This window comes from Leisingera sp. NJS204 (genome assembly GCF_004123675.1).
GTDB lineage: Bacteria > Pseudomonadota > Alphaproteobacteria > Rhodobacterales > Rhodobacteraceae > Leisingera.
The window spans coordinates 57,672-115,342 of sequence record NZ_CP035420.1 but is presented as its reverse complement, the minus strand read 5'-3'; the positions used below and the strand labels follow the sequence as shown (position 1 = coordinate 115,342).

At 64.8% G+C, this 57,671-nt stretch carries 41 protein-coding genes (1 of these 41 only partly in view); 25 read left to right on the top strand and 16 right to left on the bottom strand.

The window, feature by feature from the left end:
- Positions 1 to 25: 25 nt before the first annotated feature.
- A complete protein-coding gene (locus ETW24_RS22405; protein WP_129373310.1) occupies positions 26 to 1,009 on the bottom strand; it encodes a lysylphosphatidylglycerol synthase transmembrane domain-containing protein in 984 nt (327 codons plus the stop codon).
- 32 nt (positions 1,010 to 1,041) lie between these two features.
- Entirely contained in the window at positions 1,042 to 2,694 is a 1,653-nt protein-coding gene (locus tag ETW24_RS22400; RefSeq protein WP_129373309.1) for an ArnT family glycosyltransferase, read from the bottom strand.
- Between the two features lie 258 nt (positions 2,695 to 2,952).
- On the opposite strand from ETW24_RS22400, the gene ETW24_RS22395 reads away from it, so the two are divergent.
- Positions 2,953 to 4,545, top strand: coding sequence for a hypothetical protein (locus tag ETW24_RS22395; RefSeq protein ID WP_164982820.1), 1,593 nt, complete (start codon positions 2,953 to 2,955; stop codon positions 4,543 to 4,545).
- Positions 4,546 to 4,677: 132 nt separating this feature from the next.
- On the opposite strand, the gene ETW24_RS22390 is transcribed toward ETW24_RS22395, so the two are convergent.
- A complete protein-coding gene (locus ETW24_RS22390; protein WP_129373307.1) occupies positions 4,678 to 9,558 on the bottom strand; it encodes an Ig-like domain-containing protein in 4,881 nt (1,626 codons plus the stop codon).
- A gap of 372 nt (positions 9,559 to 9,930) precedes the next feature.
- Here ETW24_RS22390 and ETW24_RS22385 point away from each other — a divergent pair, with 372 nt between their 5' ends.
- Positions 9,931 to 10,644, top strand: coding sequence for a sugar transferase (locus ETW24_RS22385; RefSeq protein WP_129373306.1), 714 nt, complete (start codon positions 9,931 to 9,933; stop codon positions 10,642 to 10,644).
- Between the two features lie 738 nt (positions 10,645 to 11,382).
- Here ETW24_RS22385 and ETW24_RS22380 read toward each other — a convergent pair.
- Together ETW24_RS22380 and ETW24_RS22375 are read right to left on the bottom strand one after the other, a co-directional pair.
- Entirely contained in the window at positions 11,383 to 12,288 is a 906-nt protein-coding gene (locus tag ETW24_RS22380; protein ID WP_164982818.1) for a glycosyltransferase family 2 protein, read from the bottom strand.
- Entirely contained in the window at positions 12,285 to 13,214 is a 930-nt protein-coding gene (locus tag ETW24_RS22375) for a glycosyltransferase family A protein (protein ID WP_129373304.1), read from the bottom strand. Before ETW24_RS22375 ends, ETW24_RS22380 begins: the two co-directional genes overlap by 4 nt.
- Positions 13,215 to 13,759: 545 nt before the next feature.
- Here ETW24_RS22375 and ETW24_RS22370 point away from each other — a divergent pair.
- From ETW24_RS22370 to ETW24_RS22360, 3 genes are read left to right on the top strand one after another with little or no spacing between them, the layout of a single operon-like run.
- On the top strand, positions 13,760 to 15,223 hold the full coding sequence (locus tag ETW24_RS22370; protein WP_129373303.1) for a UbiA family prenyltransferase: 1,464 nt from the start codon (positions 13,760 to 13,762) through the stop codon (positions 15,221 to 15,223).
- Positions 15,220 to 15,645, top strand: a complete 426-nt coding sequence (locus ETW24_RS22365; RefSeq protein ID WP_129373302.1) for a GtrA family protein — start codon at positions 15,220 to 15,222, stop codon at positions 15,643 to 15,645. The genes ETW24_RS22370 and ETW24_RS22365 overlap by 4 nt, the downstream gene beginning before the upstream one ends.
- Entirely contained in the window at positions 15,642 to 16,631 is a 990-nt protein-coding gene (locus ETW24_RS22360; RefSeq protein ID WP_129373301.1) for a glycosyltransferase family 2 protein, read from the top strand. Before ETW24_RS22365 ends, ETW24_RS22360 begins: the two co-directional genes overlap by 4 nt.
- Positions 16,632 to 16,647: 16 nt before the next feature.
- On the opposite strand, the gene ETW24_RS22355 is transcribed toward ETW24_RS22360, so the two are convergent.
- Positions 16,648 to 17,847, bottom strand: coding sequence for a glycosyltransferase family 2 protein (locus ETW24_RS22355; RefSeq protein WP_164982817.1), 1,200 nt, complete (start codon positions 17,845 to 17,847; stop codon positions 16,648 to 16,650).
- Positions 17,848 to 18,130: 283 nt separating this feature from the next.
- Between ETW24_RS22355 and ETW24_RS22350 the strand changes: the two genes are divergently transcribed.
- The 3 genes from ETW24_RS22350 to ETW24_RS22340 all read left to right on the top strand — a co-directional run bounded on the left by ETW24_RS22350 (position 18,131) and on the right by ETW24_RS22340 (position 22,704).
- On the top strand, positions 18,131 to 19,132 hold the full coding sequence (locus ETW24_RS22350; RefSeq protein WP_129373299.1) for a sulfotransferase family protein: 1,002 nt from the start codon (positions 18,131 to 18,133) through the stop codon (positions 19,130 to 19,132).
- Between the two features lie 63 nt (positions 19,133 to 19,195).
- A complete protein-coding gene (locus tag ETW24_RS22345; protein WP_129373298.1) occupies positions 19,196 to 21,481 on the top strand; it encodes a GumC family protein in 2,286 nt (761 codons plus the stop codon).
- Positions 21,478 to 22,704 carry a polysaccharide biosynthesis/export family protein gene (locus ETW24_RS22340; RefSeq protein WP_164982816.1) on the top strand — a complete coding sequence of 409 codons (1,227 nt, stop codon included), beginning with the start codon at positions 21,478 to 21,480 and terminating at the stop codon, positions 22,702 to 22,704. The genes ETW24_RS22345 and ETW24_RS22340 overlap by 4 nt, the downstream gene beginning before the upstream one ends.
- Positions 22,705 to 22,817: 113 nt before the next feature.
- On the opposite strand, the gene ETW24_RS22335 is transcribed toward ETW24_RS22340, so the two are convergent.
- Positions 22,818 to 23,711 (bottom strand): family 16 glycosylhydrolase, encoded by an 894-nt coding sequence (locus tag ETW24_RS22335; RefSeq protein ID WP_164982815.1) that lies wholly within the window; start codon positions 23,709 to 23,711, stop codon positions 22,818 to 22,820.
- A 1-nt stretch (position 23,712) separates the two neighbouring features.
- The gene (locus ETW24_RS22330) at positions 23,713 to 24,402 is read right to left on the bottom strand and encodes a hypothetical protein (RefSeq protein WP_129373295.1); all 690 of its coding nucleotides are present in this window, start codon (positions 24,400 to 24,402) and stop codon (positions 23,713 to 23,715) included.
- A gap of 279 nt (positions 24,403 to 24,681) precedes the next feature.
- On the opposite strand from ETW24_RS22330, the gene ETW24_RS22325 reads away from it, so the two are divergent.
- From ETW24_RS22325 to ETW24_RS22305, 5 genes are all read left to right on the top strand, one after another.
- Positions 24,682 to 25,593 carry a glycosyltransferase family 2 protein gene (locus ETW24_RS22325; RefSeq protein ID WP_129373294.1) on the top strand — a complete coding sequence of 304 codons (912 nt, stop codon included), beginning with the start codon at positions 24,682 to 24,684 and terminating at the stop codon, positions 25,591 to 25,593.
- On the top strand, positions 25,590 to 26,399 hold the full coding sequence (locus tag ETW24_RS22320) for a sulfotransferase family 2 domain-containing protein (RefSeq protein WP_129373293.1): 810 nt from the start codon (positions 25,590 to 25,592) through the stop codon (positions 26,397 to 26,399). The genes ETW24_RS22325 and ETW24_RS22320 overlap by 4 nt, the downstream gene beginning before the upstream one ends.
- The gene (locus tag ETW24_RS22315; protein ID WP_164982813.1) at positions 26,380 to 27,342 is read left to right on the top strand and encodes a glycosyltransferase family 2 protein; all 963 of its coding nucleotides are present in this window, start codon (positions 26,380 to 26,382) and stop codon (positions 27,340 to 27,342) included. Before ETW24_RS22320 ends, ETW24_RS22315 begins: the two co-directional genes overlap by 20 nt.
- Complete coding sequence (locus ETW24_RS22310; protein ID WP_129373291.1) at positions 27,339 to 28,625, top strand: glycosyltransferase family 4 protein; 1,287 nt, start codon at positions 27,339 to 27,341, stop codon at positions 28,623 to 28,625. Before ETW24_RS22315 ends, ETW24_RS22310 begins: the two co-directional genes overlap by 4 nt.
- Positions 28,626 to 29,245: 620 nt before the next feature.
- A complete protein-coding gene (locus ETW24_RS22305; RefSeq protein ID WP_129373290.1) occupies positions 29,246 to 32,320 on the top strand; it encodes a G8 domain-containing protein in 3,075 nt (1,024 codons plus the stop codon).
- Here the strand turns inward: ETW24_RS22305 and ETW24_RS22300 are convergent.
- The 3 genes from ETW24_RS22300 to ETW24_RS22290 all read right to left on the bottom strand — a co-directional run bounded on the left by ETW24_RS22300 (position 32,305) and on the right by ETW24_RS22290 (position 37,060).
- A complete protein-coding gene (locus ETW24_RS22300; protein ID WP_164982812.1) occupies positions 32,305 to 33,606 on the bottom strand; it encodes an O-antigen ligase family protein in 1,302 nt (433 codons plus the stop codon). The genes ETW24_RS22305 and ETW24_RS22300 overlap by 16 nt on opposite strands.
- An 11-nt stretch (positions 33,607 to 33,617) precedes the next feature.
- Positions 33,618 to 35,273: a GMC oxidoreductase gene (locus ETW24_RS22295; protein ID WP_129373288.1), complete on the bottom strand. Its 1,656-nt coding sequence runs from the start codon at positions 35,271 to 35,273 to the stop codon at positions 33,618 to 33,620.
- Between the two features lie 74 nt (positions 35,274 to 35,347).
- Positions 35,348 to 37,060 (bottom strand): hypothetical protein, encoded by a 1,713-nt coding sequence (locus ETW24_RS22290; protein WP_129373287.1) that lies wholly within the window; start codon positions 37,058 to 37,060, stop codon positions 35,348 to 35,350.
- 388 nt (positions 37,061 to 37,448) lie between these two features.
- Here ETW24_RS22290 and ETW24_RS22285 point away from each other — a divergent pair, with 388 nt between their 5' ends.
- The 5 genes from ETW24_RS22285 to ETW24_RS22265 are packed head-to-tail and all read left to right on the top strand — an operon-like array spanning position 37,449 to position 42,898.
- On the top strand, positions 37,449 to 38,630 hold the full coding sequence (locus ETW24_RS22285; protein WP_129373286.1) for a glycosyltransferase family 1 protein: 1,182 nt from the start codon (positions 37,449 to 37,451) through the stop codon (positions 38,628 to 38,630).
- The gene (locus tag ETW24_RS22280) at positions 38,630 to 39,511 is read left to right on the top strand and encodes a PIG-L deacetylase family protein (protein WP_129373285.1); all 882 of its coding nucleotides are present in this window, start codon (positions 38,630 to 38,632) and stop codon (positions 39,509 to 39,511) included. The genes ETW24_RS22285 and ETW24_RS22280 overlap by 1 nt, the downstream gene beginning before the upstream one ends.
- Entirely contained in the window at positions 39,508 to 40,365 is an 858-nt protein-coding gene (locus ETW24_RS22275) for a formyltransferase family protein (protein WP_129373284.1), read from the top strand. Before ETW24_RS22280 ends, ETW24_RS22275 begins: the two co-directional genes overlap by 4 nt.
- Entirely contained in the window at positions 40,362 to 41,351 is a 990-nt protein-coding gene (locus ETW24_RS22270; protein WP_129373283.1) for a hypothetical protein, read from the top strand. Before ETW24_RS22275 ends, ETW24_RS22270 begins: the two co-directional genes overlap by 4 nt.
- A complete protein-coding gene (locus ETW24_RS22265; protein WP_129373282.1) occupies positions 41,345 to 42,898 on the top strand; it encodes an oligosaccharide flippase family protein in 1,554 nt (517 codons plus the stop codon). The genes ETW24_RS22270 and ETW24_RS22265 overlap by 7 nt, the downstream gene beginning before the upstream one ends.
- Here the strand turns inward: ETW24_RS22265 and ETW24_RS22260 are convergent.
- Together ETW24_RS22260 and ETW24_RS25135 are read right to left on the bottom strand one after the other, a co-directional pair.
- On the bottom strand, positions 42,840 to 43,961 hold the full coding sequence (locus tag ETW24_RS22260) for a glycosyltransferase family 2 protein (RefSeq protein ID WP_254695778.1): 1,122 nt from the start codon (positions 43,959 to 43,961) through the stop codon (positions 42,840 to 42,842). The genes ETW24_RS22265 and ETW24_RS22260 overlap by 59 nt on opposite strands.
- A 446-nt stretch (positions 43,962 to 44,407) precedes the next feature.
- Positions 44,408 to 46,807 carry a calcium-binding protein gene (locus tag ETW24_RS25135; RefSeq protein ID WP_129373281.1) on the bottom strand — a complete coding sequence of 800 codons (2,400 nt, stop codon included), beginning with the start codon at positions 46,805 to 46,807 and terminating at the stop codon, positions 44,408 to 44,410.
- Between the two features lie 306 nt (positions 46,808 to 47,113).
- Between ETW24_RS25135 and ETW24_RS22250 the strand changes: the two genes are divergently transcribed.
- Positions 47,114 to 48,295 carry a DUF2793 domain-containing protein gene (locus ETW24_RS22250; RefSeq protein ID WP_129373280.1) on the top strand — a complete coding sequence of 394 codons (1,182 nt, stop codon included), beginning with the start codon at positions 47,114 to 47,116 and terminating at the stop codon, positions 48,293 to 48,295.
- A gap of 226 nt (positions 48,296 to 48,521) precedes the next feature.
- Here the strand turns inward: ETW24_RS22250 and ETW24_RS22245 are convergent, their stop codons facing one another.
- Positions 48,522 to 49,958 (bottom strand): mannose-1-phosphate guanylyltransferase/mannose-6-phosphate isomerase, encoded by a 1,437-nt coding sequence (locus tag ETW24_RS22245; RefSeq protein WP_129373279.1) that lies wholly within the window; start codon positions 49,956 to 49,958, stop codon positions 48,522 to 48,524.
- Between the two features lie 168 nt (positions 49,959 to 50,126).
- Between ETW24_RS22245 and ETW24_RS22240 the strand changes: the two genes are divergently transcribed.
- Positions 50,127 to 50,648: a hypothetical protein gene (locus ETW24_RS22240; RefSeq protein ID WP_129373278.1), complete on the top strand. Its 522-nt coding sequence runs from the start codon at positions 50,127 to 50,129 to the stop codon at positions 50,646 to 50,648.
- On the opposite strand, the gene ETW24_RS25035 is transcribed toward ETW24_RS22240, so the two are convergent.
- The gene (locus tag ETW24_RS25035) at positions 50,645 to 51,733 is read right to left on the bottom strand and encodes a glycosyltransferase family 10 domain-containing protein (protein WP_254695785.1); all 1,089 of its coding nucleotides are present in this window, start codon (positions 51,731 to 51,733) and stop codon (positions 50,645 to 50,647) included. The two genes, ETW24_RS22240 and ETW24_RS25035, sit on opposite strands and share 4 nt — an antisense overlap.
- Positions 51,734 to 51,877: 144 nt before the next feature.
- Here ETW24_RS25035 and ETW24_RS22230 point away from each other — a divergent pair, with 144 nt between their 5' ends.
- The 5 genes from ETW24_RS22230 (at position 51,878) to fcl (ending at position 57,247) form a co-directional block, all read left to right on the top strand.
- Positions 51,878 to 52,777 carry a hypothetical protein gene (locus tag ETW24_RS22230; RefSeq protein ID WP_129373277.1) on the top strand — a complete coding sequence of 300 codons (900 nt, stop codon included), beginning with the start codon at positions 51,878 to 51,880 and terminating at the stop codon, positions 52,775 to 52,777.
- A gap of 1 nt (position 52,778) precedes the next feature.
- On the top strand, positions 52,779 to 54,134 hold the full coding sequence (locus tag ETW24_RS22225; protein ID WP_129373276.1) for a hypothetical protein: 1,356 nt from the start codon (positions 52,779 to 52,781) through the stop codon (positions 54,132 to 54,134).
- The gene (locus tag ETW24_RS22220) at positions 54,131 to 55,063 is read left to right on the top strand and encodes a sulfotransferase family protein (protein WP_129373275.1); all 933 of its coding nucleotides are present in this window, start codon (positions 54,131 to 54,133) and stop codon (positions 55,061 to 55,063) included. The genes ETW24_RS22225 and ETW24_RS22220 overlap by 4 nt, the downstream gene beginning before the upstream one ends.
- Before the next feature lie 83 nt (positions 55,064 to 55,146).
- A complete protein-coding gene (gene gmd, locus ETW24_RS22215) occupies positions 55,147 to 56,265 on the top strand; it encodes a GDP-mannose 4,6-dehydratase (RefSeq protein WP_129373274.1) in 1,119 nt (372 codons plus the stop codon).
- 4 nt (positions 56,266 to 56,269) lie between these two features.
- Positions 56,270 to 57,247 carry a GDP-L-fucose synthase gene (fcl, locus tag ETW24_RS22210; RefSeq protein WP_129373273.1) on the top strand — a complete coding sequence of 326 codons (978 nt, stop codon included), beginning with the start codon at positions 56,270 to 56,272 and terminating at the stop codon, positions 57,245 to 57,247.
- 78 nt (positions 57,248 to 57,325) lie between these two features.
- Here the strand turns inward: fcl and ETW24_RS22205 are convergent, their stop codons facing one another.
- Positions 57,326 to 57,671, bottom strand: partial view of a hypothetical protein gene (locus ETW24_RS22205; protein WP_129373272.1) — the final stretch only. Its footprint extends 851 nt past the window's final position; 346 of the gene's 1,197 nt are visible here — the last part of the coding sequence; its start codon lies beyond the right edge, outside the window; it ends in the stop codon at positions 57,326 to 57,328.

Sequence of the window (57,671 nt, the reverse complement as noted above, 5' to 3'; positions counted from 1 at the left end):
TTTGCTGCACGCAGCCGCGGCACGGTTACTCGCTGGAAGAGTGCGGCTGAACGGCCGGATCTTCCGCCGGAGGCCGAAGCAGGCTCAAAGCCCCGACCGAGACCAGCCCGAGCAAAACCGCAAACCAGAGTGTCAGCACGCGGCAGACCAACGTCGCAACGGCTGCCCCCGGCGCGTCGAGACCGGCGAGGGTCAGCATCAGGATCATGGTGGCGTCCGCACTCCCGACACCGCCCGGGATCAGCGACAGGGCACCGATCAGCATTGCGAAGGCGTAAATCCCGATCATCTGCCACATGCCTGCCTCGTAGCCGAGCAGCCCGGTTACGGCAAAGAGGATCAGGCCATGCAGACCCCATGCGGCGAGCGCCACGGTCAGGGCAAACAAAGTGATCCTCTGAGATAGGAGATCGGCGGCGGCGCGCAGCATGTTGGACAGGCCTCTGAGCGGGGCCGCAAGGCGCGGCATCCGCGTGGCCTCGGCCCAGGCATCCGCCTTGCGCGGCAGGCCTGGCAAGCGCAGCACCAGCAGCAGTGCGATGAGGGCGGCGGTGCCGGCCAGGAACGGCCAGGCCGGCCCGGAATAGAGTGTGACCGCCAGGCAGGACAAAATGGCAATTGCCAGAAGGTCCGTATAGCGTTCGGCAAAAAAACCGGCCAGCACATGCGCAAACGGGACCCCGCGCGGCCCTAGGTAAACCGCGCGCCAGGCCTCGCCGATCTTCCCCGGCGATGTAGTCAGGGCAAAGCCGCTAAGGTAGATCAGCGCGCTTGGCCCCAGGGAAATACGGTGGCCGAGCCGGACCAGGTAGACTTGCCAGCGCGCAAAGCGCAGCAAGAAGTGCAGCAGGCTGAGCGCGGACAAGGCGATCCAGCTGAGAACGCTGAACTGCGAGAATCCCGCTGTCACATCCCCGAACCCTGTTGCCAGCACGAAGACCGCATAGCAGGCAGCCGCGGCACTGATGCTGATCACCGCCAGCCGGGGGGCGTTTTCTGATTTCATCATCCTGTTAAAACCTTGTCTCGGATCCAAAGCATTCAGTCATCGCTTGCAACACGCTTCAGATACGTAAAATAGCCGGCCTCACCGTTGGCGGAATCCACCAGATAGTCGGAGGCCAGTTCATATTCGGCGGCAACGATCTCCGCCGCCTTGGCGGGCATTTTCTTCGGCGATCTTGCAAAGGCTTCGTCTGACAGGCGCCGGTTGAACATGAAATACGCCGGGCGCTTCGAGAAGATATAGTCGAGATCGCCCCTCTCGTGCCCTGGCAGGCCGGAGCCGAGTTCCCCTTCACCGAATTCTTTGTGGGCAATATGCACGTCCACCAGCCCGTGGAGGCCAATCACTTTCATATCAGCGGCAAAAGCGATCGCGCCAATCCCGTCGGTTGCAATGCTGTCATCGTAGCTTGTCCGCAGCGACTGGAAATGTTCACCGATCCGGGTCAGCCGGTTGACGTGCCAGCGCTCGGTTTCAATGCCCCTCCATGTCCCATGGTTGTTCCACATTTTCGGGAACAGCTTTGCTTCGGCCGGGGTCGACTGAATAAGAATGGCGCCAATGCCGATGGCAAAAGCGGCTCTTGGGATCCAACTGCGTGTCATTGCGAAGCCTGCACCGATCAAACCGCCGGTAAAGAGGCAAATCATCGGCGTGATTGGCGCAAAGAAACGGAACATGGCCATGTAATCGCCGCCGACGGCGGCGATATAGGCCGAATAAACAAGCCCCAGATAAGCCGGCAGCCAAAACGCGGCCCGCTCGCGGACAAAACGCATGCCTTCGGCAGATCCGGGCCGCCTGAGCGCTTTGAGACCCTGGGGGATCAGTGTGAGCAAAGCCGGCACAAGCGGAACGGCAAACAGTGCGCCGAACCACATCACATGTGAGATCCCGCGCGCGATTTGCGTGCTTCCCCCGCCCGTCTTGGCGTAAAACGTATTGGGCAGGAGCCATCCGAAATAGCTGTAGCGCCACAGGAAGTAGGCTCCGAACAAGGCGGTGAAGATCAGAGCCGGCAGGATGAAATGGCGCCACCGGGGCGTTCCGGCCGTCATCAGCAAACCGATGAGGCCAAGCGCACAGAAGACCATGGCGCCTTCGGGGCGAGTCATGGCGGCAGCGGTAAAACAGACGGCGCACAGGGACAGCCACCAGGCTGGCCGGCCGTGCCAGTAGCCGGCAAAGAAATAGGCCCCAAGCGTGATCAGAAACCCAAAAAGCGCTGTTTCCATGCCGCTTCCCGCCCAGGCGGCCAATGGGCCGCTGGCGGCCAGCAGCACAACGGGAACAAGCGCGCTTGCCGCGGGCAGCCGCATGAACCGGCGCGCCCACGCGTAGCAGATGAGGAGTGTCAGGACCGATGCAAGGCTGCCCAGAAGGGTACTGTAAAGCTCGACCTCGAGGCCAAGCTTCAGCATGGCCGCGCACAGTATCACCCAAAGAAAGTTGGTATACCCCTCGACCGGCGCCTCGCCGATGTTCCAGACCAGGCCATGGCCGTTTGCGAGGTTCTGAGCGAAACGGAACGAGATGTAGGCGTCCTCAGCCACAACATGCAGCCAGAATATGTGCAGCATGAATGCAGCCAAAAGCGTTGAGAGCCAAAGCCCGGCGTGCCGGCCCGCTCTGGAAGATCCTGAAAAAACATCCTCTGTCCTACCGGAACGATCAGGAACATCCGTCATGCCGAAACTCCGCAACCCGCAACACTGTGCTTCACCCGCTAAACAACTAAGGCCTTCAAACAAAAAATCCCCCGATTCGGCCTTTTTATATTTATACTACCGGCCAGCCCGGAAATTCTGAATTATATCAGGAGTAAACCAGCTTCTTAATCTTTTTGCACCTGCCGTTACGGCGGATCAGGCGCGTCCGGGGAATTCCAATAATATCCGGATTGCGCAGCAGTTATTTCATGAGCAACCGCAGCAAAGAAGAGACCGATGGCAAATGCGCTAGATCAATCAAAAACAAAAGCCGCGGTGTCCTGGCCAGCGTGGACCGCCGCATTGGCCTGCCTTCTTCTGTCCCTTGTTTTCATCTTGCATCTGCTTGTCCTGCCATTTGGCCGCGACCAGGCGATCTTTGCTGTCGTGGCCGATACGATGCTGGCCGGCGGCGCCCCCTACAAGGATGCATGGGACTTCAAGACCCCCGGGATCTTCTTTGTCTATGCCTGCGCGCAGCTGCTCTTCGGCCCGGCGGAAACCGGGCTGCGCATTGCCGAAATTGCCACGCTGTGCCTGGGGCTGTGGGCCGCCTATCGAATATCGGCAGAGGCGGTTGACCGGCGGGCGGTTTTCTTCATCGCGCCGGTCTTCCTGTTCGGCATCACGCAATACGGTTTTTGGCATGTGGGCCAGCCCGAGGTGTTCGGCGCCGCGCTGGTCCTTCTGGCGATCTGCCTCAGCAGCATGCCCCAGGCCCTTTGGGCCGTGGCAGCGCTTTACGTCTGTGCGGCCCTCTTGAAACCGCCCCTCGGCGGCGGGATTCTGATCAGCTATGCCTTTGCCCTTTATGCCGCGGCCAAGGCCGGCGGAAGCTGGCGCGGGACGGTCAGCGTGACGCTGCAGTTTGCGCTTGGGGCCGCCGCAGTTCTCGGCGCGCTTTTCCTCTACTTGAAAATCACCGGCTCGTTCGAGGATTTTTATTGGACACTGTTTGTCTTCACCCCGAACTATACCGGTGTCGGCAACGTGCAGCATCAGCTGGCCGGTCTCGCAGGCCTCTTTATTCATGGTTTGAAAAAACTGGTTATGAACTGGCCGGTTCTCAGTGCCGGCGTGTTTCTCTTTCTCGGGCTGGGGCTGCGCGGATGGACCGTTGCCAAATGGTCCCTGCATCTCATTCTTGTCGCTGGCATGACCCTTCTGGGGGTCGCCTTGCAGGCCAAGTTCTTCCCCTATCACTATGCGGCAACGGTTGGTCTTTGTGCTGTCCTGGCGGGCTGGGGTTATTGGGCGCTTTATATTCGGCTCGCGCGTTGGCCGCTTGGAGGCTTGCTGGCCCTCTGCGCCATGGTTGTGCCGATGTTCCTCAGTCGCGCGTCCCTCCGCTATTGGGAAAACGGTGTCGCACTGGCCAGCGTTGCCTTCGCGCCGCCGCAGGAAAGAGCAGCCGTGACCGACAAGCTGTACAGCACCGGCAGCATGGACCGCAGATCGAACCTTGATGCCGTTGCCTGGGCCCGCAAACACGTCCCGGAGGATGAGCCGATCTATGTTTGGGGCTTTGAGCCGATCATCTATCTCCAGTCCGGACGCAGACCCGCAAGCCGGTTCATCTACAACGTTGCGCAAAGGGCGGAATGGTCGGCCGGCCAGACGCGGGCCGAGCTGATGCGGTCACTCGAAGCAAATGACCCGTTTGCCATCTTCGTCCAGTCGCAAGACATCATGCCGGCTGTCACCGGCTCCGGCCTCGACAGCCGCCAGACGCTGGACCGGGAGTTTCCCGAGCTGAGAGCCTTGCTCGGCAGCGGCTACACGCATGCCGCAGATACCGGCCGCTTCCGGATCTACCAAAGAAAGCCCTAAGGCCCTGATCCTCGTCTTGCCCCTGGCCGGGGTGGATCGCCGCTGCCCGCACGATAGACCGGCGGGGAAGGCGCGGCAGAGGTCTTGGCGGCGCCCGCCTACATGAGACCGGCGCTGCGCGCCTCTAACCGCCTAGAAGAGGAATTCGTCCGGCATGGTGTCTTCGGCGAGATAGATCCAGCCATTGCGCTTGTTGAACAGATACAGCTCCCCGTCCGGGCCTTCGCCAAAGCGCAGGTCCGCCCGCGGATCGCCGGCGAATGACAGAACATTCAGGAAGTCCGGCTCTTCGTTCAGAATGTCGGTGAACGAGCGCATCGCGACCGGATCGGTGAGCGGATCGCTGTCATGATCGAACAGAAGCTGTATCTCAAAAGGTTCGGCCCATGTCAGCTCATCCGGTTCATCCCGCGCCGGATCGTTCGGATCCAGCAGTGTCACCGCGTTCCGCATATCCGTGAAACTGGCCCCGAAGATGCGGCCGGTGCTTGGGAAGTCGCCGAAGATGAAGGTATCGTCAAGCGCCGTTCCGTTCTGGATCACATGCCCCCCGGCGATCGCTTGCGAGATAAAGGTTTCACCCACTTCGCCGTCATGGCCATAGAAAGTGGCCGGATAGATCAGCCCCAGATCCGCTTCATTGGCTGGCAGCGGCCCGACGCCTGTGACAACGTTGTTCCCGATGTGGTCCAGAGGACCTTCGCGCAGCGACCAGCCATAGTTGCCGCCTGCAATCACCAGGTTCACTTCTTCAGCGTTGTCGCGCCCGGCATCGGAGATGATCAGCTGGCTTTGACCGCCGCCAAGATCCGCGAAGGTCAGGTTATGCGGGTTGCGAAAGCCCAGAGCATAGACCTCGTCCAGCATACCGGGGTCGCCGACAAACGGGTTCGACGCCGGCACGCTGTAAGAATTGCCGCCATCCTGCAGCGGATCGATCCGCAAGATTTTGCCAAGCGCGTCGTTCGCCTGCCCGCCCCCTGCAATGGCCGATTGCTCGCTCCCGTCGCCATGGGTGACATAGAGCAGGCCGTAATCGGTGTCGCCAGGCTGCGCATCCGGGTTGAACTTGATGTCCTTGACCGGGTGGTCATAGCGCGGCATTTCCACCCGGAAGACCTCGCGGTAGCTGTTTTGGTCCACTGCACCCAGGGTGAAGTCGTAGGTCCATTCGATCAGGACGCTGTCAGCGTCGATCGGATCACTGATCGGCGCTCCCAGATAGGTATGACCGGACGTCACTGCCGGGCGTTCCTCCATGACGGACGTATAAAATTTACCGTTTGTGTCGAACTCAGGGTGGAAGGCGACACCACGCAGGCCGCCATGGAATTTGTTCGAGTGATCGAGATCGCGGCCCGTCGCCGCCTGAACGCCCGGGTTCACGTCAAAGAACACAACCGCATCCAGGCCGCCATTGCCGTCATCAACCAGCTCGTAGATCTTGGCCTCACCGGCATTTTCACCTTCGACGGTGACGAACATCCGGTCTCCGAAAGTCTCCATCGTGTCGATGCGGGGCTGTTTTCCGGCCGCGGTCAGTGGAATTTGGACCGCCTTCGTCAGGGTCAATGTGGCGCCGCTGCCCTCGACCTCGGGGGAGATGTTGGTATTGACCGTGCTTTGCGGCTGGCCATGGTTTTCCACCACATTGATGTGTGCTGTGGCCGCTGTGCTGACATTCGATCCATCGGTGATGTCATAGGTGAAGCTGTCGGTCCCGAAGTGCTCGGCGTCCGGCGTGTAATAGAGCTTGCCATCAATTTCCTGCAAGGTGCCGTTTGCCGGCGCCGAGAAGCTGTTGATCGAGAGCGTTTGGCCTTCCGGATCGGAATCGTTTGCAAGCACCGCGAGCAGGATCTGCGAGCTGTCTTCCAGAACGCCAAAATAGTCGTCGTCGGCCAGCGGCGTGTCCGCAAGCGGCACCGCATCCGCAATGCTCAGACCGCTTGTCTGGACAATATCTGCCTGCGAGGGCAGCGCAACCGGCGCCTCATGGCCTGTTTCGTCAATGATTTGCGTCGTGCTGCTGTCAAAGGTGTAGGAGCGCTCAAGATTGGGCGAAGCCGGATCGATGTCGGCATCGTAATTGGCTTGAATCTCCGCGGCAGAGCGTTCGGTTGACCAGATCCGCAGACTGTCGATCTGCCCCTCGGTTGCGCCATTAAGCGGCCGCCCGATCTCGCTGATGATCATCGGGCCGGTCCAGCCGGCCGCTGCAGTCGCATCCAGAACACCGTTTATGTAGAGGTTCAGCGTACCATCCACACTGCGGGTGACAGCATAGTGGGCCCATATCCCCGCTGCCGCGGCAGTATTGGCCGTGATCAGATTGCCTGTCGGGCCGCTGGCAATCGAGTTGCTCAGGGTTAAGCGCCCGCCGTCGAATGAGATTTGCGTGCCAGCCGTATTCCGGCCGCCGCCGACAAGGCCATCACGGTCGTCAATCGCGTTGCCGGGCTCGAGATAGACCCAGGCTTCGACTGTGAAAGGTTCATCCAGCACCAGGCCGCCGATCTCAGCGCCGCCCTGCCCGTTGGTCGATTGCAGCGCCTGGTTTGGACTGCCGGACTGCGGATTGACGGTGACGGTTACGGTTGCCGTATCGGTGTCACCGTCGTCATCGGCGACGCTGTAGGTGAACATGTCCTGCCCGGTGAAGCCGCTGCCCGGGGTGTAGGTGATCTCGCCTGTTGCCGGGTTGACGCTGGTGGTGCCGTTTGCGGCAGCCCCCGTCACCTGCACGCTGGCGGGATCCAGGGTTCCGTCCGCGTCGCTGTCATTGGCCAGCACGTCAACCGCAATGGCCGTGTCTTCGGTTGTGCTGGCGCTATCGTCCGCCGCGTTGGGCGGTGTGTTGGGCGGTGTGCCCACAGTGACCGTCACCACCGCCGTATCGGTGTCGCCGTCGTCATCGGCGACGCTGTAGGTGAACATGTCCTGCCCGGTGAAGCCGCTGTCCGGGGTGTAGGTGATTTCGCCCGTTGCCGGGTTGACGCTGGTGGTGCCGTTTGCGGCAGCCCCCGTCACCTGCACGCTGGCGGGATCCAGGGTTCCGTCCGCATCGCTGTCATTGGCCAGCACATCGACCGCAATGGCCGCATCCACGGCGGTGGCGGCGGTGTCATCCGCGGCATTGGGGGCGATGTTGCCCGGGGGGGTGCCGCCGACCGGCGCGCCTGAGGCCACCAGCGCGACCTCAGGCGGCACCGGCACCGGCGCGGTCGAGCCTGTCAGGTCGGTAATGCTGGTCCCTTCGAAACTGTAATTGCGCTCCAGGCCGGTGGTGTCCGACGGCTGCGTATTGCCCATATCGGCGGCGATCTGAGCCGCCGAGCGCTCCACCGACCAGATGCGCAGATTGTCGAATTCGGCGTCCGAGCTTTTGCCCTTCACCGCGGTGCCCAGTTCGTCCACGTCGAAGGTGCCGGTCCAGGGCACGGCTGATGCGGCATCAAGCACGCCGTTGAGATAGACAAAGAGATTGCCGGCGCTGTCGCGGGTCACTGCCACATGGGTCCAGGCGCCTGCTGTCACGGCCGTATTGGCCACCACATGGTCGGCCCGGGGCTCGCCCGGCGCATTGTGATAGAGCCGCAGCTTGCCGTCGTAGAAGTTCAGGTCGTTGCCGTCCTGGCCGGTGCCGCTGGAAACAATCCCGTCCTTTTGGTCGATCACCGAGCCGGGCTCAAAATAAATCCAAGTCTCAATCGTGAAAGCGCCCGTCAGCGGAATCTGAGGCACCGAAACACCCCCGTCCCCAAACGTTTTCAAAGCCTGGCCGCCGCCGGACTGCGGATTGACGGTGACGGTTACGGTTGCCGTATCGGTGTCGCCGTCGTCATCGGCGACGCTGTAGGTGAACATGTCCTGCCCGGTGAAGCCGCTGCCCGGGGTGTAGGTGATCTCGCCTGTTGCCGGGTTGACGCTGGTGGTGCCGTTTGCGGCAGCCCCCGTCACCTGCACGCTGGCGGGATCCAGGGTTCCGTCCGCGTCGCTGTCATTGGCCAGCACGTCAACCGCAATGGCCGTGTCTTCGGTTGTGCTGGCGCTATCGTCCGCCGCGTTGGGCGGTGTGTTGGGCGGTGTGCCCACAGTGACCGTCACCACCGCCGTATCGGTGTCGCCGTCGTCATCGGCGACGCTGTAGGTGAACATGTCCTGCCCGGTGAAGCCGCTGTCCGGGGTGTAGGTGATTTCGCCCGTTGCCGGGTTGACGCTGGTGGTGCCGTTTGCGGCAGCCCCCGTCACCTGCACGCTGGCGGGATCCAGGGTTCCGTCCGCATCGCTGTCATTGGCCAGCACATCGACCGCAATGGCCGCATCCACGGCGGTGGCGGCGGTGTCATCCGCGGCATTGGGGGCGATGTTGCCCGGGGGGGTGCCGCCGACCGGCGCGCCTGAGGCCACCAGCGCGACCTCAGGCGGCACCGGCACCGGCGCGGTCGAGCCTGTCAGGTCGGTAATGCTGGTCCCTTCGAAACTGTAATTGCGCTCCAGGCCGGTGGTGTCCGACGGCTGCGTATTGCCCATATCGGCGGCGATCTGAGCCGCCGAGCGCTCCACCGACCAGATGCGCAGATTGTCGAATTCGGCGTCCGAGCTTTTGCCCTTCACCGCGGTGCCCAGTTCGTCCACGTCGAAGGTGCCGGTCCAGGGCACGGCTGATGCGGCATCAAGCACGCCGTTGAGATAGACAAAGAGATTGCCGGCGCTGTCGCGGGTCACTGCCACATGGGTCCAGGCGCCTGCTGTCACGGCCGTATTGGCCACCACATGGTCGGCCCGGGGCTCGCCCGGCGCATTGTGATAGAGCCGCAGCTTGCCGTCGTAGAAGTTCAGGTCGTTGCCGTCCTGGCCGGTGCCGCTGGAAACAATCCCGTCCTTTTGGTCGATCACCGAGCCGGGCTCAAAATAAATCCAAGTCTCAATCGTGAAAGCGCCCGTCAGCGGAATCTGAGGCACCGAAACACCCCCGTCCCCAAACGTTTTCAAAGCCTGGTTCAAACTCATCACATCTTCCAATCAATCTTTAAATGGCCAAGCGCGCGCTTGGCATCCCTGCAATCTATAATTAGGGGGCGAGGTTGAAGTGGCAAATTCCGTGCCAGTCAGGCCTGCCGCAGGCCGTTCATACCGCAGCAGATGAATGCGTAAGAGCCGGTTTCCCGGGGCACAGGTTATCAGGGTGATCCAAAAAACAGAAAGCGGGTTTGCGCAAGACGGTCCCGTGGAACACAGCGTCTTCCTGAATTTCAGCTCACCTTGAATTCTTAGTTAAAAATTTACTTTTTTTGAGAATCGCGCTTAGAATAACGTCTGTCAGGGGGGAAATTTTATCAAGTTGTTCTAGTTTGCCCTGATGTGGTGTTTTGGGTAGTGAGTATGAAAAATGTTGTTGAGTACCAGGTTCCGTTACGAAATTTCGATGCTTCGGGGACCTGCGGGGGGACCGACACGGCTGTTGCCAGGCTTGTAAAAACGGGGGGGATCTACCGCCGCGTCGGCAAGCGGGTCTTTGATCTTTTGCTGGCCATGGCGCTGCTGCCGCTGATTGCGCCGCTGATTGCCATCCTATGGCTGGCAGCCCGGCGGGACGGCGGGCCGGGCTTTTTCGGGCATACCCGGATCGGCCGGGGCGGCACCAGCTTCAAGTGCTGGAAGATCCGGACCATGGTGATGGGGGCGGAAGAGAAGCTGCAGGCCTATCTGCGCGATCATCCCGAGGCTGCAAAGGAATGGGAGGCCAGCCGCAAGCTGGCCAAGGATCCGCGGGTGACGCGGTTCGGGGATTTCCTGCGCAAATCCAGCCTGGATGAGCTGCCGCAAATCTGGAATGTGCTGGCCGGCGAGATGAGCTTTGTCGGGCCGCGGCCCGTGGTTGCGGACGAGATCAGGAAATACGGCAGCCAGTCCGGGTCCTATCTGGCGCAAACCCCGGGGATCACAGGGTTCTGGCAGGTTTCGGGACGCAACAGCGTCACCTATGGCGAGCGCGTGTCGATGGATGACGACTATCTGCGCAACATGAGCTTCCTGCTGGACCTGCGGATCCTGTTCAAGACCTGGCTGGTGGTGATCAAGCGCACCGGCTGCTGAGAGCCAAGCCTGCGGCCTGTTTGAAACAGCGGCCGCGGGCGGGGCAGTCTCCGGTCACAAGCAGCTTCACCAGCTGCTGCTTTGGCACGGGGGGAGGCTGCCAGACAGGTGCTGGGGGCTGGAAAATGTCCGGGCGGGAGACCCGAAACGGCGCGCGGCCGGGTTACCGGCGCTGGCGCCGCGCGGCTGGATCACAGGGCAGAATGGCGGTGCAGACGGCATAGCAGGCAGCCACAAAAAGCGGCGCCCCAAGCAGCAATCCCGCGGCAGCAAGCCACCAGGAGGCGCCGGACAGCATCAAAACCAGGCCCAGGCAGAGGGCAAAGCTCGGTGCGCTTACAGGCAGGTGTCTCATACAAGGCGGCTCCGTTCAGGGTTGCAGACATGTATCATACCCACAATCATTGCGCGATCCCTTCTCATAGTCAAATCCTACGGTCTCTCCTCAAAAACCGCAAGATGTTGTGTTCACATTGGCTTGAACACACGTTATCTTCCAAGCGTGTCCCGTAAGACCCCTTTGCGCCCCTCGTGTGCGGTCTCTGCGCGAGCCCTTTGATTGGCTTTCGGACACTATTTTCTGTGTCAGTGCAATCGGCAGGGCCCGGCCAGCCGCATTTCAGCAGAATTCTGCTGCCGCAGCCGAACCCGCCGGCGGAGAATGGCGGTTCTGCGCCAGGCGGCCTGCCATGTTCCAGATGTGTCTAGGGGGCGGGAAGCGGCGGCCTGCGCCGGCTGTCATGTGCCGCCGTAAAGCACCTGCTCGCGCATGCCGAAGCATTTGCTTGCGGTGCCCAGATGCAGCGCGCCCCGGATCAGCCAGAAATTGCGCCGGGGTTTGCTGGCGGCTTGGAGCCCGCTCATGGCAGCGCAAAAGCCGCCCTTGGCCAGTGCTGCAAGCAGTAGCCCGGCCCGTGTCCGCAGCGGCGCGGATGAGGTCAGGATCCGCGCATGCGCATGGCTTTGCCCGGCCCGCAGCCTGCGCTGCAGGAGCCAGCCCAGCGACAGGCGTTGGGGGGCGACTTTTTCATAAACCAGCGCAAGCGGGGCGAACCGCAGCACCCCGCCGCGGGCATAGACCTGGCGGAAGAACACCGTGTCTTCGCCGCCGGAGCGGCCCAGTCCCGGGTCGAACCGCAAGCCTGCCACGCTGGGGGCGCGGCGCCGGATCAGAACATTGGCGGTGCAGCCGGTCTGCACCGGCCCGGGTTGCGGCGGCGGTTTGGTGGAGTGATAGTCGCCGCTGATCATCCAGTCTTCGGTGCCTTCGGGGTAGATCGAAACCGCCGGGCCGAACACCGCGTCGGCGCTGCTGTCTTCGGCTTTTGCATAGAGGTGCCTCAGCCAGCCGGGCGTTGCCATTTCATCGTCGTCTAGGAATGCCAGAAAACGGCCGCAAGCGGCCTCCAGCCCGGCATTGCGCGCCACCGAGATGTTGCGGGCAGGCGCATGAATATAGGTGACGGGGAAGGGCAGTGCGGCCTGTTCTGCAATTGCGCGGGCGGATGGCGTGTCATCATTGTCGACCACCAGCAGATGCAGGCTGCATCCCGGCGGCGGCTCAACCGCCTGCAGGGTGGCCAGGGTTTCTGACAGCATCGGGCGGCGGAAGGTGCAGACACAGATGTCGATGCGGCAGCTCACCGGGCGTATTCCCGCCGCCGGGCGCCGAAGAAGCCGGAAAGGACGCCGGTGCCGCGGGCGATCAGCGCCACCCCGTCGGCCAGCCCGGCCCGGCCCAGGACAAGCCCGCGCGGCAGCTTCAGAATACCAAGGCCGACCATCGCCGTGCCGCGGATCCCGCAATAAAGCCCGGCATAGCTGCGCGGTTTGCGCAGCAGCACCGTATTGGCCCGGGTGATGCCATAGCGGTACTGCCGCAGTGTTGCCCATTTCCAGGTGAGGCGGCTTTTCTTCTGGATTTCATAGACCATTGCATTGGCGGCAAAGCGGCCTGTGCCGCCGGCCGCCACCACGTCCTGAAAGAACAGCGTGTCCGAGCCGCCGTCGAACCGCAGCGTTGCGTCGAACCTGCAGTTGTGGCGTGCCACAAAGGCAAGATCGATCAGGACGTTGTTGGTCCAGCTTTCCGAGCGCGGGCTGAGATCGGAGAAACTCTTTTGCTTGAAGAACCCGCTGGCCAGCCACCAGCTGTCGCGGGCGTCTTCGACGGTCATCGTCAGCGGTCCCTGGACAAAGGCGGCCCCGGTTTTCTGTGCTACCGCCATCAGCGCGTTCAGCCACTGCGGATCGACGGTCTCGTCGTCGTCCACAAAGGCCAGGTAATCATCGCCGGCCGCTGCGCGGATAGCGCGGTTGCGGGCAAAGGGGATGCCGGCCTGCGGTTCATGCACATAGTCCACCGGCCAGGGCAGCCGGGACTGAAAGCTCTGCACCAGGGTTTCGGCCGATTTCCGGGAATCATTGTCGATCACAATCACCCGCGGGCACAGGTCCGGGCCGGCCTGCAGATCCTGCAGGGAGACCAGCAGTCTTTCCAGGTCCTCCTGGCGGGCATAGGTGCAAACGGCAATGGCAACCTTAGTCCGGGGCACGACAGAACGCTGCATGGCGGCGGATACCTGAAACTGACACTGGAAAACAAACACGGGACCGCGGCGTCAACTGAGCGGCTTTTGCGGGCGGGGCCGGCCCCAGGGCTGCAGCTCCGGGACGGGCCGCACAAGAGGCTGGGATATGGCGGCGCAGGCACATCATCGCAAACCGGCACAGACCGCAGCGATAGATGAGAGTGTCTGTATCGGCAACCGCATATCAGCACTGCCTCCAGTCAGGGCAAACAAGGACAGGGGGCGAAACCGGCGTTCCGCAAAACGTTCGCTCCCGGCGGCATTTTGCGCCAGGGTCTGTTTGGACCTGATGTTCAAACGGAACACGTCCCGCCGCTGATCCCCCGCTTCGCCTAAAGGTAATCACGAGACCTGTTCTTGCGTCAAGCATCTGTTCCGGTGCGCAATTGCCCAGGGCCGTTTGGAGGAGGCCCCGCGCATTTACGCAAGACATTGCAATTGTTTGCTCTATGTTTCTTGATCGGGCGCCGGGCTTGGAACCAGGATGCCGGGTGCGCGCCACTCTGTTTTATTGCGGGATTGCGATGGATGATTCACGGGGGCTCGGGACCCTTACCAAAGCCGGAATTGCGGATCTGACGCTGGTCGTCGACCTCGACGGCAGCCTGCTGCGGACGGATATGCTGTTTGAAACGGCCTGGTCGGCGCTGTCGCGCCGATGGACCAGCGTGCTGCCGGTACTGGGCAAGCTGGGCCAGGGCCGGGCGCCGCTGAAGCGGTTTCTGGAACGCGCCGGCCCGGTTGATGCGGCGACGCTGCCTTATAATGAAAAAGTGATCGCCTATGTCGCCGAATGGCGCCAGCAGGGCGGCCGCACAGCGCTGGTCTCGGCCTCGGACCAGAACATCGTGACGCGTATCGCCGATCATTTGGAACTGTTCGACGAGGCGATCGGCTCGGACGGGCAGGAAAACCTGAAGGGAGAGGCCAAGGCGGCACGGCTGCGGGCGCTTTATGGCGACAAAGGATACGCCTATATCGGCGACTCCCGGGCGGATCTGGCGGTCTGGCGCAGTGCCGCCCAGGCGGTCACCGTGGGCCTGCCGCCGCGGCTGGCGGCAGAGGCGGAGCGCACCACCGGGACCGTGCTGCACCTGACCCCCAGGGAGGACCGTCTGCGGCCGCTGCTGCGGGCGATGCGGCCGCATCAATGGCTGAAGAATGTCCTGGTGTTCCTGCCGCTGATGGCGGCGCATCAGTTCGGCCTTGCAGCCATCGTGCAGACGCTGATGGCCTTTGCCGCCTACAGCCTGATTGCCTCCTCGGTTTATCTGCTGAATGATCTGCTGGATCTGGCCGCCGACCGGGTGCACCCGCGCAAACGGCTGCGGCCCTTTGCCAGCGGCCGGCTGCCGCTGGCCTGGGGCACGGTGCTGGCGCCGGGGCTGCTGCTGGCCGGCTTTGCCATTGCCTTTGCGCTCGGGCCGGCCTTTGCGGCGGTGATGGCATTCTACTATGCGGTCACCACGGTCTATTCCTTCCTGCTCAAGCGCCGCCTGGTGGTGGACATCTGCGCGCTGGCCGGCCTTTACACCCTGCGGATCATCGCCGGGGGGGTGGCCACCGGGATCCCGCTGTCGGTCTGGCTGCTGGCGTTTTCGATGTTCTTCTTCTTTGCGCTGGCGGCGATGAAGCGGCAGGCCGAGCTGGTTGCCGAAGGCGGCGGCGGGGACAAGACGGTGGCCGGGCGCGGCTACCGCACATCGGACACGCCGCTGGTGGCCAATATGGCGGTGTCTTCGGGCTATATGTCGGTGCTGGTGATGGCGCTTTATCTCAACACCGGCGGGGTGCGCGAGCTTTATGCCTATCCGGAGGCGCTGTGGGGCATCTGCCTGGTGCTGCTGTTCTGGCTCAGCCGGATGGTGATGATCACCCACCGCGGCTGGATGCATGATGATCCGGTGGTGTTTGCGGCGCGGGATTATGTTTCCATTGTCTGCCTGGCGCTGATCTTTCTGTTTGCCCTGGGCGGGGTGATGCTGTGAGCGGCACCGCGCTGGCCCTGCGCTATGGCGCCTTTGCGGTGCTGGCGGTGCTGGCCAATCTGGCGGTGCAGCGGCTGGTGCTGGCTGCAAGCGGCAGCAGCGCGGGCGGTTTTGCCGCCGCGGTGGGCTGCGGCACAATCGCCGGGCTGGCCCTGAAATATGTCCTGGATAAGCGCTGGATCTTTGCCGATGCGACCCGGGGACTGGCCGCGCATGGCCGGAAATTCACGCTGTATACCGCGATGGGGCTGGTCACGACCGCGATCTTCTGGGGCACCGAGACCGTCTTTTGGCTGCTGTGGCAGAGCGATGCAATGCGCGAGCTGGGCGCGGTGCTGGGACTTGCTGTGGGCTATGCGGTCAAATACCGGCTCGACCGCCGCTTTGTGTTCCGCGAGACGATGCGGGTGCGGGCGGCATGAAGCCGGCCGCGCCCGTAGCGCCGCCGCGGGCAACCATCGTGATTGCCGCCTATAACGCCGAAGCCACGCTGGAGCGGGCCTTGCGCTCGGCCTTTGCCCAGACGGTGCCGGTTGAGGTCGTGGTGGTTGACGATGCCTCGCAGGACGGCACTGCGGATCTGGCCGAGCGGCTGTGCCGCGGCGTGCCGCGGGCCACGGTGCTGCGCCAGCCGCGCAATGCCGGGCCCGCCGCAGCCCGCAACCGCGCCATTGAGGCCGCCACGGCGCCCTGGATTGCAGTGCTGGACGCCGATGACCACATGGCCCCGGACCGTATCGCCCGGCTGGCGGCCGAGGCCGAGGCCGGGGCGCTCGATTGCCTGGCGGATGATCTTTACATGGTCACCGAGGATGACCCTGCGGCTACCGCACGGCGGCTCTGGAGCCCGCATGACTTCGGGCGGATGCAGATCACGCTGGAGCTTTTTGCGGACGCCAATACGCATGGCAGCCGCGGCCAGCGGGGCGAGCTGGGCTTTATCAAACCGCTGATGCGGCGCGCCTTTCTGCAGCAAAACGGGCTGCGCTACGCCGAGGATCTGCGATTGGCCGAGGATTATATTCTCTATGCCCGGGTGCTTGCCGCCGGGGCGGCCTTCCGGCTGGTGGACCCGCGGGGCTATTTCGCCGTTTACCGGGAAAACTCCCTGAGCGGCTGCCACAGCACAGATGATCTCGGGGCGCTGGTGCAGGCCGACCGGCGGCTGCTCAGCGCGCCGGAGCTGGACCACAGCGCCCGTGCCGCCATCCGCCTCCATTGCCGGGAAGTGCATAAGGAATGGGTCTGGCGGCGGATGATCGACGCCGTGCGGGCCAGGGATCTGCGCAGCATGGCGGCGCTGTGGCTGTCACCGCCCGCAGTGTCGGCGGCGCTGCTGGGAAAACTGCTGGAGCAGGCCTGGTTGCGCGGGCGGCGCAGGCTGGGCCTGGGACGGAGGGAAAGCTAGGGACGGCCTCTGCAAATCACCAGTTATAGGCGCTGGGTGGCAATGTGCTGTTCTCATGCAGCTCCGCGCTGCCAGGATCGGAGACGGGAGCGGGCCGCAGCTGCAGGCGGGTGGTGCCGAGCATCCGGGCAAGGCGCAGGGTTTCGGCCGCATCGCAGCCGGTCAGCGCGCGGCGCAGCGACCACAGCAGACCGCGCCCCAGGCTGGCGGTTATTTCAGACCCGCTGCGCCCGCTGCGGCGCAGCTGCACAAGGCGGGCGCTGTCCTGCGGGCTGAAGACAACCCCGTGCTTGCCGGAGACCGCCCGGCGGCAGATCGCAACCTCAGCCGGGGCCAGCGGCACCGCAGGCGCCGCGGCGGCGGCGGCCTCGAAATCCTCCAGCGCTTCCTGCCACAGCCCGTGCCGGGCAAAGACGCCGCCGCGCTGCAGATGCGCGGCGCGGCGCACCTGCGCCGGTTCGCCTGTGAACATCGCTTCCATCAGCGGCAGCGGCAGATGATCACGCAACCCCCGGAACACCGCCCTGTCCTGCTCGGCCCAGACGCGGTCGGCGGCGCTGGCGGCGTGGCGGTGGCCGGCCGGGCCGCGTTCACCGTCGTGCTTGCGCTGCAGAAACAGCACCCGGCTGGTCATCTCTATGGGAAAGCGCACCGCCAGCCGCACAATCATGTCGTAATCGATCGAGCGCGGCAGATCCTCGCGGAACGGGCCGGCCCGGTCATAACACTGGCGCCGCACCAGGGTGGCGTTCTGGAACAGAAAGATATCCTCCAGCAGATGGCGCAGCGGCGAGCCGGTGCCAAGATCGGGCCAATAGCCGGGGCCGGTCGCCTCGCGGCCCTGCGGGGTATCGCGGAACCGGTTGTAGCTGCCCCCCGCGATGCCGGTCCCGGGGGCCGCGTCCAATATCCCCGCCAGCCGCTCTGCCGCGTCCGGGGCGGCAATGTCATCGTCGTCGCAGATCCAGATGTAATCGCCGCCGGCCAGCGCCAGCGCCCGGTTCAGCGCCGCCGCCTTGCCGGCATTTTCCGCCCGGTGGTATTGCAGCCGCGGATCGCGGACGGCGGCCACGGCTTCACTGGTGCCATCAGAAGAGCCATCATCCCAGACAATGATCTGATCAACCGGCCGCGACTGCTGCTGCAGCGCCGCCAGCGCCTCCAGGAGGTAATCTCTGCGGTTGAACGTCGGAACGATGACGGAAATTGCCGGCACACTGCAGCCTGTTGAAATCCCTTACCGGTTCACTATCCGGCCCGGCCGGCGATTTGTCCACAGGCGATGTCCAATCGCGCCGCAAGCCTGCCACTGATGCCGGGAGCGATGCGCGCAGGGAGCCGGAACAGCCCAATCTGCGGCGCGCAGACCACAGGCCGGCCGTAATCGCGTTGCCGGCCTCTCGTGTTGCCCTAGTCTTCTATGCAGTCGCATTTTCCTGCCGCCGCAACGCGTTCTCTGCCACGCGGATATTCAGGCTTAGTTTGAGGTACCGGTTCCGGTGAATAAAATTGCTCCGCATCCCGACAAAACGCCGATCCGTTTTGATGCCGGGCCCGGTACCCGCCGGGGTCCCGATTTCATCATCGGCGGGGCGCCGAAATGCGGCACCACATCGCTGCATTTCATCCTCGATCAGCACCCGGCGATTTCGCTGCCGCAGGATGAGGTGCATTTCTTTGATGCCGACGACCCGATTGCGCATCCCGATTTCCTGAGCGTGCAGGGCGGTGCGCTGCAATGGTGGGATCCGCGGCCCGGGGCGCAGGCCAATCAGGACTGGTACGCAGGCCGCTTTCCCCGCCCGGTGCCGGGCGGGCTGGTGGGTGAGGATTCGACCACCTATCTGATGTCGGAACTGGCGGCCCGGCGGATCGCGGCGCAGCTGCCCGATGCCAGGCTGGTGTTTATGCTGCGCCATCCGGTGCAGCGCGCCTATTCGCAGTACTGGCACCTGATCAAGACGTCCCGCGCCGCCGAGAGTTTTGAGACCGCGATCCTGCGCTATCCCCATATCCTGCTGGGATCGGGCTATGCGGCCGGCCTGCAGCGCTTTATCAGCGCGCTTGGCCGGGACCGGGTGCATGTCTGCCTGTTCGAGGACTTCCGCGCCGATATTCAGGGCTGCGTTGACGGGGTGACGCATTTTCTGGGGGCCGATCCGATGCGGGTCGACCCCGAGCGGGCCTGGTTCAACCGCACCAGATATCCCGCGCGCCCGGCCTTGCACCGGATGGCGAACCGGATCGGGCGGCATCTGGTGCGCGGCCGCTACCGGCAGCATATGGGCGGTTCCGCCACGCTGGCCCGGCGGGTGGAGAACAAACTGCATTACTGGTGGTTCGCGCATGTCAGCCCGCGCTTCATGACCGCCGGGCGGCCGCCGCCGATGGCCGCCGCCACACAGGCCTATCTGGAACAGCATCTGTCGGCCCGCAATGCGGGTCTCTCAACGCTGCTGGACCGCGATCTGCCGTCAATCTGGCCAGGGATGAGGTGCTGAAATGAGACATGGAACACAAGCAGTGCGCCCGGGCGCAGAGCCGGGCAACGGAGGACCGGGCCATTGAACCGGCGCAGCGGGGTTTTCAGTTTCATGGCGGATGATCCGCTTGATGCCACGCCGCGCGACGGTGCGGTCAAACTGTCCGATATCTATCTGTTTTTCTGGCGCCGCTGGCTGCTGATCGGGCTGATCTTTCTGGCCGTGGTGGTGGTGAACGGGGTGATGCTGATGCAGATCCAGCCGCGTTATACCGCCACCGCCGAGGTGACCCTGGTGGATCCGCGGCAGAACAGCACCCCGATTGCCGACCTGCTGACCGGCGTGCCGCTGAGCCGCCAGGTGGTCGAGCAGGAAATTGCGACGATGCGCTCCAAGGCGTTCATGATCGAGGTGGTGAAGCGCCTGGGCGTCGATGAAACCTCGCCGATGCTGGAGGCCGGCGGCCCGCCGCCGCTGCCGCTGCGCGTGCTGGGTTCGGTCAAGCGGTTCGTATCCGGGCTGATCCGCTCCAAACCTGCGGCAGACGCTGCCGGCAAGCCGTCGGCGGCCAGTGTGCCGCTGCCGCAAACCGCCGCGGACACCGAGGCCACGGCGCAGATCCTGGCCGGAGACATGCTGCAATACGGTCCCGCCGCCGACCGCCTGGCTGCCTTGCTGCAGATTGAACAGAGCGGCAACGGCTATGGCATCAGCCTGTCGGCCGAGGCGGCGGATCCGCTGTTTGCAGCCGCCATCGCCAATGCAGTGGCCGCCGAATACCCGCGCTTCAGCCTTGGCCTGCGCAGCCAGGCCATCGAAGAACAGGTGCAGCTGCTGAGCGGCCGCGTTGAAGAGCTGGGGCATAACCTGGAAGAGGCCGAAACCGCGGTGGTGGACTTCCAGACCCGCGTCGCAGGCGTCAACCAGGACAATGCCGACCGGCTGAACCGGCAGATCGAGAACCTGGGCCGGGCGCTGATCGAGGCAAGGACAGAAATCGTGACCGTCGAAGCACAGCGTCTCCAGGTGCTGGAACTGGTGGCGGCCGATGGCCCCGCCGCAGCCTCGCAGGTGCTGGATTCACCGATTTTGAGCGGCCTGCGCCTGCAGCTGTCCGGCCACCGGATTGAGCGCAGCCGCGCGGCCGGGCAGTTTGGCGCCGATGCGCCGCAGGTGGCGGCGCTGGATGCGGTGATTGCACGGGTCAAGGAAGAAGCGGCGCTGGAGACCACCCGCATCGTCGCGGAATATCAGACCCGGGCCAGCATTGCCTCTGCTGTGGTGGCCTCGATCGAAGAGAAACTGACGGGGCTGGAGCAGCTGGTCAACGCCCGCTCGCGCAATATGGTCGAACTGGCCAAGCTGCGCCGCATCGCCGATGCCAACCGGATCGCCTATGAGGAATTCCTCAAGGTGGCCACGGAATCGGCGCAGCTGAAAGCGCTGCAGCAGCCGTCGGTGCGGCTGCTGTCCTTTGCCGAAGTCCCGCAGACCCCCAGTGCGCCAAGGTCGCTGCTGCGGCTGGCCATCGCGGGTGTGGCGGGGCTGGCCATCGGACTGGGAGCGGCGCTGCTGCTTGAGCTGACCAGCAACAGCATCAAGACCACCCGCGCCTTGCGCCAGGCGACCGGCCTGCCGGTCATCGGCAGCCTTTCGCATCTGCGCAAAAAACGGGCGGCACAGCTGCTTGGCCGCCTGGGCAGCGGCGCACAGCTGCCTGCAGCGGAACGCACCCTGGTCGAAGAGGGGCGCAAACTGGCGCTGTTCCTGTCCGGCGCCGCCGACCGCGGCCGCGGCACTATCGTCTTTACTTCGGCGCTGCCGGGCGAAGGCAAGGCCCTGACCGCAGCGCTGGTGGCGCATGCGCTGGCCGCGCGCGGCCAGTCGGTCATCCTGGTCGATGCGGCACAGGACAGTGCCAAGGCAAACCGCGCGCCCTCCCCGGCTGCCGGGGACACAGAGGCTGCGGGGCCGGTTCCGGGCGGGGTTGTCCGCTCCCCGGCGGGCTATTGGTTCCTGTCGGTTGCCGAGACCGCCCGGACCGGTCTGGACTGCCTGCCGGACCGCTGGATCGAAACCGCGGTGACCAGCCTGGCAGACAAATACGACTATGTTCTGATCAATACCACGCCGGTGCTGTCGCTGGGCAACGTGTCAAGCTTCCTGCGCCATGCGGATGCCCTGGTGGTGGCCTCGCGGTGGAACGCCACAGCCCAGCAAACCGTGGAAACCTGCATTGAGCGGCTCCGCGATCTGCGGGCGCAGAACATCTATGCGGTGATGACCGGGGTCAAACGCCGCGCCGAGCGGAAATACGAGTATCCCGGATTTATGAAAACCGTCAAACCATGGTGGAAACAGACATGATGCAGACCCTGCGATCTGCCGCAGCCCTGGCCTGGGTGCTGCTGACCCTGCTGGCCGCAGCCGGAGCTGCCGCAGCCCCTTACCGGCTTGGCCCCGAGGACACCGTGTCGCTGCGGGTGGTTGCCTGGAACGACGAGAGCGCCTCTTATCAATCGATGGAGGCGCTGGCCGGAAACTATACCGTGGCGCCGGATGGCAGCCTGGCAATCCCCATTGCCGGAAGCATTGCCGCCGGCGGCGCCACCGCCGAGGACCTTGCCGCAGAAATCGCGGCAAGGCTGCAGGCCGCGGCAGGCCTGTACCAGCCGCCCGCGGTCTCTATGCAGATCCTGGCCTACCGGCCGTTTTATGTCAGCGGCGATGCCGCCGCGCCTGGCGCCTATGCCTGGCGTCCCGGGCTGACTGCCAGCAAGGCACTGGCGCTGGCCGGCGGGCTTTACCGCAGCCGCAGCCAGTTGCCGGGCGAAGGTACCGAATACCGGCTGGTGAATTCGCTGCGCGGAACCCAGGTGGAGCTGGTGCGGATGCGGGCGCGGCAGGCCCGGCTTATGGCCGAGCAGGCAGGCGCGGAGAGGATCGCCTTTCCGCAAGACCTGCGCCATCCCGACGGTCCGGAGGCTGTTGCACGGATCCTGACCGAAGAAACCGCAATCTTTGATATCCGGGGTGAATCGCAGGTCCGCACCATTGAATCGAACGAGGCGCTGATCGCGCTGTACCATACCGAGCTTGAGGCGCTGAACGGCAAGCTGGAGGGGCAGCGGCGGCAGGTTGAGATTGCCCGTGACCAGGCCGATAAACTGCGCGGCCTGGTGGATCGCGGCGCCGTGGTTGCCAGCCGTCTGGTGGATGCCGAACGCATCCTGGCCAATCTCAACGCCGAGGAACTGGACCTGAACACCGCGATCTTCCGCGCCCGCCAGCGGATCGGCGAAACCCGGCGCGACCTGCTGCAGGCGGTGGACAACCGCCGCCACGAGGTGGTCGCCCAGTTGCAGGACACCCGCCGCAAGATCGAGCTGGAAACCAAGCGCGAGGCGATGTTCCTGGGGCTGGCGGCCTCGCAAGGCTCTGCGCTGGGGGATCTGCCGCTGAGCGTCACCATGAAAGTCCGCCGCAGCACTGCGGACGGGGTTGAGGTGATCACGGTAGGGCCTGATGATGCAATCCGGCCGGGCGACGTCTTTGAGGTGTCGCTGGATTTCACACTCACCACCCAGTAATCCCGTCCCGGGAACCCGGCCGCCCGGGACCGCGCCCGCCGGGAGCTTGAGAAACCGGTCCCGCAGAGCCTGAGCTTGCGCCCGGCCTGCGGGTTTCAGGCCGGATCCAGACTCTATTCCGCCGTCATCAGCTCGCTGCAGGACGGTGTGCCGCCTTCGGGCGGCGTATAGGAGGCGCATTGCACCAGCGCCGAAGCACTGGTGTCCTTGGGCGCGACGCCCGACCAATGCGCCTGTTTTTCACCGCCTGCCCAGAGATCGAAGTAAATCTTCATCGGCGGCCGCGGCACCTGCTCCGCCCCGGTCAGACGGAACAGCTCGGTGCCGCCCGCGGACCAGATGATGGCCTCTTCGGACCAGTCAATTGTATAAAGGCGCGGCGCCGCTGCGGCGTCAAAACCCAGATCGACCCAGGGCGGCTGTTCCAGCGGCGCGCCATCGCGGAAGCGGTTGAAATGCGCTTTGCCGGTGTTTTTGCCGAGAATCTCAAGAGTGATTTCTTCATGGCTGTGGCCGAAATGCGGACCGGTATAAAGATAGAAGGCTGAAATCAGTCCTTTGCCGGCTGCCGCCTGCATGATGACTTCGTAGCGGCCATAGCCGTACCAGTTGCGCCGCTGAACCTGCCCGCTGACAAATTCTTTTGAGGTTTTCCCGGCCTCCAGCAGCGATCCGTCGTCCGATTGGATATCGTCAATGGCCACGCGGTCCGCAGGGGCCGAGGGCGCAAGATGCATACGCACACCTGCCGCTCCGAATTCTACCGCGCCTTTGCGCCAGGCGGTCTGAAACCAGCCGGCGGGATGGTCATATTCAGCACGCCACCAGTTTGTTCCGGGGCCGCTGATCGGGAACACCGTCCGGAACGGTACCCCTGCCGGTTTCCCGTCGATCTGCCCGGCCGCTGCCCCTGTCATCAGCAGGCAGGACAGCCCAAGCGCTGCGGGTGCGAGAACACGCTTCTTGAAACGGCCGGAACATCCGCCCGGGTTTGTTATGGTCGCCACGTCAATACTCCCATCCATGCAAGGAAATTTCATGTTCGAACGCATCGGCAATGATGCGGGTTTGCCGCGGGCTGAAGACCTCGCGGTAGGGCCGCTTGTCCGGGCGCAGGGTGGATTTTGCCTGCGGCAGCCCTTCAAACGGCACCCCTATTTCGGCAAAGAGACCGGCAAGCTCCGCGTCGAGACGGTCATAGCGCAGCACACGGTCGACAAGCGGCTTGCCTCTGGTATCGCAATAAAACGGCGCATTATGACAGAAGATGCGGTTTTCAAGATAGCGGTCCAGCGTCAGCTCCGGATCGTGATGGCGGTGCCAGGCGGCATTGCGGAACATGTGGAAATGCGACAGCGTCTTGTCCCAGGGGTTCCGCTCGACGCAGACCTTCAGGTAGCTGTCCCAGATCCGCGCCGGCAGCCGGGCACGGGCAAAACGGGCCGGGATGTGGTTGTAGATCCGGTCGCGCCGCAGGCATTCCAGAACGTTTTTGCGCAGATCGCCGGACCTGCGCACCCCGCGCCAGGGCGCAAACCAGCCCCGCCAGTTGCGCGGCTTGTGCCCGGGGATGCCCGGGAAGATCGGCGTCACGATATCATCCGGCCCGCAATGCCGGGCCAGCTCCAGTTCGATACTTGTTCCTGCAGACTTCAGCGTCTTCACAAAAATAAGCTTGTGACGATGCGAAACGATCATTCACGATTACCTAAGAACAAAACCACCCGTGCCGTGCAGCACCTCGACCTATCAAATAATATGGCCGCAGGCCCGTTCGGCGAGTTTTTTCTGCAAATTCGGGCTGCCGGGCAGCAGGCTGGCACCCGCAATCCAGGCGCAGGCCTGCCGGCCCGGGCGGCCGGACAGGCAGGCGGGGATTGGTTCTTGCAACAGCTTGAACACTCGTGAATACTTTTCCGGCAACCCATGCGTACCGGCCGTGCCAGGCCAGACCTGTGACAGAGCCCTTCCCGGAGTGTGCCTTTGAAAATTTTCGTCTGTGCGTGTACTTTCAGGCGTCCTGACGGGCTCACCAAACTCCTGCGGTCCTGCCGTGCGCTTGATGTGCGCGACGACATGGAACTGACCTTTATCATCGTGGACAATGATGATGCCCCATCATCCCGGGAGGTGTTTGCGCAGGAAACCCGCGATTTTCCCTGGCCCTGCCGCTATGTGCATGAACCCCGGCCGGGGATTCCGATGGCGCGCAACCGTGTGCTGCAGGAAGCCGGCATCGAAGGCTTCGCTGCCTTTGTCGATGATGATGAAACCGTGACGCCGCCATGGCTGATCGAATTGGTGCGGGCGGCGGACCGCACCGGTGCTGCCTTTGTGCAGGGCCCGGTGCGGATGCTGGTTGATAATGCCCGCGACCAATGGTGGCTGCGCACACTGTTTTTCCAACAACGGCAGTATGCGGATGGTGCAAAACGGACGGAAAGCTGGACCAGCAATGTGCTGCTGGACCTCGGCTTTGCGGCCCGGCACGGCTGCCGCTTCGACGAAAGGCTCAGCTTCACCGGCGGCGAGGACACGCTGTTCTTTCAGGATGTGGCGCGCTCGGGCGGTCTGGGGACTTATGCGGCAAACGCCTGGGTTTGCGAACGGCAGCCGCCGCACCGGCTGTCCTGGCGGTGGGCGGTGAACCGGCAGCTCCGGTTCGGCAACACCCGGGCGCTGACCGTGCTGCTGCGCCGCTCGCAGCTGCAGTCCACAGCCTATTGCCTGGTGCGCGGCGCGGGCATGGTTGTGGTGGGGCTGGGCTGGTTTGCCTGTTCCATCCTTAAAGGCAGGCGCGGTATTGCCAATGGCATTGCGCTGTTTGCCCGGGCCGCAGGTGTTTTCTCGGGCCTGACCGGCGCCCGCATGCTGGGGTATCCGCGATGATGTTCGACAACCGCACCGCCATGGACAAGGCCGGCCTGGGCAGGCTGCAGCAGCGGTTTGACGCGGTGCGCGGCATCGGCCGCAACCACTTCGGTCTGGAAATCGGCGGCCGGATGATCGGGTATTGCTATATCCGCAAGAATGCCTGCTCCAGCTTCAAGAAGATGTTTCTCGAGTGCTCCCCCCACCGGGCGCTGAAGCGCCCGGATCAGCGCCCGATCGACTTTATCCGCCAGCATCACCGCTTGGCGCCGGGTGCGCTGGCCGCCTGCGACCATCTGATCTTTGCCTACCGCGACCCGGCCGAGCGAACGCTGTCGATGTTCCGCAACAAATTCATCGCACAGACCGGCGCCACTGATATCAGTGCAAGCTACACCCGGATTGCCGGCCAGCCGCCGGAAGCCGCAACCTTCCGCAGTTTCATAGAAGGTTATCTGGGACGCCGGTTCTCCCAACTTGACCGCCATGTGCTGCCGCAGCGGATGCATCTGCAGCGGGTCTGCTATACCGACGCCATACCGGTGCAGAATCTTCATGCCGGCATGTGCCGGGTGATCGGGCCAGAGCTGGCAGACCAGTATTTTCTGCAACCGGTCAACCGGACCTCCGACGTGCCGCTGCAGCCGGTGTCCGATGCCGCCGACCGGCCGGTGCAAGAGCTGCGGGAAATCTACGCCCGCGACGGGTATATGCCGGACAATGCAAGCCTGCTGCCCGCCGGGGTGGCAGACCGGCTCCGCAGGCTCTACGCCATGGATTACGACATCATCGGAGCTGCCGGCAATGCCGCCCGCCCGGCCTGACCTGCCTAGGATCACCGTGGCCATGGCCGCGCATGATGCGGAAAGTTTCATCACTGCCGCAATCCGCTCGGCCCTGGGTCAGGAACACGCCGCCGTCAGCGTCGTTGTGGCGGATGATGCCTCGCGCGACGGCACTGCCGGGACGGTGGCCCGCATCGCCGCCCGCGATGGGCGGGTATCGCTGATCCGCTGCCCGGTTAACCTGGGGCCCGGTGGCGCCCGCAACCTGGCCTTTGCGGCGGCAGAGGATGACTGGATCGCGGTGCTGGACAGCGATGACAGCTTTCGGCCCGGCCGCCTGGCGCGGATGCATGCCCATGCGCAGCAGCAGGACGCGGATATCGTGATCGACGATTTTATCTCGGTGGATGCCGCTGGCCAGACCCTGCCCGGACCAGGGCTGGCAGCGCGGCACCCTGCAGGAGTTCTGGATCTGGCCGATTGGCTGCAGCTGAACGACATGGCCCGCGCCAAGCTGAGCTTCGGATATGCAAAGCCGCTGATCTCCCGCCGGTTTCTGGCCGCAAGCGGCCTGCGCTATAATGAAAGCCTGCGCAACGGCGAGGATTTCCACCTGATCCTCGAAGCGCTCGCCGCCGGGGCGCGGCTCTATTTCACCGGCGAGACCGGCTACCGCTATACCCGCCGCGCAGGGTCTGTGTCGCGCCGGGCGCAGGGAGATCACATGCGCGCCCTGCTGGCCGCGGACAAGGCGGTGGCAGCCCGGTTTTCCCCGGCCCAGCACGCTGCGGCGGCCAGGCCGCTGGCCGCCCGGCGGCGCAACCTGCAGAACCTGATCACCACCGAGGAAGTCCTGGCCAACCTGAAAGCCAGGCACCCTGGCGCGGCGGCGGCCCGCCTGGCGCGCCATCCTGGCGCCCTGGGGCGGGTGACCGGGCATCTGGCTGAGGCCCTGCGCAAACGCATCGGTGCGCGCGGGTGACCGGCGGAGCAGGGAACAGGGCAGGCGGCAGGACAGAGGGCAAACGGCCCGCAACCCTGATCGTCGCGCGGCGGCTGGATGGCGCGCGCTCAGGCAGCAACACCTATCTGAAGGTCTATCTGCAACTGTGCCGGGACGCCGGGCTGTCGACCCGGATTGTCTTTGCGCCGCGGCGGTCCTTCGGCAACCTGGCCTGGGCCCGTCTCGACCCCGGCATTGCGGATCTTGCGGATCAGATCGACTGGGCGCAGGCGCTGCGCATCGGCAGAACCCGGATTTCGCTGTCGCCGGCGGTCTGGCTGCGCATGGCCCGCAGGGCCGCCGCGGAAGGGTGGCGGCGGTTGAGCGGGCAGGGCGGCAGCCCCTATCCGAGCCTGCTTGGCGTTGAGCTGCCGCCGCGGGAATCCGAGGAGGTGATGGCGCGCGCGCGGAGAGCTGACGCCGAGGTGCTGACCGTGGAATACAGCAGCCTCGGCCCGCTGCTGGACCAGCTGGAGGCGCGCATGCGTGTTGTGTTCCTGCATGATCTGTTTTCGCTGCGGGCCGAAAACTTTGCCGCGCAGGGGCTGCAGCCCGACCATTCGGTGATCACCCTGGCCGAAGAGGCGCAGCGCTGCCGGGCGGCGGACCTCCTGATCCATGCCAGCTGCATCGAACGCGACCGCTTGCGGCCGCTGCTGCCCGGCGCCCGGCACGAATGGATGCCGCCCGCGGCACAGGCCGTCCGCCCCCGCGCAGAGCCCGGCACAGAGCCGCACGGGCTGTTTCTCGGCTCTGTTCACGGCGGCAACACCGAAGCGCTTGGCTTCCTGCGCCGGCACGTCTGGCCAAAGGTGCGCGCCGGGCTTCCCGATGCAAAGCTGTGGATCGCAGGGTCAATCGCAGCCACGGTTTCCGCCCGGGAGGCGCAGGCCGAAGGGCTGGTGCTGCTTGGGCCGGTGGACGATCTGGCCGCCCTTGGCGGGCCGCAAGCGGTCGGGCTGGCGCCGATGAAGACCGGCAGCGGCATCCCGATCAAGGTGGTGGACTACCTTTCATTGGGTATGCCGGTGGCGGTGACACCCGGGACATTGGACGCTTTTGGCGGCGCGCTGGACGGCTTCGTAGCCGTTTCCGACTCGGATGCCGACTATGCCGCCACGGTCTGTGCCCTGCTGCGCAACGATTCGGAGCGCGAAAACCTGTCAATGGCTTCCGCATCGGCAATTTCGCAACTCCGTAATCCGGAGCTGACCGGCATCCTTGACAGCCAGGCAGGCGATTCAATTTGCCAGGATGTTTGAAATACCTGAAACAAAACATTTCTCCCCGAACACTCCGTATTCCGGAATGGTTTTTCCATTTGGTTAACACAGCATTAACGTGCGCTCTGAAATACCATGACGCGAATGGTTCGGCATAATTTCGCCGGCACGCCCGCTGCCCGCGCTCGGATTATTGCCCATGCGCGAGCAAACTTCGAATTCCTATTTGAACGCGCTGGAAATGGGCCGCGAGTTGGGGCAGGTTCGCAAAAAATTCGGGTAACGAGGAAAACATCGATGCAGTTCAAGCGCAGCGCTTCCGCGCTTTGCGCGTGGCGTAGCCGCGCATCATACCAACGGTTACCGGGCGGCAGTTTTGAGCCCCGGGATCCTGCCTCAAGCACAACGCCTTGAGGCATCTGTTTTTTTGCACCCTGCTCCCCTAGGCCAGCAGGGCTGTTAAGAGACACGGCCTGCGTCTCCGGAAGCAGGCAAGGGGGGAGAACAGCCTGTCGCGCAGCAGCGCGGCGGTCAAAGAATATGCCCTGAAGATGCCGTTAAATCAACGTCAACATTCCTTTCTCACGGCATCCGCAAAACACAACCATCTGCCAGACCGCTAAGACGCGCCTGACCTGGCAATCTGGAGACCCAGTTCTATGAATGCGATGACCAACGATACCATGATGTCCCATCATGATATGACCACGCCGTTTACGAATCCCGCGGACGCAACCCACGTCGCAATACAATCCGGCAATTGGAATGACCCGTCAACATGGAAAGGCGGTAAGGTCCCGGGAAAAGACGCAAAAGTCCACGTTCCCGAAGGCGTGTCTGTTGAGTACAATTCCACATCCAACGCCCGGCTGGAATGGGTCCGCATCGACGGCGGGCTTGATTTCGCCACCGATCAGGACACCCATATCCGGGTCGAGACCTTCGTCACCGGCCTGAATTCGCATCTGACCATCGGCACCGCGGATAAGCCGGTTGAGGCGGATGTGAATACCTCGATCGTTTTTGCCGACGGGGCGATCGACACCAAGATCGATCCTGACCTGCTGAGCCACGGCCTGATTGCACAGGGCAAGGTCGAAGTTCATGGCGCCACAAAATATGCTTACGCGGCGCTGGACGGCAACGCAAAGGCCGGCACCAAAACCCTGAATTTTGAAGCCAACACCGATGGCTGGCAGGTCGGCGACACCCTTGTTGTGATGGGCACCCAACAGGGCAAGTTCCAGGATGAAAGCCGGGAAATCGTGGCGATCAAGGAGACCTCGAAAGGGGTTGAAATCACCCTCGACAAAGCGCTGAGCCATGATCACACAACCCCGCCGGGGCATGATCTGGACATTTTTGTCGGCAACGAGACCCGCAACGTTGTGTTCTCCTCCGAAAACCCCGAAGGGGTGCGCGGGCATGTGATGATGATGCACACGCCCGACGCCGCAGTTCAATACGCCGAATTCAGCGAGCTGGGCCGCACCGACAAGTCGCTGCCGCTGGATGTCGGCACCAATGTCGCCGCGCGCTACCCGCTGCATCTGCATGAAACCGGCACCGAGGCCGGCAGCCAGATGGCGGTGCTGAACGGCAACTCGGTCCACGGCTCCCCGGGCTGGGGCATCGTGCAGCATTCCAGCCATGCGGCTGTTGATTTCAACTTTGTGCATGACATCGCAGGCGCCGGCATCGTGTCGGAAGACGGCGATGAGACCGGCCAGTGGATCGGCAACTTTGTCACCGGCGTTCCCGGCGCGGGCGAGGATTTCTCGATTGCGCGCGATGAGCATAAAGCGGATTTCGGCCACAGCGGCGTGGCCTATGAAAACCAGGCCCGGCAAATCGTCCAGCACGATAACATTGCCGCAAACGCCAATACCGCATGGATGTTCCGCGCTGCTGAAACCAGCGTCGACAACCCCGACCGCGATGCGCTGCAGTTCGACCCGATGCCGTTGAAAGACGTCCTGAACAACGAAGAACCGGCCATCATCGGCTTCCATGACAACACCGCAATTGCGGTGGAGACGATGATCGACACCGGCCACCGCCAAAGCATGGCCACCACCACCGATCTGCGCAGTGACTTTCTGCGCATGACGGCCTGGGAGGTCGACCGGGTTTTCGATGTCTTCAATTACACCGGCGAATATGTCATCCGCGATGGCCTGTTCATTGCCGACGATGATGGCGCAGGCAGGGCCATTGTGCTGCCGAACAAACATGAAGGCACCTCGATCATCGGCTCCCATTTCGAAGGGTTCTCGACCGCAATCTACGACAAGGGCGTGAACAATGACGGTGTGTACATCGGCAACACGTTCAAGGATGTAGGCCAGAAAACCGACAGCGAATACTATGGTGACAAAAGACTGCAATCGGTAGATCCTGCATCGCTTGAAACCTTGGACAGGCCGGTACTGGAACTGGATGCCAATGCCGATCTCACCCTAGGCCCGCGCAACAAGGAAGTGCTGATCTCCGGCACCATCACGGACAACGCCGGAGAGTTGCGGCTGGGCTCGAACGTCTGGGCGGAGGTTTCGGTCGCCACCCGCGACGGCATCGACAGCAATGACAACGATCTGGGCCAGCCCGACCCTGAAGAAATGATTGCCATTAATGGCGCGATGCGCGATGGCGACGGCTGGATCATGCCGATTGCGATCTGGATCACCGACCGCGTCACCGCCGAGCATTTCTCCTACCGCATCGACATCAAGCTCGAAGGCTATACCGACGAGTTCCTGGAGCAGTATGAGATCACCGATTTCAAGCTGCCCTCCAGCAAGGTTGAGATTTTCGACGGCTATACCGAAGCCGGCGGCGGCACCCCGGATCCGAAACCGACTCCGGACCCGGATCCCAAGCCGGACCCGGATCCGACCCCGGAACCGACGCCGGATCCGGATACAGGCGGCGATGCTGAAGCCGTGCTGCAGGTTGGCACCGCAACCTTCAATCAAGGATCCCGCAACAACTGGTTCAGCACCGAGTTTGCCGAAGACATCGACAATCCGGTGGTGATCATGGGGCCGCTGACATCGAACGGCGGGGCGCCGGCCTTTGCCCGGGTCAAGGCGGCAACCGACGACGGGTTCAAGATGCAGATCGAGGAATGGGATTATCTGAACGGCAAGCACGCAACGGAATCGGTGAGCTGGGTTGCCATGTCGAGCGGCACCTACGAGCTGGAAGACGGACGCCAGGTCACCGCGGTGCAGGTGAAAACGGACAAGAATGGCAAGGCCACCGTCGATTTCTCCGGGTTTGACGGCGAAATCGCTGTCTTCACCCAGATCGGCAGCCATAACGCCTCCGAAGCGATCACCGTCCGCAACGAGGTGTCCGGCAACGATTCCGTCGAAATCTCGCTGCAGCGGCAGCAGGATAACAGCGGCGGTGCCTTCGCACCGGAGACCGTCTATGTGATGGCAATGGAAGTGGGCGAAGGCGAAGGCTTGCAAGCCGGGAACATGACCGGCGTGAAACGCAAAGCCTCGCAGGTGGATGTCGATCCGGACGACTTCGATGAGCTGGCATTCCTCGCCTCCATGACGTCAACCAATGGCCAGGACCCTGCTGCGTTGCGTCTGCGCGATTTTGACAGCAACGGTATCTCGATCTTTGCCCAGGAAGAGAAATCCGCGGATAATGAAACCTGGCACAAGCGTGAAGACGTCAGCTGGTTTGCGGCAGAGACCGGCGTCTACGATCTGTTCTGAACCGCCAGATCCGCAGTACGAAAGGCAACGGCCGGCCCCGAAGGGGCTGGCCGTTGCTGTACGGGGCCACGCCCGGTGCCCAGCCGGTGCTTGGCCAGGTAGCAGGCGCCGATCCAGATCAGCATATGGGCCAGCACAAAGGGCCGCATCAACTCGCTTTCGACCATGGCGCGGATCAGTTCGACCATCGCCACCGTCAGAAAGAAAATGAACGGCATGCCGCCGCGGCGCAGCAGCTGAGCAGCCAGGCAGGCCAGCGCCCAGACCAGCATGAACACCGTCAAACCCAGCCCGATCAGGCCGAAATGCACGGTGTTTTCATAAAATGAGTTGTGGAAGGAAAACACCTGGTTCGGGCTTTTGTGGAACGCCGCAAAAATCTGCCGGACAAGGTCGTTCTCCTGGTACCGCCAGAAGCCGCCGCCGCCGTATCCGGTCACCGGACGCTCCCGGATAACATCCTCGGCATAGGCCCAAAGCTGGGTGCGCCCGGTGAGCGTGCGGCTCTTGCCCAGCCGGTCGAAGAACAGATCAGCAAGGGAGTCAGGCCCGCTCAGCAGCACCGGCAGGGCAATGGCCAGCACACCGGCGGTGATCAGCCCGGTGGCGATCCGGTCGGCAGGCGTGCGGTCTCCGGCGCCGGCAAAAAAGCCGAAGCCGCCGATCATCGTGATGATGGCAAGGCTCAGCACCAGCGCCGTGGCCGAATGGCTGCGCAGGATCAGCACAAAAGCCAGCGCGGCCAGCACCAGGGCGGTAAACCGCAGCCACAGCCGGAACCAGGGGTCGAAAGACACGCAGAGCGCCGCCGCCCACAGCAGCAGCATCTTGGCCCCCAGCATATTCTTATGCGCGAAGATGCCGGTCATCGCTCCGTCATGGTAGGCGGTGAAGAAGATGCTCAGAACGCCGCAGATACCGGTTGCAAAAAAGGCTGTCAGGACAATCCGCCGCGGGCTCATCCAGGCCGCAAAAAGCACACAAATCAGCGCGGTCAGCACCATCTGAGCCCCGGTGCGCAAGGCCTCGTCCGGCACCACGCCCAGCGGCGATGACAGCATCGCCCAGCCAGGCAGCAGCAGCAGCGGCCAGCAGCCGGCCAGGATCGGCACCGTGGCCCGGCGGTCGCGCCAGACCGCATAAGAAAAGTAAAGCGCCAGCGGATAGAGGATGTATTCATCTTTCGGGAAGACGGTGAAGGTGACCAGGAACCAAAGCACCGCCAGCACCAATTCAAAGGGCCGGGCCGGCGCCGATGCCATTGCGGCCTGCGCGCCTATGCTCATTTGACCGCCGCTCATTGGGCCGCTGCCGCAGGGCAGCCGCGTTCAACAGCGGCACGAGGGGCCGGCTTGGCCGCGGCCAGGTGGCGGGCCAACCGCATCGAGAAGGCGGCAATGGACTGCGTCGGCTGCGCCGCGCCGCTGCTGCGGAAGATTGCCGACCCCGCCAGATAAAGGCCCTGCACCCCATGCACCCGGCAGTCGCCGTCGACCACGCTGTCGCGCGGATCCCGCCCCATCCGCGCCATACCCGTCTGGTGGTACCCGTCCATGGCGCTGGCGCGGATGGCCTGCGGCTGTTCTTGCGGCGGCACGTCATACTGCAGCCTGGCCAGGCCGGAGGCGGCCAGTGCCGCCGCAAGCATCCCGTGGCCGCGAACAACCCGCTCCACATCAACCTGGGAGAACCCGAACCGGATGCGGATTTCCGGCAGGATGTCCGGCTGCACCGGACCGGCCAGCTCGATGCGGTTGGCGGCCAGCGGCTCCTGTTCCGCATGATAGCTCAGCTTGTAGCGGTTGGCGCCGTTCAGGATCAGATGATCAACGGCTTCCCGCCCGCGGTCATATCGGGCACGGATCAGGCCCGGCAGCGCCCGCAGGCTGGGGCCCGCGTCTGCGGCCAGATTGCGCAGATGCGGCAGCAGCGGGCTTTGCTGCAGCCGCTCAGGCGCGCCGGGTCCCAGCGGTGCGGGTTCTTGCGTGCTGCGTCCGCGCAGCCGTGCCAGCAAGTGTTTCGCCGACAGGATCCCCGAGCCGTGCCCGGCATTGGCCGCAGGCCAGTTGCGGGTCCAGAAGAACATATTGACCCCTTCCGCCATGGCCTCGGGGGTGCTGCGGAACACCCGCCGGCTGAGCCCGCGCGCGGCGCCGCGCCGCCAGCCGTATTCCGCCGCGTCTGTCCGGGACGGAAAGACAATACTGGCAATGCTGCCGGTCAAATGGCCGGCATAATACTGCCCCAGCGCCGCCAGATGGCCCAGTTCGGCCCGGTGCCGCGCCTGCGCGGCCAGCAGCAGCCGGGCGGTTTCGATCCCGCCCTGAGCCAGAACCGTTGTCCCGGCCCGGATGCTGGCTGCCGGCGCCCCGTCCTGCTGCCGGACCCGGACACCGGCGCAGCGGGGGCGGCCATCGGCGCCGGTCCCTAACTCCAGGCCCACGGCATTGGCCTGCAGCAGCACATCAGGGCCGCCCGGGGCATCGATACCGGCCTGGTGCCAGCGCATCAACGAGCCGGAATCGGCCAGCACCTCTGTCGCGTCCAGATCAAAATTCCCCGCCGCGCCGGGCCGCAGAAAAGGCTGCGGCGGCGCATGGCCGCCAAGAAAATCCGCAGCGTCTGCGAAATAGGGCGCCAGACCGGCAAACGGCAGCGGCCAGCCTGCCATCTCAAAATCATGCGCGGCAAGCGGCACAATCCGCCCGCCCCACAAGGAACTCGTGCCGCCCAGCCCCTGGCAATGGGTGTCGGCGGACGCCATATGGGCGCCGGGATCTTCAAGGGCGGCGCCGGGTCCGGGGGAAGGCGCATGGCCGCCGGCCTCCAGCACCAGAACGGACCGGCCTGCCTCGGCCAGCGGCAGCGCAACCGCAAGCCCGGCCGGGCCGGAGCCGACAATGCAGGCATCATACTGCCGTTCAAGCGCGGCTTGGATCGTTACCAGTGGCACGGTTCACATTTCTCCATGGCTTTTCCCATCGTATAGAGACTAGGGCGCGCACCCGGCTCCGGCCACGAAAACGTCTATTTGCCGCCCGTCAGGGTAACAGCGTCCCAGCCGGCCGGAACAATCCGGCTGCTTTCCACCTGCGCCAGCCAGCTGTTCGCAGCAAAGGCGTTGGTGCAGGCGCCGCCGTCCATCTCCAGCACCACAGGCGTGTATTCAGCCCGGAACCGCGGCTGCAAAAACAGCTGCTTCACCCCGGTGCCCGAGGCAGGCACCGCCTCGGTCCAGTTGTGCCGCTGGCAGCCGGGCTTGTGGAACCGCGGCAGAAGGTCGGGCGGGTGCTTCCAGAAAGTATCCGCATCAAAGCTTGCATGGTTGCGCAGGCCGGTCTTGATGGGGTTGGCATGGGCCATCTCGACCCAGTTCAGCCCCATCAGGTCGCGCAGCTCCCCGCCGTAGGTCAGCGCAATGCCGCCCGCTGCCGCAACCCCCATGCTGGGGCGCGGGGAAAAGCCGTTCATATAGGTTCCAAACACCTCGCCGCGGGCCGACAGGGTGAATTCGCGAGCAATGCGGAACCGCTCTTGCCGGTAGGCAATAGCATTGACCGCACTCCAAACCAGCAGCGCCGCCAGGCCCAGGCCGACAGCCGTGGCGCGCCGAACCGGCTGCAAAGCCCGCAGCAGCGCCAGCCCGCCCAGCACCAGCGGCAGCGCCAGGATCGGCATCACCGGCTGGTAAAACCGCCAGAGCGCAAAATGATCGCCGCCCAGCATCACATAGGAAAACAGAATGCCGAACACCGCCGCCGCCGCCAGGACCCTGGTGCGCTGGCCGGGGGCAGGGCGCCGGATCAGGCCAATGATGCTGACCGCGGCCAGCAGCAGCCAGGCCGGCACCAGCACCTCGGCAAAGGGCTGCCCGGTCAGGAAGCTGATGAAATACTTGGCCCCGTCGAGGACATTCTGGAGCCGGTCCGCAGAGACCTTGGCGTAATAGGTATTGGGAAAGGGAAACCCGAAATAGGCCATCCGCCCCAGCGTCAGCGCCGCAAACCCCGTGATGGCCGCAACAACAGCAAGCCCTGCCGGGCGCCAGGCCGCCGGGCGCAGGACAATCGCCAGCAGCCCCAGGCCAGCGGCAACCGCGATGCCTTCGGGCCGGGTCAGCGGTAAGGCGGCAGCCGCCAGCAGCAGCGGCAGATCCATGTGCGGCGGTGCCGCCCCTTCGGCCAGCTGCGACAGCCGGTCGAGCAGCAGCAGGATCAGCGCCGTCCACAGCGCGATCTCCATCATTGACCAGACCGACCAGATGAAAAAGGACGGCAACCCGCATAAGGCCAGCGCCGACAGCGCCGCTGCCGCTGTGCCCTCCGGGCTGCCAGGGCCGCCACCCGCGCGGCGGGCGATGCGCAGGCCGAACCAGACCGCGGCAACGGTGAACCCTGCCGCAACCAGCAGGATCGCAGTCTCGGGATTGCCGCCGCCCAGATAGGGAACGGCCAGAATGAGGGTCCACAGGAAGGAGGTCGCCCCCTCCACCCGCTCGCCGCCGATGTTGTACACAAAGCCATGCCCGTTTGCGATGTTCTCGGAATAGGAGCGGGTGATCGCCGCATCATCGATGCCGTTTGTGCCCGGCGCCCCGGCCAGGATCCAGGACAGGAGCGCCATCACTGCCACCACCGCGGCGGCAGCCAGGAGGTCGGTCAGGCGGCCTCTCCGGCCGCGTTGCCCTGCGGTTGCAGGGCGGCGGGCGTGCGGCGGTTCAGGAGCGGAAAAATCTGTCATGTCTTATCCGGGTCTTACAAAACTGGTTACAATAGCCTGCCGCTCAGGCGCCTTTGCAGACCGCGGCAATGTCCGGAATGCGGAAAGAGCGCAGGCCTTGATTTCCACTTGCAGGCCTCTACCATTTCGGCAGCAGAAACGAGGTTTTTGCCCTGTCCGGTTGTTCCTGTCCGGTTGTTGCGGCCGCTGTGCCCCGGGTGTCTGTTGAGAGTAAACTAGTGTCATATGTTTTAGAAACAAACGCCCGGAAAACCGAACTTCAGGGCATTCCGCATTCCGGGAATTTCACGACTGGAACCAGTGTCTTCCCCGATCCGCTTGCAATCATCAGCACGGCAGCGCGCGCCAGGCCGCATATCGAAGCCCGCGCCGCAGAGGGACGCCGCTGATGCTGGATGCTGCCTGCGTGATCGACCCGCGGTTCTGCGGCGGCACTGCTGCCGCCATGGCCAGCGATATCGCGGCATTTCTCGAGGCCGGGCTGCGCGTTGGCCTGGCTGAGGTGCGCAGCCCCTATCTCGACGGCGCCCCGGACCGGCGCAGCCCGGCAATTGCGGCGCTGTGCGCGGACCCGCGGATCACCCGGCTGGAGCCGTCTGCAGACCGCCCTGTCACCGCCCGCAGCGTGTTTCTGCATCATCCGATGACCTTTTTCTACGGCATCTGCACACCGTTGCGGCTGCGGGCGGAAAAAACGTTTCTGGTCGCCCATCACCTGCCGTTCCGGGGCGACGGATCGCTGCAGTATGATCCCATTGCCACCGCCCGCCGGGTGGCGCGCGCCACCGGGGCGCGGCCGCTCTGGCTGCCGGTGTCGGGGCTGTGCCGCCAGCAATTGCGCTCCTTCGCCCCGTTCATCCGCCTTGGCGCCCTGGACTGGCCCAATGTGTTCGACCCCACCGCCTGGACGCCCGCACGGCAGGCCTTCTCCAGCCGCAGGCTGGTGATCGGCCGCCACGGCCGGGCTGATCCGCTGAAATGGCCGGATACCGCAACCGGTATTGCCGCCAGTCTGCCCTGCCTGCCGGACACAGAGATCCGGGTGATGGGATGCCCGCGCGCGGATCTGGAACAGATGGGTGCGGACCTGTCGGACTGGACGATCCTTGATTTCGACGCACAGCCGGTGGCTGGTTTCCTCGACGGGCTTGATGTGTTTGTCTACCACTTCCACCCCGCCTCCAGCGAAAGCTTCGGGCGCACAGTGGCCGAGGCGATGCTGATGGGCGCCGTCTGCGTGCTGGACCCGCGGCTGGCGCCCACGTTCGGCGATCTGGCGCTGTATTGCCCGCCGTCAGGCACCGCCGGGGTGATCGAAAAACTGCGCCGCGATCCGGCAGCGGCCCGCACCCTTGCCGCCCGGGCACGGGCCGCCATCGCACAGCGCCACAGTCTGGCCTCGGTGCCGGAACGGCTGGCCGCCCTGCACAACGCCGCTGCCGCCGCCGCACCGGGTCCGCGTTATGCCCCGCCCCTGGAAGTGCTGCGCAAGACCCTTGGGATGATCCGGCGCGGCGAGTATTTTCCGGCGCATCTTGCGGCGCGCCGGCGCGGCCCGGGGGCAGCCTGATGACAGAGCTGGCCCCGTCCGCGACCCGTCCCGCCGCGCCGCCGCCCTTGCGCCAGCGCGCCTGGCTGCAGGCCGAACAGACCGCCTGCCGCGGCTTTCACGCAGCACTGCGCCTGAAAGCGCGCGATATGACCGCGCGCACCGCGCACCGGACCGCCCTGGTGCTGGCGCCGCATGCGGATGATGAGACTCTGGGCTGCGGCGGTCTGATCGCGCTCAAACGGCGCAGCGGAACCCCGGTCACCGTGCTGATGGCAACCGACGGCTCCGCCTCGCACCGCTATGAGCAGACCCTGCAAACCACCGGAGAGCGGCTGGCGGCGCTGCGCGAGGCCGAAACCCGCACCGCCTGCGCCCGGCTGGGAGTGGAGGCCGGGGCGCTGCACTTCCTGCGGTTCCAGGACAGCCGCCTTGACGCACAGGAACAGCGGCTGAGCGCGGCGATCCTGGACACCTTGGTCCGGACCCAGCCGCAAGAGGTCTATGTCTGCGCCCTCAGCGACGGCCACCCCGACCATCAGGCGCTGGCCCGCGCCGCGCGCCGGGCCATGGCCGCCTGGGACGGCCCGGCTGCCGCGTTTTATGAATACCCGGTCTGGAGCTATGATTTCCGCTCCTGGCGCGGGCAGGGCAGCAATACCGGCGGCTTCCTGCGCGGGGTGGCTTTGATGACGCGCGCGGTGCTCGGCTGGCAAATGCATACGGTCCGGATCACAGATCTGCGGGCGCAGAAAGCCCATGCGCTGGCGGCACATTGCTCGCAGCTGGGCCAGTACGGCCCCGAGCCGCATTGGTCGGGGCTGCCAGACAGTTTCCTGCGCCATTTTCAGTCCCGGCACGAGCTGTTCCGCAAGCTAGACCCGCGGGAGCTGTCGGGATGAGCGCGCAGCCTCCACCGCCACAAGCGCAGACGCAGCCCTGCGCGCGGATCCTGCTGATCTGCCACAACGTGCCTTTTGGCCGCGCCATGGCGGCGGCGCTGCAGGCGCGATCCGGCGCGCAGTTATGCGGCATTCTCGCCATTGAGCGCCCGGTCCCGCGGCGCCAAAAGCTGCGCCGGATGCTGGCCTTTGCCCTGCGCGCCTCATTCCTGGAACGCCGGGTCCGGCGCCTGGAAACCCGCCTTGAACAGCAGGCCGCCCGGGCCTTTGACGCCGCCGCCGCCCCGCCTGCGGCCTGGCCGCCGGGCATCAAGGTGCACACATCCGCAAACCCCAATGCCGCCGCCAGCCTGGCCTGGCTGGCTGCCCGGCAGCCGGACCTGATCGCGGTCACCGGCGCCCCGGTGCTGCAGCCGGAGGTGTTCAGCCTGCCGCGGCTCGGCACGCTCAACATGCATTCCTCGATCCTGCCGGCCTACCGCGGCACCCAGGCCGAATTCTGGCAGGTGCTGGAGCAAGGCTGGGACAGCTGCGGGATCACCGTGCATTTTGTCGATGCCGGCGTCGACACCGGCCGCATCGTGCTGCAGCAGCGGACCGAAGCGGCGCCGCCGCTGACGCCGCAGATGCTGCGGGCCCGCAACCTGCTGCAGGCGCTGCATACGGTGCCGCAAGCGGTAGCAGCGGTGCTGGACGGCAGCGCCCGGCCAATGCTGCAAGGCCCCGGCCCGCGGCCCCGCCGCAGCCGCGACCGCACCCTTGCGGCACGGGCGCAGCTTCTGCGCCGCCTGGGCTATCTGACCGGCCCCGAGGCGCCCGCGCCTGTGCCGCAGCCCGCGGAGGACCGCCGGTGAAACAGCTGCTGCGCGCCCCTGTCATTGCCGCCGCCCTGAAGATGCGCGGCTTCCGCGCCGAGGATGCGGTGCTGCTGTCCTGCGATCCGCGCAGCGGCTCCACCTGGCTGAGCGAGGTGCTGTGCGCTGCCGCCCCCAGCGCGGTCATCTGGGAGCCGTTCCATCTGGATCATGCGCCAAAGGTGCGCGACTTCGGCTTTGCCTGGCGCCAGATCATCCCGCCCGGCGCGGACTGGCCCGAGGCCGAGACCCTGCTGCGCGAAGTCCTGTCCGGGCGGCATATCAACGGCTGGACAGGCTGGGCCAGTCCGGTTGCGGATTTCCTGCGCGCCCGGCAGCTGATCGTGAAATGCTGCCGCGCCAACGGGTTTTTGCCCTGGATGCTGCGCCGGATTGCCTTCCGGCGCGCGCCGATCCATTTTCTGCGCCATCCCTTTGCCATCGCCGCTTCGCAAATCCGCATGGGGAACTTCAGCACCGATGGCATGGAGGCCGATCTGGCCCGCGGCCGCTATGCCGGGGATCTGGCAGAGTCTGCCCGCTATATCCGCGCGCTGGACACAGACGAGGAGCGTATCGTCGCGATGTGGTGCCGGATCCAGCAGCCCGCGCTGGAGGATCCGGTGACCCGCGCCCGCACTGTCCGGATGCATTATGAGACGCTGACCCTGCATCCGGAACAGGAGATTGCCCGCCTGTTTGCCGCCTGGGGCAGTCCGGTGCCTGCCGCGGCGCTGGCCCGGATCGACAAGGCCAGCCGGATGACCGTCGACGCCAGCCTGCTGGGCAACCCGCAGGCCCAGGTCGGCAAGTGGCAGCAGGCCTTCAGCGACCGTCAGATCAGCCGCATGTCGCGGGTGCTGACGGATTTCGGCATCGGGGTCTATGACGAAACGCTGCTGCCCAAGGTGCCGCCGCCTGCTGCCGTCCAGCCGCAGCCGGACACCCGTGCGGCTGCGGCTGCCGCGGACGGGCAGACATGCTGAGGCTGCGCGCCCGCCTGCCGTTTCCGGGGCGCAGCCCCGGCCGGAGCGAAAGCGGCGGCAGCGGCGGCGCTGCACCGGCGCAGTTTTTTGCCAGCATCCGCGCGCTGATCGGCGCCCGCGCCGTTCTGGCCCTGCTGCAGCTGTTCAGCCTGCCGGTGCTGACCCGGCTGCTGGATGTGCGGGACTTTGCGCTGATGGCGCTTGGCATGGTGATCCCGCTGTTTGCCAATACCGTCAGCGACGCCGGCCTTGGCCGGTCGCTGGTGCGCAGGCAGCATTTTGATCCGGTGGAGTGGAGCAGCGTGTTCTGGTTCCTGTTTCTGGTCGGCGCAGCGCTGGCCGGGATGACCGCTGCCGCGGCGCCGGTTTTTGCCGGGGTGATGGGCGAACCCGGTCTGGCGGCAATTGTGCTGGTGCTGGCCTCGGTGCCTTTTCTGCTATCGCTGACGTCAGCGCATCAGGCTGCGCTGGAGCGCGCCTACCGCTTTGATCAGATCTCAAGCGTGACCGTGGCGGCAGGGATCGCCGGGGTGCTGACGGCAGTGGCGCTGGCGCTGGCGGGTGCAGGGGTGTGGGCGCTGGTGGCGCAGCAGGTGGTCACAGCCCTGTTGCGGGCGGCCGGGTTTGCCTGGCTGTCCGCGTTTCAGCCGCGCTTTGCCTTTGACTGGCCCTTGCTGCGGCCGCATCTGCACTTCGGCAAGAACACGCTGCTGTTTTCCGGTGTCATGACACTGCAGAACCAGACGCCGGTGCTGGCCTTCGGGCCGGTGTTCGGCACCCTTGCGGTGTCGCTCTGGGCAATGTCCGAACGCGCCGCCCGGCTGGCCCGGACCGCATTGGCCGGGCCGGTGTCGCAGGTGACGCTTGTGTCGATGTCGCGGCAGTGGCGGGAGGGCAAGGGCGCGGCAGAGGTCGCAGCCCTGTATCTTGCCTCGACCCGGCTGCTGGCGACGCTGCTGTTTCCCTCTTTCCTGGTGATCGCTCTGGCCGGCGAGGCGGCCTTTGTCTGGATCCTGTCCGAACCCTGGCGCCCGGTGGCCGTTGTCTTTGCGCTGGCGGTGCCCGGCCTGCTGATCGACGCGGTGGCCTCCAGCGGCGCCCGCGTCTTCATGGTGGCCGACCGGACCGACCTGCGGCTGCGCATGGCGGCTGAGCGTTTTGCCATCGGGCTGCTGCTGTTCCTGGCGGCGCTGCCGTTCGGGCTGGAGGCAGCCATCCTGGTCCGCAGCCTGTTCGCCATCGCCTATCTGCCGCGGTACTGGGCCTATCTCGGGCGCTGCGTGCCGCTGGACCGCCTGGCCTGCGCGCGCCAGCTGATCCTGCCGGCGGCGGCAGGCATCGCCGCCGGGCTGGGGTTCAGGATCTGGGCCGCCCCGCAGATCCCCGGACTGGCCTGGGAAGCGCTGGCAGTGCTGGCAGCCGCCGCTGCCGCGCCGGTCCTGGCCGCCGCGCTGTCCTGGCGTCCGCTCAGGGCCGATATCGCCCGGCTCAGGGCTTCGGCGAACGAGACAGCATCCGCTGCGCCCGCTGCATCCCCCGCACCATGACCCCGGACAGCCAAGCGGGCACCCAAGCAGCCACCCATATACGCAGAAATCCCAGCCCCCAGGCATTGTGCATGACCCCCAGCGCCGCCCCGGCCCACAGGCCGGCCGGGCCGCGCAGGCACAGCGCGCCCGTCAGCGAGACCGCCAGCAGCGCCGCAGCATAAGCCACAGGCCAGATCAGCGCGGGCGGCCACACTGCGCCAAGAACCAGGCAGCCCAGCAGCCCCAGCACATTCAGCACCGGCACAAGCTGGCGCAGGCGCGGCCGCATCCGGTGCTCCAGCACCGTGCGTGCGCGGCCGCGGCCGTAATTCCAGTACTGCCGCATCAAGGCCGCCAGCGATGGCCGCATCCTGTAGATCAGCCGGTTTTCCGCATCCAGCCAGATCCGCCCCCCGGCCAGCACCAGGCGGCGGTCGTATTCGGCATCCTCGTTATGGCTGAAGCGCGGGTTATAGCCGCCGATGCGGCGGAACCAATCCAGCCGGAACCCGGCATGATGGCCATGATCCACCCATTGCGACCGCCCGCCGCCGCGGTGCTGCGACCCGCCCGAGCCAAGCGGCGTATCCACCACCCATGCGCAGGCGCGCTCAAACCCGCTGTGGCCTGCGGCATCCATCACAGTGGCGACCGAGGCCGCCTCAGGGCGCGCCGCAAAGGCTTCGGCCACCCGCCTGACATAACCCGGCGGATAGACCGAATGGGCATCGCAGCGCACCAGGATTGTGTGTTCAGGCCGCGCTGCGCTGTCCACCGCACGGTTGATCCCCGCCGATTGCAGCCGGTCCGGATTATGAACAAGCTGCAGCATCGGATCCGACGCCGCCAGGCCGGCAACAATATCCTGGGTGCCATCATTGCTGCCGCCGTCGGCGATGACGATCCGCACATGCTCCATGAACCCGTCCCCGGCACGCAAGGACGCGATGCAAGCCTCGATTGCGGCCGCTTCATTCAGGGCAGGGACCACAACCAGCACGCTCTCCGGCCCGCAGCAAACTGCGCTCTCTGCAGGCAGGCCTGGCCCCTGGCCGGATGTCATCGTGTCAAAACCCGGCACCTGAGCCCCCCCGGAACATCGCTCCAAACCCTGGCAATGCTATTCAAGGTTGCGATTCGTTCCTACCCGGGCAGACGGCCGCGTATCACCTGCGGATTGCAGCTGCAAAAGCGGGCGGCAAGGAGAGTGACATTTCTGCTTTGCCGATGGGTGACATTACTGCTTTGCGGCTACAACGGGGTATCCTGTAATAAGTATTATGCTTAATATTTAATCGCTGCCCCGCAAAAGCGGCAGCGCGGCGCAAGTGCAGCATCACCTGATGCCGCTGACGGGCTGCCGCCAACAGCCCGGCAAACGGCAAGCCCCTGATCTTCCTGCCATCACACAACTGCTCTCCCGGCAGCTGGCCCGGCGCCGCAGGACCCCAATGTCAAAAGTGTATACGTTCGGCATATCCTGCCAGTGTCACATTCAACCAGCGTCATCCTTAGCCCCGGCCATCCTCAAAACAGAAAGTCATCCGCATCCAGCCGGCCCGGGTTCAGGTCTTCCAGAAAGATCCTGCCCGAGCCGGTGAGGATCAGCGCTCCGCCGTCCTGACGGCTGATGTCCAGATCCGCAAACCCGTCCGCCGCAGCCCCCTGCAGATCAATCAGGTCGCGGCCGGGGCGGAAGTCGGAAATGGTGTCGCGCCCGTGGCCGCGGGCAAAGACAAAGACATCCTCGCCACCGCCGCCGCTGAGCAGGTCATGCCCCTTGCCGCCCTCCAGGCGGTCATCGCCGCCCTGGCCCTTGAGCTGGTCGCGGCCCTTGCCGCCGTCCAGCGTATCGCGCCCCGCCCCGCCCTTCAGGCTGTCCTTGCCGCCGCCGCCCTTCAAGTCATCATGCCCGCCCTGGCCCTTGAGCTGGTCCTTGCCGCCGCCGCCGGACAGGGTGTCGCTGCCGCCGCCGCCCTGCAGCAGATCGCGGCCGCCCTGCCCGGACAGCAGGTCCTGACCGCCGCCGCCCTTGAGACTGTCGGCGCCGCTGCCGCCATAAAGCCTGTCATCGCTGCCGCCGCCTTTCAGCAGGTCATTGCCGCTGCTGCCCTTCAGCCTGTCGCTGCCGCCGCCGCCATAAAGCCGGTCATTGCCGGATCCGCCCTCCAGCACATCATTGCCGCTGCCGCCCTTCAGGCTGTCGGCGCCGCTGCCGCCCTCCAGCCGGTCATTGCCCGACCCGCCCTCCAGCAGGTCGTTGCCGATGCCGCCTTCAAGACTGTCATTGCCGCGCCCCCCGTCCAGCCGGTCGTTGCCGCCCTCGCCGCTCAGCAGGTCATCGCCGCCGGTGCCGTCCAGCCGGTCAGCGCCGCTGCCGCCGTAGAAACTGCCGCCCGGCAGGGTCTCCCCCGCCTCCTGCCGCTGCGGAAAGGAAAACCGCAGATCCGGGCCGAACACATCCGCCAGCTCCAGCGGCGTGCCCGCATCGCTGATCAGCACAATCCGGGTGCCTCCCGCTTCCATCACCATGCCGCTGCTGCGCGCCTGCGCATCCAGCTGGCCGGTGCTGTAGAGCCCTTCGAACAGCGACAGGTCCAGCTGGTCTTCGCCGGGGGTGAAATCGCGCACCGTCACCGCCCCGGCCGCCGGGTTGATGACAAAGGTATCAGCACCGCTGCCGCCGGTCAGCCAGCCGCCTTCCGCCCCCGCAACCAGCACATCATCGCCCGCCTGGCCATAGAGGTTTGCACCGCTCCGGCCGCCCTCCAGCACGTCATTGCCGGCACTGCCGTCCAGCCGCGCCGCCCCCGCCGCCGCCAGATGCATCTCGCCCAGGCTGCCAAGCGGCAGGGTGAACCGGCTGATGCCGCCTGCCGCACCCGAGGCGGCAAAGACCTGCAGCTCGCCGCCAACCGCCGCCGCCTCCAGCGCGGTCACATTCTGCAAACCCAGCCCCGGTGTGTGCTCCAGGCTCTCAAGATGGATCAGCGCGCCGCCCGGGGTCAGGGTGAACAGGCTGAGGCCGCCGTCATTGCCCGCCGCCAGCACCAGCACATGGCCCTCTGCCTCCACCACCTCCAGCGCGCTAAGGCCGCCGAAACGGGTCATCGCGGTATCCTGCAGCCGGGCTGAGACCTGCAGCCCGCCATCCGCGCCCACCTGCATCAGAGTAAGCGAGCTGCTGCCCGCCGCCCCCAGCAGCGCCCAGGATTTGCCGCCGGCCTCAAATCCTTCCAGCACGGTAACGCCGGAGACCGCCAACCCCTGTTCCGCCCCCAGATCGCTGCCGGGGCTCAGCGCGCCGGTGGCGGCATCGGCCCGGAAGCTGTGCAGCCCCCGCGCATCCGCCGCCAGCAGCACCGGGCCGCCCGCCGTCTGCACCAAAGCCAAAAGCGCCGCCGGATCCAGGCCATAAGCCGCATGGCCGCCCGCGGCACCGGCCTGGCCCTGCACATCCCCCGCCGCATCCAGCTGCCAGCCCTGCAGACCGCCGCTGGCCGCCCCCACCGCATAAAACGCGGATTTGCCATCTGCCAGCTGCAGCACCGCCACCGCGCCAAAGCCGCCCGCATCGGCGCCTGCCAGCGCATCGCGGTCCTGGCTGCCCAGGCTGCCATCTTCCGCCAGCTCATAAAATGTCAGCGCGCTTTGGCTGGTTCCGCCCTGCAGCAGCCGCAGCCCGCCGCCGGCCTCGGCCAGGTGGAAATCCCCGGTGCGGATCCCGGCCTGCCCGTGCAGCTGCTGGCCCGCCAGCTGCGGCAGGGCGCCGGAGCCATCCAGCTGCCAGCGGCTGATACCGCCGTTCATGCCGGTGGCCGCATAAAGCACCGCCTGACCGTCCTGCACGGCGATTTCCAGATCGCGCAAATCGGCGCCGAAAATCAGATCCTCTGCGGCGAACCGCCCGGTGAATGCCAGTGCCATAACCCCGCTCCTTTGCGCTTGCGGCCCAGGGCTGAGACTGGCCAGGGCGCGGGGCGCAATGCGGGAAGCAAAGCGGGCAAAATCAGGGACATTGTTTACAGATTGACGACAATTGAACGAACAGACCCAAAACAGGCCGGAAACGGCCCGGGAACAGCTGTGGTCATACGTCCTGCCCTGTCTGCCCGCTCCCCGCCCCCCCGATCCGCCGTTGCGCAAGCAGCGCACGCCCCGTTATCCGCAGTTTGACGCGGCTCTGGCACTCTGGCGCGGAACCCGTTTTTTGCCGCTGCCGGAGCCCTGCTCATGACCCAGACCTCGCCGATCCTTGCCCTGCCCTATCTGATGCCTGCCCAGGCGCAGAAACATGTGACCCATAACGAGGCGCTGCAGATGCTGGATGCGCTGGTGCAGCTCCGCGTCGAAGGGTTCGATGCCGCTGCCCCGCCCGCCGGCCCGGCTGTGGGCGAGACCCATGCGCTGGCGGCAGCGCCAACCGGCGCCTGGGCCGGCCACGGGGCTGAGATTGCGGTCTGGCAGGGCGAGGGCTGGCTGTTCCTGGCGCCCTCCCCCGGCTGGCGCGCCTGGAGCCTGGCGGACGCGGAGCTGAGGGTCTGGGACGGCAGCAGCTGGATTCTGCCGCCCGCTGAAACCCAGAACCTCGGCCGCCTCGGGGTGGGCACTGCGGCGGATGCCGCCAACCCGCTGTCGGTTGCAGGGCCTGCGACGCTGCTGACCCATGGCGGCGCGGGCCATCAGCTCAAGGTGAACAAGGCCGCCGCCGCTGACACCGCCGCGCTGCTGTTTCAGTCGAACTGGAGCGGCCGGGCCGAAATGGGGCTGGCGGGTTCTGACGATTTCTCCATCAAGATCTCCGCCGACGGCAGCGCCTGGGGCACCGCGCTGGCGCTGACCGCAGACGGGCGCGCAGGCTTCGGCACTGCCAGCCCGGCAGCGCATCTGGAGATCCAGGGCGGCAGCGCCGATTACCTGCTGGCAGGCGATGGCAGCGCCGATTTCCGGCTGGGATCGGATGGCAACGGCAGTTGCTCCGGCGCCTGGTCCGGCGGCGGCGCCGATTACGCCGAATGGTTCGAATGGGTGGATGGCAATCCCGAAGGCGAAGACCGCCGCGGACTTGCTGTGGTGCTGGAGGGCGCAAAAATCCGCCCGGCCCTCGCGGGGGAAACCCCGGCGGGCGTGATCAGCGGCAACCCGGCGGTGGTGGGCGATGGCGACATGGGGGAGTGGAAGAGGCGCTGGCTGCGCGACGCTTACGGCAGCCTGTTGCGCGATGCCTCAGGCCGCCCGCAGGAAAACCCCGCCTATGACCCGTCACAGCCTTACCTGCCGCGCGCCGCCCGCCCGGAATGGGCGCTGCTGGGACTGACCGGCAAGCTGCGCCTGAAGACAGGCCAGCCCGCCGCTGCCCATTGGATCCGGATGCGGCAGGTCTCGGCTGAGGTCGAGGAATGGCTGGTCCGCTGAAAACAGGCGGGATCTCCCGGCCTCTCTTTCGAGCGCCTCTTTGGGCGGCAGGCTCCCGCCCGTCCCGGAACAATCACAGATTGATCCTCCCCGTTGGGTCCGGCGCCATGCGTTCGCATGGCGCTGCGCCGCGCCAGCGGCGCCGGGCCCAAGGCTTTGAGACGCATCTATGATGCGGCGCACAGGCGCGGGAGCGCCCGCCTTTTACCCTCTGCCCTTTGCCGCCCTACCCTTTGGCGCCCTGGCCGCGGGCATAGACATCCTCGTAACGGATAATGTCGTCCTCGCCCAGGTAGCTGCCGGTCTGCACCTCGATCAGCACCATCGGCACCTTGCCCGGGTTCTCCATCCGATGCACCGCGCCCAGCGGGATATAGACCGACTGGTTCTCGCTCACCAGCTGTTCGGTGCCATTCACCGTCACCTTGGCGGTGCCTTCGACCACAATCCAATGCTCCGAGCGGTGGTGATGGCTTTGCAAGGACAGCGCCGCACCGGGATGCACATGGATGCGCTTGACCTGAAAGCGATCGCCCACGGCCAGGCTTTCAAACCAGCCCCAGGGGCGGTGATCCATCGGAAATTCTGTGGCCTGTTTGGCCCGTTTTTCCTTCAGCGCCGCCACCGCCTGCTTCACATCCTGAGCGCGGTCCGCCGCGGCCACCAGCACCGCATCCGGCATTGCCACGGCAATGATATTTTCCAGCCCGATGCCGACCAGCTCCAGCCCTTCGCCTTCGGACCGCAGCAGGCTGTCCGCACAGTCGATCGCGGTGGCAGGCCCGGCCGTCACCACACCCGCCGCATCAGGGCCGCTCTCGCGCCAGACCGCGTCCCAGCCGCCCAGATCGGACCAGCCGCCCGCAAAGGGAACAACGCTGAGGTTTGCCGCCTTCTCCATCACCGCATAGTCGATCGAGATATCCGCCGCCCCCTGCCAGGCCGCCGGGTCCAGCCGCAAAAAGCCCAAATCAGGCTGGCCCTGATCCACGGCAGCCTGCACCGGCGCCAGCAGATCCGGCGCATGGGCGCGGAACGCCGCCAGAATGGTCTTGACGGAAAACAGGAAAATCCCCGCATTCCACAGATACTGCCCCGAGGCCAGCATCTGCGCCGCAGTCTGTGCATCCGGTTTTTCGACAAACCGTTTCAGCCCGATCGGGCGCGGGGTGAAATCGCCGGGGTCCTCTGCCAGCTCCAGATAGCCATAGCCGGTTTCGGCCCGGTCCGGCTTGATGCCGAAAGTGACCAGCCGGCCTGCGCGGGCGGCCGCCTCGCCTGCCGTGACAGCAGTCCGGAACGCCGCCGCATCCGGCACCACATGGTCCGAGGGCGCCACCAGCATCAGCGCGTCTGGATCCTGTTTCTCCAGCCACAAGGCCGCCGCCAGCACCGCAGGCGCCGTGTTGCGCCCCGCAGGCTCGATCAGGACCGCACCGGGATCAATGCCGGCACCCGCCAGCTGCTCGGTGACAATGAAACGGAAATCGGAATTGGTCAGCACCACCGGGCTGGAAAACCCCTCCCCCGACAGCCGCGCCGCCGAGGCCTGAAACAGCGTCTCCTCCCCGGTCAGCGGCACAAACTGCTTGGGGTAGCTCTTGCGCGACAGGGGCCACAGCCGGGTGCCGGAGCCGCCGCAAAGGAGGATGGGGGTAATCATGCTCTCACTCCAAAATGTCCGCGTGACGCGCCTGAAAAAACGCTCTTCGCTTGTGCTTATGATCTATCTTCCTATTTCACAATAGATGTTTCCAGCACCGGCCGACTGACTTAGAAACCGCCGCAAGCACATCTTCCTGCCTCCTTCAGACGACTGGAAAGCCAGACCGTGACAAAATCAGTTTTTGCGTCCCTTACTGCGCAGCTCCAAGCCCTGCACAATGCCCCCGCGCAAACCGCTGCAGCCGGGCATTGCCCGCTTGCCCCCGACGCAAAACTGTGGCTGTCCACCGACCCCGAAGGCCAGGCAAAATTGACGTGTGCCCCTGCCGCAGAGGGTTTCACACTGACGCTGGAAGACGGAGACAGCGGCCTGTGGGCCAGTCTGGGGTTCCGGCTGGAACGGGCTCAATTATGCACTGCCCGCTATCTGGGCCTGCTCGCGGCAGCCGAAAGCAAAGACTTGCTGATCTATACCCCCACCCTGCGCTATTATCTGAGCAGCGGCGGCTTTACCGAGACCGCAGCCGCCCCTGTTGTCGCGGCCGGCGGCGCACTGGAGCAGCTGTCGCATATCCCTGTGGATCCAAGCCTGCTCGCCCGCAGCAGCAGTTGTGAGTTCAATTTGTTTTTTCAAACCGCGCAGTTCCAGGCAACCTTCCGGCAGCTTGAGCCTCTGACGGTAAATTAGGCAGCCGTGCCGCTGCCCGGATACTGTTCACACGGCCCGTCCAGAACACCGGTCAAAGCGGATTTCACTGCCGCACCCAGCCGCTTACGCTCCGCCAGCCAGAGCGCGGGGTTGCAAAACAGCTCTGCCAGCTGCCGCTGCGCACAGGCGTAAGCCGCGAAACGGTCCTGCCCCCAGCCTTGAACCCGGCTCCGGCTGCAGCCCAACCCTTCCAGTTGCTCCGCCGCTTCTCGCGCCGTCCGCCCGTAAAAATTGATCCAGGCGCCCTCAGGCAAGCCAAAATCATGGATACGATGTTCTGGCGACGCAAAATAGAGCGGCACAGATCCGCAGGCGAATGCATCGAATATCTTCTCGGTCACATAATCCGGCTGATGGGTATTCTCAAACGCCCCCAGCATCCGGGCCCGGCGGTCCAGGCGGGTGAGCTTATCCAGATACCAGTTGCGCTGCTGGAATCTGCTTTGGCCGTCCTGCCAGCTTTGGCCCAGCCGCTCCACTGTGCCGGCCTGCACGGCTTCGGCCAGTTCTGTCCGCCAGGAACACAGGCCAATAATACCGGCCTCTGGCCATTCCACCGCGTGGTAAGGTTCCGGGCGGCGCTCGAACATGAATGCGATATCGGTGCTGCGCGCTTCGAAACACGCCTGCCAGTCTGCTGCGTCCAATGCTGCATTGCGCGCGAAACGGGCCGCATAGGCATTGGCAAAACGGTGGTTGGTCAAAAGGTAATAGGGAATTCGAGAAAAACGGAAAATACTGGTGGTGGCATGATTCAGTTGAATCACTGGCACCGCGCCGAAGCGGGTTTCCACGATCAGTTCCCGATTCAGCGGCCGGCAGCCCCAGATTGTATCCCAGAACGGCTCTTCCGACAAAAGCACAATCGGCTTGCGCCGCTGCCGCCAGGCTGTGATTGCCGCCTGCGGCGCCTCTTCAATGTCCAGTATATGGGTAAAGAGATACAAATCGGCCTGCTCTGGTTCCGAAACGCGTTCGACCCAGCCTTCAAACAGCGGTGCCAGGGCACTGTAGCTGAGCGGCGACCGTTTCATGTGCTTGCCGGCCATGTAAATTTTGATCACGCTGCTCTACCTGCTGGTTCGCCGCCCCATCATCCGGGCAGCAAAGGAAGGGATGCCTGAAGCCCTTAGCGGTTGACTTCCCCCCGGGACAATAAGATTGCTTTTCTGGAACAGGCCGCAAGCATATACAAGAACACAGTGCAAATGAATGTAACTCCTAAGGCCGCCAAGGCGGAGGCGCGGTACATCTGGTACCCGGAGGATGCGGCTTATGGTCAGGCTCTAGCCGCGTTATCCGATCGCTTCGGCCTGACCCGGCTGAACTCTCCGCTGGAGGCAAGCCGCGGCCCGGCATTGCTGCTTTATCAAACTCCAGAGCACCATCTGTACCAGGCGCTTCTGCAGGATCAGGCCCCGGCAGACGCCCTGGCCGCCTGGTCCGCACAAGCCGAAGATATCCTGTGTGCGGTCCGTGAAGAGGGGGCACAAACAGCGGTCGCCGGACTCAGCCAGTTTATCCTTTCTCCACAAGCATTTATCACACATCTGGGCCTGCCCGGCGGCGGCGCCCCGGACGAGTCGGCACCCTCCGTCCCTCCAGTGGCAGACGACGCAGCAGACGACCCGGTTCTTTTGGCACTCGCCACAGCCTGCCTGCAGCAGGACAGCATTGTGCTGAGCTTGGCTCAAGCGGTGCAACAGGCCGCGCTGCCCCCTGCCGCGCCCTCCGCTGCCGCAAGCCTGAACACAACCGCCGCGATACAGGCTCACCGGAATGCTGACGCACAGGCTGCCCTCCTGCAGGAGCAGAAAAACCTGATGCATCAAGAACTGGAAACCCTTCAAATCCTGAACTGCCGCCTGGCAGAGTCACAGCAGCGGCGGATCGCTGCAAAAGAGCAGGCGCTGCAGGCCGCGGGCCGGAAAATCCGCAGCCTGGAAGCCCATACGGCCCTGCTGCAAGACCGCCTGCTTGGCGCCCGGACGCCGAAGCAAACGCGGCTGCACTCTCTCACCGCCGGAATTTTCCGCCTTATCGCCCCGCTGCGGTCTCTGCGTCAGAACCAGGCAGGGCAGGAACAGATCCAACAGGGCCGCAAATAACATGCAAAACAGCACCTTCTTCCAGAAACAGCTTTCCCGGATCAGCCAATCAGGCGGCCTCGGCACACTGGTCTATCTGGGGGCCGGCAAAGCCGGTCCGGATACCGTCAAAGCCTGCCTGGACAGCGGTGCTGAACATATTCTCTTGACCGAAGCAGACCCGGAAAGGGCTGCAGCACTCAGACCGGCCTGCATTGCTGCCGGCGTTCAACTGCGCGAAGCAGCGGTCGCGGACGAGTCCGGAGAGCGCCCCTTTCACATCTTCAACATCCGCTCCCTGTCCAGCTGCTGCCGGCCGGACGGGCTGGAAAAAGTTTTCCCCGGCCTGCGCCAGACCGATACAGTGCAGGTGAAAGCCGAGCCCGTAACCAGCCTGCTTGATATGCCGGAGCGGACCGGGCCTGGCTGCAACCTTCTGGCAATTGATTGCCCCGGCCAGGAAGCCGAAATCCTTCGCCAGCTGCAGGCTTCCGGCCTGCTCTCCAAATTCCAGCATCTCTACCTTTCCCTCCCTGCTGCCCCGCTCTACGAAGGCAGCGAGCCCATGGCGGAGATTCTGCAGCGTCTGCACACTGCAGGGTGGCGGTTGCGGCATACGGAAAACCAAGACCCTGATTTCCCGGCCTGTTTTCTGGAGCAGGAACCGCTCGTTCTTCAGGTGGCTGATCTGGAAAAAAAACTGGCTGCAACCGGGGCCGCACAGCAGGCAAGTGAACTCCGTTCTGCCGAGCTGGAAGCAAAGGCCGGGCACCAGGCGCAGGCGCGGAAGCAGGCGGTTGCGGAACGTGACAGCGCACGCACCGAGGCCGCAGCACTGGCTGCGAAGGTTGCGGAACAGGATGCGGAGACGGCGCGCCAGGCACAGGCGCTGGAGCAGGCGGTTGCGGAGCGTGACAGCGCGCGTGCCGAAGCCGCGGAGCTGGCTGCGAAGGTTGCGGACCAGGATGCAGAGGCGGCTCGCCAGGCACAGGCGCGGGAGCAGGCGGTTGCGGAGCGTGACAGCGCGCGTGCCGAGGCCGCAGCACTGGCTGCAAAGGCGGCGGACCAGGATGCAGAGGCCGCGCGCCAGGCACAAGCGCTGGAGCAGGCCGCAGCCCGCGAAGCCGAGGCCCGGAAAGCCCAGCAGAACCTGGCAGTGGCCCTGCGGCTGCAGAGCCAGCGCGAGGCTGATCTGAAAGAATTGCAGGCACGCTACAGCGCACTTCTGGAACGCCAGGAGGCGCAGGATGATTTGCTCCAGCGCACCAAAGCCTGCCTTGCATATCTGGTGGATGAAGCGCCTTCAGAAGAGGCCGGTCTGGTGCTTGCGGAGGCCGCGGCTGCGCCTGCGCGTCTGAAGGAGGGCCAAAGCACGTGAACGGCCTGGTCCCGCGCGTCTCTACCCTCCAGGGCTTGCAACGCCAGCTGGCCCTGGCCGCCGCTCAGCGGGATCCCGCGCTGGCAGAGCGGCTGCGGAATTCAGAGGAGCTGCAAAACCTGCTGGCAGAGGCTGAAACTTTGGCCGGCCGCCCGCAGCGTCCAGTGCTGCGCACGGTGCATCACTTTGCCTGCACCGGCGGCACATTGATCAGCAAATGCATCGCAGCCATGCCGTGCACCCGGTTGCTGAGCGAAGTGGATCCTTTGAGCCGGCTAACGCACAAAAACAGCTTCCTGCCTGCTGACCTGATCGGTCTGGCTAAGCTCGGGTCCAGCCCGCCGGGGCAGGACACCCTGCTGCGCATCTTCCGGGCCGGCCTTGCAGCGCTGGCCGAAGACACCCGGGCCGAGGGGCGCGACCTGATCCTGCGCGACCATGCCCACAGCCATTTCTGCTGCGGCAGTAAAATCCCGGAACGGCCCTCGCTGCAGCAAATGCTGGAGGGAAACTACCGGCTGCTGAGCCTGGTGAGCGTGCGCCATCCGCTGGATTCGTATCTGAGTCTCCTGCGCCGGAAATGGGTGCATTGGCAGCCGGCCGGTCTTGAGGAATATGCCCGCCGCTACCTGGCTTTCCTTGATCTCTATGCCGGTGCGGAGCTGTTGCGCTATGAGGACTTTCTGGCAGAGCCTGAAATGTGCATGCGGCAGATTTGCAGCATTCTGGATCTGGCTTTCAATCCAGGTTTCCAGGAGGATTTTTCCGCGGTGCAGCTCTCCGGCGACAGCGGCCGCGGCGACGGGGTGATCGCTCCCCGCCCGCGGCGGCCCGTGCCGGAAGATGTGAAGCAGGAAGTCCGCGTCTCATCCAGCTATGCGGCCCTCTGCGCCCGGTTGGATTATGACCCGGACCCGGAAACCGCTTAAGCAGAAAACCCCCCTTCAATTCCCTCCGCATCTGCCCTAAGCACTCGCGCAGGCGTTTACAGATAGACAGTAGTAGGATTGTAATGAAAAAAGCTCTTATCACCGGCATCACCGGCCAGGACGGCTCCTATCTTGCAGAGTTCCTTCTGGAGAAGGGCTATGAAGTGCATGGCATCAAACGCCGCGCCTCATCATTCAACACTCAGCGGGTCGATCACATCTACCAGGATCCGCATGTGGATCATGCCCGCCTGAAGCTGCATTACGGCGATCTGAGCGACACGTCTAACCTGACCCGGATCCTGCAGGAAGTGCAGCCCGACGAGGTCTATAACCTCGGCGCCCAGTCCCATGTGGCGGTGAGCTTTGAAAGCCCGGAATACACCGCCGATGTGGATGCCATGGGCACCCTGCGCCTGCTGGAGGCGATCCGTTTCCTCGGCCTGGAGAAGAAGACCCGCTTCTATCAGGCCTCGACCTCGGAGCTTTACGGGCTGGTGCAGGAGACGCCGCAGCGCGAGACGACGCCGTTCTACCCGCGCTCGCCTTATGCGGTGGCCAAGCTCTATTCCTATTGGATCACGGTGAACTACCGCGAGGCCTATGGCATGTATGCCTGCAACGGCATCCTGTTCAACCACGAGAGCCCGCGCCGCGGCGAGACTTTTGTGACCCGCAAGATCACCCGCGGCCTGGCCAATATCGCGCAAGGGCTGGAGCCCTGCCTGTATATGGGCAACATCGACGCGCTGCGCGACTGGGGCCATGCCAAAGATTACGTGCGGATGCAGTGGATGATGCTGCAGCAGGACGCGGCGGAGGATTTTGTGATCGCCACCGGCAAGCAGTACTCAGTCCGCCAGTTCATCCAATGGTCGGCAGCCGAGCTGGGCATTCACCTGGAGTTTTCCGGCAGCGGCATCGACGAGATTGCCACCGTGGCCGCGATTGAGGGCGATAACGCCCCCAGCTTGAAGGCGGGTGACGTGATCATGCGGATCGACCCGCGCTATTTCCGTCCGGCAGAGGTGGAGACGCTGCTCGGCGATCCCGCCAAGGCCAAGGAAAAGCTGGGCTGGGTGCCGGAAATCACCACCCAGGAAATGTGCGCCGAGATGGTCGCCGAGGATCTGAAAACCGCCCGCCGCCATGCGCTGTTGAAAGAGCACGGCATGGATCTGCCGGTCAGCGTTGAGGGCTAAGGTCATGACCCGGATTTATGTGGCAGGCCACCGCGGCATGGTCGGGGGGGCGATCCTGCGGCAATTGCAGACGCGCCGGGACGCAGGCGAAGAGCTTGCGCTGATCACCCGCAGCAGCGCCGAGCTGGATCTGACCGATCAGGCCGCGGTGCGCGCCTTCATGCAGGCGGAACAGCCCGATCAGGTCATTCTGGCCGCTGCCAAAGTGGGCGGCATCGTTGCCAACAACAGCTACCCGGCTGAGTTCATCTATGAAAACCTGATGATCGAGTGCAACGTCATCCACGCCGCCTATGAGGCCGGGGTGAAAAAACTGCTGCAGCTGGGGTCAAGCTGCATCTACCCCAAGCTGGCAGACCAGCCGATGGCCGAGGATGCGCTGCTGACAGGCGTGCTGGAGCCCACCAACGAGCCTTATGCAATTGCCAAGATCGCCGGCATCAAGCTGTGTGAAAGCTACAACCGCCAGTACGGCGTGGATTACCGCTCGGTGATGCCGACCAACCTTTACGGGCCGGGCGACAATTTCCACCCGGAGAACAGCCATGTGCTGCCCGCCCTGATCCGCCGCTTCCACGAGGCGGCCGCGGCCGGCGCAGAGAGCGTCACCATCTGGGGCTCCGGCACGCCCCGGCGCGAGTTCCTGCATGTGGACGACATGGCGGCGGCCTCGCTGTTTGTGATGGATCTCGAGGCGCAGACGTATCAGCGCGAGACCGAGCCGATGCTCTCCCATATCAATGTGGGCTGCGGCGCGGATGTGTCGATCCTGGAGCTGGCGCAGCTGGTGGCAGAGGTGACGGGGTTTGAAGGGGAGATCCTGACCGACCCGTCAAAACCCGACGGCACCCCGCGCAAGCTGATGGATGTGTCGCGGCTCAAACGGCTGGGCTGGCAGGCCGGGATCGGGCTGGAGACCGGGGTGCGCGGCACTTATGAGTGGTTCCTGGCGCAGGGGCTGGATAATCTGCGGGCCAAATAGGATCCGGTGCAGGTCATAAAACGGAAAGGCGCGGTCCCGCAGGACCAGCGCCTTTTCTTTTTCCTGAAAAGAGCCTGTTCAGGCAGCAGCCTGCCCGGCAAGATCCGGCAGCACCTCCCGGAAAAAATCTGCATAACGGCGCAGAGATGCCTCGCCAGTTGCACAGAAATACTGCTGTGCCAGCCCTTCGGGCTGCGGCAATGCCAAGCGGGCCTCCAACTGCTCCAGCGTACGGAACGTGCAGCTGTCCGGTAACGGAATACCCGGCACCTCGCTGTCGTAGCGCAGCACCCGGCAGCCCAGCGACAAGGCTTCATAAATCAGCGACGAGGTGTGGCCAATAACGAAATCCGCATCCTGGAAATGCAATTGTTCGCGGATATCCGGAAATCTCTGCAGGAACTCCTCCTTGCGGATCGACGGA

Bases quoted from the DNA above. Each gene is read 5' to 3' on its own strand.
- ETW24_RS22405 (WP_129373310.1), bottom strand. From the start codon at position 1,009: ATGATGAAATCAGAAAACGCCCCCCGGCTGGCGGTGATCAGCATCAGT.
- ETW24_RS22400 (WP_129373309.1), bottom strand. From the start codon at position 2,694: ATGACGGATGTTCCTGATCGTTCCGGTAGGACAGAGGATGTTTTTTCA.
- ETW24_RS22395 (WP_164982820.1), top strand. From the start codon at position 2,953: ATGGCAAATGCGCTAGATCAATCAAAAACAAAAGCCGCGGTGTCCTGG.
- ETW24_RS22390 (WP_129373307.1), bottom strand. From the start codon at position 9,558: ATGAGTTTGAACCAGGCTTTGAAAACGTTTGGGGACGGGGGTGTTTCG.
- ETW24_RS22385 (WP_129373306.1), top strand. From the start codon at position 9,931: ATGAAAAATGTTGTTGAGTACCAGGTTCCGTTACGAAATTTCGATGCT.
- ETW24_RS22375 (WP_129373304.1), bottom strand. From the start codon at position 13,214: ATGCAGCGTTCTGTCGTGCCCCGGACTAAGGTTGCCATTGCCGTTTGC.
- ETW24_RS22370 (WP_129373303.1), top strand. From the start codon at position 13,760: ATGGATGATTCACGGGGGCTCGGGACCCTTACCAAAGCCGGAATTGCG.
- ETW24_RS22360 (WP_129373301.1), top strand. From the start codon at position 15,642: ATGAAGCCGGCCGCGCCCGTAGCGCCGCCGCGGGCAACCATCGTGATT.
- ETW24_RS22340 (WP_164982816.1), top strand. From the start codon at position 21,478: ATGATGCAGACCCTGCGATCTGCCGCAGCCCTGGCCTGGGTGCTGCTG.
- ETW24_RS22330 (WP_129373295.1), bottom strand. From the start codon at position 24,402: ATGATCGTTTCGCATCGTCACAAGCTTATTTTTGTGAAGACGCTGAAG.
- ETW24_RS22320 (WP_129373293.1), top strand. From the start codon at position 25,590: ATGATGTTCGACAACCGCACCGCCATGGACAAGGCCGGCCTGGGCAGG.
- ETW24_RS22315 (WP_164982813.1), top strand. From the start codon at position 26,380: ATGCCGCCCGCCCGGCCTGACCTGCCTAGGATCACCGTGGCCATGGCC.
- ETW24_RS22305 (WP_129373290.1), top strand. From the start codon at position 29,246: ATGAATGCGATGACCAACGATACCATGATGTCCCATCATGATATGACC.
- ETW24_RS22300 (WP_164982812.1), bottom strand. From the start codon at position 33,606: ATGAGCATAGGCGCGCAGGCCGCAATGGCATCGGCGCCGGCCCGGCCC.
- ETW24_RS22290 (WP_129373287.1), bottom strand. From the start codon at position 37,060: ATGACAGATTTTTCCGCTCCTGAACCGCCGCACGCCCGCCGCCCTGCA.
- ETW24_RS22285 (WP_129373286.1), top strand. From the start codon at position 37,449: ATGCTGGATGCTGCCTGCGTGATCGACCCGCGGTTCTGCGGCGGCACT.
- ETW24_RS22280 (WP_129373285.1), top strand. From the start codon at position 38,630: ATGACAGAGCTGGCCCCGTCCGCGACCCGTCCCGCCGCGCCGCCGCCC.
- ETW24_RS22275 (WP_129373284.1), top strand. From the start codon at position 39,508: ATGAGCGCGCAGCCTCCACCGCCACAAGCGCAGACGCAGCCCTGCGCG.
- ETW24_RS22265 (WP_129373282.1), top strand. From the start codon at position 41,345: ATGCTGAGGCTGCGCGCCCGCCTGCCGTTTCCGGGGCGCAGCCCCGGC.
- ETW24_RS25135 (WP_129373281.1), bottom strand. From the start codon at position 46,807: ATGGCACTGGCATTCACCGGGCGGTTCGCCGCAGAGGATCTGATTTTC.
- ETW24_RS22250 (WP_129373280.1), top strand. From the start codon at position 47,114: ATGACCCAGACCTCGCCGATCCTTGCCCTGCCCTATCTGATGCCTGCC.
- ETW24_RS22245 (WP_129373279.1), bottom strand. From the start codon at position 49,958: ATGATTACCCCCATCCTCCTTTGCGGCGGCTCCGGCACCCGGCTGTGG.
- ETW24_RS22230 (WP_129373277.1), top strand. From the start codon at position 51,878: ATGAATGTAACTCCTAAGGCCGCCAAGGCGGAGGCGCGGTACATCTGG.
- ETW24_RS22225 (WP_129373276.1), top strand. From the start codon at position 52,779: ATGCAAAACAGCACCTTCTTCCAGAAACAGCTTTCCCGGATCAGCCAA.
- gmd (WP_129373274.1), top strand. From the start codon at position 55,147: ATGAAAAAAGCTCTTATCACCGGCATCACCGGCCAGGACGGCTCCTAT.
- fcl (WP_129373273.1), top strand. From the start codon at position 56,270: ATGACCCGGATTTATGTGGCAGGCCACCGCGGCATGGTCGGGGGGGCG.